The sequence below is a fragment of the Pseudomonas machongensis genome (assembly GCF_034961125.1).
GTDB lineage: Bacteria > Pseudomonadota > Gammaproteobacteria > Pseudomonadales > Pseudomonadaceae > Aquipseudomonas > Aquipseudomonas machongensis.
The window spans coordinates 1-57671 of the sequence record NZ_JAYFUI010000170.1; the positions used below are offsets into that span (position 1 = coordinate 1).

Sequence of the window (57671 nt, forward strand, 5' to 3'; positions counted from 1 at the left end):
GCCCTGGGCCAGGCGTGGCAGCCACTTGATGATGACTTCCCAGTTCATTGCGCGGCCCTCATGAAGCCGCGAGCGGCGCGTTTTTCAAGGAAGTGCATGCCGGTCATGGCGACGATGGTCAGGCACAGGTAGATGCACGCGGCGACGGCATAGAAGGTGAAGGGCTCCTTGGTCACGGTCACGCCGATCTGCGCGTGGCGCATGATTTCTTCGAGGCCGATCACCGACACCAGCGCAGTGTCCTTCATCAGGATCATGAACAGGTTGCCCAGGCCCGGCAGGGCCACGCGCCACATCTGCGGCAGGATGATCCGCGAGAGGATGCGCCCCTTCGACAGCCCCAGTGCCAGGCCCGCTTCACGGTGGCCCTTGGGGATCGCCAGGATCGCGCCGCGGAACACTTCCGTGGCGTAGGCACCGAAGCACAGGCCCAGGGCGATCACCCCCGCGGCGAAGGCGCTGAGCTCGAGGCCCGGCATGTTCAGGGCATCGCCGAGGCTGCTCATCAGCCCGACGGTGCCGAAATAGATCAGCAGGACCCACAACAGTTCGGGCACGCCGCGAACCAGGGTCGAGTAAGTGCCGCCAAGCCATTGCAGAGGCTTGATCGGCGAGGTCTTGGCCAGTGCGCCGAGCAGTCCAAGGACCAGCCCCAGCAGCAAGGCACAGAGCGCCAGTTTTACGGTCATCAGGGTGCCAGCCAACATGGCCGGACCGAATCCGTGCAGGTCGATATTCATGGGCAGGGTGCGTTCAAGGGACCGGCACCGCGCAGCGGCGGTGCCAGTCGGGGCGTATCAGTAGATGCTGAACGGGAAGTACTTGTCGTTGATCTTCTTGTACGTGCCGTCGGCGATGATTTCCTTCAGAGCAGCGTTCAGCTTCTCACGCAGCGGGTCGCCTTTACGCACGGCGATACCGATCTTGTCGCTCTCTTCCACCGGGTCGCCCTTGAACTCGTAGTTCTGGCCGTCCTTGCTCTTGAGCCACTCGTACTGCACGTACTTGTCGGCCAGGATGCCGTCGATGCGGCCGGCGATCAGGTCCAGGTAGGCGTTTTCCTGGGTGTCGTAGAGCTTCACGTCGACATCGCTGCCGTAGTGGTCTTCCAGCCAGGTGCCGGCCAGGGTGGCGCGCTGGGTGCCGATGGTCTTGCCCTTGAGCGAAGCCTTGTCGGTCTTGAAGTCAGCGTTCTTCGGCGCGATGAACTGCAGCTTGTTGGAGTAGTAGGGGTCGGTGAAGTCCACGGCCTGCTTGCGCTCGTCGGTGATCGACAGCGACGACACCAGGAAGTCGAACTTCTTGGCGTTCAGGGCGGGGATGATGCCGTCCCAGTCGGAGGTCACGACCGAGCACTCGACTTTCATCTTGGCGCACAGGGCGTCGCCGATGTCTTTGTCGAAGCCGACCACGTTACCGCTGGCATCCTTGTTGTTGAACGGCGGGTAGGCCGCCTCGATACCCATGCGCAGTTTTTCCGCGGCCAGGGCGTTGGCCGACATCACCAGCGTGGCGGCAGCGGCCAGGAGGAATTTCTTGTAGGTCTGCATGTGTTGCTCCGTTTAGCGGTGGCTGGACATGAATTGCTTGCAACGCGCCGAGGTCGGGTTTTCGAAGACCTGTTGCGGCGATCCTTGCTCTTCCACGAGGCCCTGGTGCAGGAAGACCACTTCACTGGACACCTGGCGGGCAAAGTTCATCTCGTGCGTTACCAGCAGCATGGTACGGCCTTCGTCGGCCAGTGCGCGGATAACGTTAAGCACTTCCTGGACCATTTCCGGATCGAGCGCCGAAGTCGGCTCGTCGAACAGGATGACCTTGGGCTTCATGGCCAGGGTGCGGGCGATGGCGGCGCGCTGCTGCTGGCCACCGGAAAGCTGGGCGGGATAGCTGTGACGCTTGTCGTAGATGCCGACCTTGTTGAGCAGCGCCTCGGCTGCTTCGATGGCCTCGGCCTTGCTCTGGCCGAGCACGCGGCGTGGCGCCTCGATGATGTTGTCGAGGATCGACATGTGCGGCCACAGGTTGAAATTCTGGAAGACGAAGCCGATTTCGCTGCGCAGACGGTTGATCTGGCGGTTGTCGGCGGCGATCAGGTCGCCGGTCTTGGTGGCCTTGAGCTTGAGCGCTTCGCCGGCGACGAGGATTTCACCCTGGTGCGGGTTCTCGAGCAGGTTGATGCAGCGCAGCAGGGTGGACTTGCCGGAACCGGACGAACCGAGGATCGAGATCACGTCACCGTCGCGCGCGGTCAGCGAAATGCCCTTGAGAATTTCCTGATCGCCGTAGCGTTTGTGCAGATTGCGGATTTCCAGCGCGGGCGTGGCCTGGGCCATGTGCGGTCCTCATGTGTTCGGGTGCGTTCCCAGCTGTTGGCGGCCTTCCTGGCGAGCGCAACGCTAGCATAGCGGCGTAATGGCGGCCAACCGGGTCGCAGCGGGCTCGGGTCGTTGGCGGGACAGTTTGTCGCATCGCTGCAGTGCAACGTCGCGCGGATGTCCGCAATGCGTTGCGCTTGGCACCGGAGCCTTGATGAAAAAAGGCGCGATGGTGCCAGTTTTGGGCGGGGGAGGGAAGGAGTTTCGGTTTTGTACGGTGGCGCGCCCCCCGCCCAAACCGTAGGAGCGGGCTTGCCCGCAAAGGCCACACCACCGACTCAAGGTTGCACGCCAAGGTTGCACCTTTTATGCCTCTGATCGGTGCAAAGGTGTTACCAAGGACTACCTTTGGTGCATTTGTAAGTGGGTATTTCAGTAATGCACACTTGGCCCGCAGGCCTGGATGGGCATTCGGTCAAACCCTGGCCAAATGCCCGCAAGGCCCCGCCATTCGGGACTGAGACATTATTCAGACGAATGATTTTCCGCGCTGGCGCACTTATTGCCAGCTGGAAAGCGCCGATTGCCAAGGCGTCTAAATCAACCCCTGGCGCGCTTCGTTATCAGCAATCGGGTGGTCCACTCCTTACAAAGGTAGTTTTATGAGCGGTAAGCACAATTCCAATGACCTCGCTCAGGGGCTCAAACAACGGCATGTCACCATGCTCTCCATTGCTGGCGTCATCGGCGCCGGTCTGTTCGTCGGCTCCGGCCACGCCATCGCCGCAGCCGGCCCGGCGGTCCTGCTCGCCTATGCCGCTGCCGGTACCCTCGTGGTGCTGGTGATGCGCATGCTCGGCGAAATGGCCGTCGCCTCGCCCGACACCGGTTCGTTCTCGACCTACGCCGACCGCGCCATCGGGCGCTGGGCCGGCTTCACCATCGGCTGGCTGTACTGGTGGTTCTGGGTGCTGGTGATCCCACTTGAGGCCAACGCCGCTGCAGCGATCCTGCATGCCTGGTTCCCGGCGGTCGACCTGTGGGCGTTCTCGCTGGTCATCACCCTGGCGCTGACCATCACCAACCTGTTCAGCGTGAAGAACTACGGCGAGTTCGAGTTCTGGTTCGCCCTGCTCAAGGTGCTGGCGATCATCGCCTTCATCGTCGTCGGCTGCGCGGCCATGTTCGGCATGGTGCCGGGCAGCCAGGTCAGCGGTGTCAGCCACCTGTTCGACACCCAGGGCTTCATGCCCAATGGCCTGGGGGCAGTGCTGGCAGCCATGCTGACCACCATGTTCTCGTTCATGGGCACTGAAATCGTCACCATCGCGGCCGCCGAGTCGAAGGATCCGGGCAAGCAGATCAGCCGTGCGACCAACTCGGTGATCTGGCGCATCTGCCTGTTCTACCTGGTGTCGATCTTCCTGGTCGTGGCCATGGTGCCGTGGAACGATCCGACCCTTGCGGAAAAAGGCTCCTACCAGACCGTCCTGAGCCTGATCGGCGTGCCCAATGCCAAGCTGATCGTCGACATCGTCGTGCTGATCGCCGTGACCAGCTGCCTGAACTCGGCGCTGTACACCTCTTCGCGCATGCTGTTCTCCCTGAGCAAGCGTGGCGACGCACCCGCCGTGGCCCAGCGCACCACCAAGGCGGGCACCCCGCACTGGGCGGTCATGCTGTCGACCGCTGCGGCCTTCCTCTGCGTGTTCGCCAACTTCGTCGCCCCGGCCCAGGTGTTCGAGTTCCTGCTGGCCAGCTCCGGCGCCATTGCGCTGCTGGTGTACCTGGTGATCGCCGTTTCCCAGCTGCGCATGCGTGCCCAGCGTGAAGCGCGCGGCGAGAAGATCTCGTTCAAGATGTGGCTGTTCCCGGGGCTCACCTGGGCGACCATCGCCTTCATCGTCGCTGTGCTGGTGGTGATGGCGCTGCGTGAAGATCACCGGATCGAGATCATCGCGACGGCCTTGCTGAGCATCGCCGTGGTGGCGGCGGGCCTCCTGCTGCACCGCAAGCGCGGTGCTGCCGGGCAGGTGGCGCTGGATAACTGATCCGCACCGCGTAAATGAAAAGGCCGCGTCCTGTGAGGGACGCGGCCTTTTTCATGGGCGGCGAATCGCGATCCTGCTCAGGCGAAGCCTTGCTGGCGCCAGGCCTCGTATACCGTGACGGCCACGGTATTGGACAGGTTCAGGCTGCGGCACCCGGGGCGCATCGGCAGGCGCAGGCGTTGCTCGGCGGGCAGGCTGTCCAGCACTTCGGCGGGCAGGCCACGGCTTTCAGGGCCGAAAAGGAAGGCATCGCCTGGCTGGTAGGCCACTTCATGGAAGGGGTGCGAGGCCTTGGTGGTGAAGGCGAACAGGCGCGGTTGCCCCAGGCTCACCAGGCATGCTTCGAGGCTCTCGTGGCGCTTGAGCGTGGCATACTCGTGATAATCCAGCCCCGCACGACGCAGGCGCTTGTCGTCCAGCTCGAAGCCGATCGGCTCGATCAAGTGCAGGTCGCAGCCGCTGTTGGCGCAGAGGCGGATGATATTGCCGGTGTTCGGCGGAATTTCTGGTTGAAAGAGGATGACGTGAAACATGCACGGCTCCAGGCACGAAGATGACGAGCATTCTACCCTCGAACCGGACCCGCGTTCGAAGGCTTGGCCACGGGTGTTGCTGTCGATGGCGATCGTCGGCGTGATGGTAGGGCTGATGATCGGTCGCCTGACTGCGCCCGAAGAACGTGTGCTCGAGCGCGTTGAGGCGGTTCAGGACGGCCTTGACCTGTGGTTCAACGCAGAGCCCAGGCTGCATGGCGAGAACGTCGAAGGTACGGTGGCCGTGGTGTTCCAGGCCGAGGGCAAGGCCCAGCGTGGGCAGTTGAGCCTGCAGGGCAAGCCGGTGGGCTGGCGCTTGCAGCAGAGCGAGGAAGGGCTGGTGCTGACGGTGGTGGCCGCGCGCCCCCTGAGCGGTACGTGGGCCGCTGCAGAGGACGCTGGGCACTGGCGGGTGCAGGTGAGGCTGCACGAATAAAAGAGGGGATGTCTCGGCCTGCCTGTACCAAGGTCCCCAAAACGGGCGATGTTGCGAATAAAAGAGGGAGTCCCGGCCTGCCTGTACCGAGGTCCCCGAAACGGGCGATGTTGCGAATAAAAGAGGGGATATCCCGGCCTGCCTGTACCGAGGCCCCCGAAACTGGAGATACAGTACCTATTGCAGGGGGCGTGCCAGTTTTGAAAGCCCCGGAAATACTGGGCTTTCAGGGCGGTTTTGCGGGGATTGGAGGGAATTTGTGCCTTGCCGAGGTGCAAGTGGCACAGGATCGGTGCAGGGGAGGGCTGGAGGGGTAATGTGGGAGCGGGCTTGCCCGCGAAAAAGACACCGCGGTGCATGGCACGGGCTACGCCCGTGTTCGCGGGCAAGCCCGCTCCTACAGGAGCGGGGCTTGCTTTTGATCGGTTGAGCGCAGCGCGACGCGTCAGACCTCAGTGATCCTCACCCTCATCGTCATCCCCGCCATCGACCTTCATCCCCAGCTCCTTGATCTTGCGGGTCAGGGTGTTGCGCCCCCACCCCAGCAGCACTGCTGCATCGCGTCGGCGTCCGGCGGTGTGCTTGAGCGCGGTCTCGATCATGATCCGTTCGAAGCTCGGCACGGCGCTGTCGAGCAGGTTCGACTGCCCGCGCGCCAGGGCCTGGTCGGCCCACTGGCGCAGTGCCTGCTCCCAGTTGGTGACCGGTGCGGCATCGTGCGGCAGGTTGAGCAGCTCTGGCGGCAGGTCGCCGATCAGCACTTCGCGGCTCGAGGCCATCACCGTGATCCAGCGGCAGGTGTTCTCCAGCTGACGCACGTTGCCAGGCCATGGCAGGTTGCGCATGAACTCCTCGGTTTCCGGCTTCAGCAACTTGGGCTCGACGGCCAGTTCCCGCGCAGCACGGCCCAGGAAGTGGCGGGCGAGGGCCGGGATGTCCTCGCGCCGGTCAGCCAGGCGCGGGATGTGGATGCGGATCACGTTGAGGCGGTGGAACAGGTCTTCACGGAACTTGCCGGCCTGTACCAGCGATTCCAGGTTCTGGTGCGTCGCGGCGATGATGCGCACGTCCACCTTCACCGGTACATGGCCACCGACCCGATAGAACTCGCCATCGGCCAGCACGCGCAGCAGGCGGGTCTGGGTGTCGGCAGGCATGTCGCCGATCTCGTCGAGGAACAAGGTACCGCCGTCAGCCTGCTCGAAGCGTCCGCGCCGCTGGTTGGCCGCACCGGTGAAGGCGCCTTTCTCGTGGCCGAACAGCTCGGACTCCATCAGGTCCTTGGGAATCGCCGCCATGTTCAACGCGATGAACGGCGAAGCCGCACGCGGGCTATGGCGGTGCAGAGCGTGGGCGACCAGTTCCTTGCCGGTGCCGGACTCGCCGTTGATCAGCACGGTGATGTTGGAATGGCTCAGCCGGCCGATGGCGCGAAACACCTCCTGCATCGCCGGTGCCTCACCGATGATCTCGGGCGTGCGGGCGAGTGCGGGCGGCGCTTCGAGCGCCTGCTGTTCCTGGGCGTGCTGGTTGGCGCGCTTGACCAGCGACACCGCCTCATCGACGTCGAACGGCTTGGGCAGGTACTCGAAGGCGCCCCCTTGGTAGGACGCCACCGCACTGTCCAGGTCGGAGTGGGCGGTCATGATGATCACCGGCAGGCGCGGGTGCTGTTCGCGAATCTGCGCGAGCAGGTCCAGGCCGCTGGCGCCAGGCATGCGGATGTCGGAGATGATCACGTCCGGCTGCTGCCGGGCCAGGCGACCCATGACCCCGTCGGCACTGTCGAAGCTCTGGGTGGTCATGCCCTCTTGTTGCAGGGCTTTTTCCAGGACCCAGCGGATGGAGCGATCATCGTCGACGATCCACACGGTTTCACTACGGCTCATGGGGCTGTGGCTCCTTGTTCCAGGGGCAGGAAGATCGAGAAGGTGGTATGGCCGGCGTGGCTTTCACACTCGATCAGGCCCTGATGCTGGCTGATGATGTTCTGGGTAATGGCCAGCCCGAGCCCGGTACCGTCCGGGCGCCCGCTGACCATGGGATAGAAGAGGGTGTCCTGCAGTTCCGCGGGAATACCGGGGCCGTTGTCGATGATTTCGACCCGTGCCACCAGCCTGTGGCGCACATGGCCGATGGTGAACTGGCGCACCGCGCGGGTGCGCAGGGTGATGCGGCCCAGGCGCAGTTCGTTCTGCCCGCTGATTGCCTGCATGGCGTTGCGCACGATATTGAGTACGGCCTGGATCATCTGCTCGCGGTCGATCAGCACGTCCGGCAGGCTCGGGTCGTAATCGCGCACCAGGGTGATGCCGCCCTGGCTTTCGGCCTCCACCAGGCTACAGACACGTTCGAGCACTTCGTGCACGTTGGTCATCGACAGCGACGGCAGCTTGTTCGAACCGAGCATACGGTCGACCAGGTTACGCAGGCGGTCGGCTTCTTCGATGATGACGTTGGTGTAGTCGCGCAGGCCGTCTTCGGGCAACTCGCGGGCCAGCAACTGCGCTGCGCCACGGATGCCGCCGAGCGGGTTCTTGATCTCGTGGGCGAGGCCGCGCACCAGCATCTTGGTGGTTTCCTGCTTGCTCAGTTGCGCCTCTTCCTTGGTGATGCGCAGCAGGCGGTCGCGCGGGTGGACTTCGAGCAGCAGCAGGGTGTTGCCCTGGTGCAGGATCGGCGTCACGGCGTAGTCGACGGTGATGCTCTGGCCGGTCAACGAGGTCAGTTGGGCTTCGCGCTTGGTGAACGGGTGCGCCTGTTCCACGGCCTGGCGCAGGGAATTGAGCGCCTCGGTCGATTCGGTGAACAGCTCACTGATGAACTGGCCATGGCTGCGCTGGCCGCTGACGGCCAGGAGCATTTCCGCTGCCGGGTTCATGTACTCAAGGCGCAGGTCGCTGTTGAGCAGCAAGGTGGCAGTGGTCAGGTTGTCCAGGAGCAGACGGTGCTGTGCATCGCTGATGGTCATGGTGCGTGGTTGACCTCTTTTGGCGCTGTTCTGGCACATGGCGCCCCTGGCTCGACCAGGGGCGGGCACGCTGGTAATCCGCTGATAGCCTGAAAATGCAAGAAACAAACCAAGGCTCCGAAAAGAAGCGGAATTGCCCGATAAAGCGCTGGATATGCGCAAAATCGGCTCAGAAAAGCCTGGTTTACCGATTCTCCTGACCTAATTTGGGGTGCATTGCGGGGCGTTCAGCGGTTTTGTGCACCAATATAGAGCATAGAGCGTCAGGGGCGTTGGCACAGGTTGGCGGTTGCCCTGATCAGGAACAGGCGACGTGGGGCATCGGTGGAGCGCAGGGCGATGGCTTCAGCCAGTGCGTGGCTGCATTGCTCGGGTGGCGCCTGGTCAAAGCGGGCGAGGGCGTCCAGCAGTTGGCCTTGCAGCAGGTCCAGCCGTGGACGGATCTCGCTGGCGAGATCCTGGCGTGGGGTATCGGGAGCCTTTTGCAGCAGGTGCCATTGAGTGAGCAGGTGGTACTGCCTGAGCTTGTTGGCTTCTATCTGGTCGCTGAAGAACTGGGCGGCGCGTGCCGGGGTCAGCCCGTACTCGGGGGCGAGTTGCCTGACGTTCGACAGCACCTGCTGCTCGCGAGGGCTGTCCTGCACCGGCTGCTGCCGATCCCACTTGTGCAGGGCGACCGCTTGGGCAACGTCCAGGCGTTGTTCGATGTTGTCGAGCAGCGGGTCCAAGGTGGTGTCGGGCGGGGTGGTGTTCGCGCAGCCGGACAAGGCGATGGCGCAGAGGAGGGCAAGTGGCAGTGGATGCATGGGAATCTCCTGGCAGGTGGAGATGCGAGTGTGGCCAATGCTGCTCGGTGCACCAGTAGGATGCGTCCGAATGGCTTGAGTGTAAAAACAGAAACGGCCTCCCGAAGGAGGCCGTTCTCTAGACGGTCACGGCGCAGGCGCCGCGCGCATCAAACGCTGTAGTACAGGTCGTATTCCAGCGGGTGAACGAAGGTACGGACCTTGATCTCTTCTTCGGACTTCAGCTCGATGTAGGCATCGATGAAGTCGTCGGAGAACACGCCGCCCTTGGTCAGGAACGCACGGCCCTTGTCCAGCTCTTCCAGGGCTTCTTTCAGGCTACCGCAAACCTGTGGGATCTCTTTGGCCTCTTCAGGCGGCAGGTCGTACAGGTTCTTGTCGGCGGCATCGCCTGGGTGGATCTTGTTCTGGATACCGTCCAGGCCGGCCATCAGCAGTGCAGCGAAGCACAGGTACGGGTTGGCAGCCGGGTCCGGGAAGCGCGCTTCGATGCGGCGGGCTTTCGGGCTGGAAACGTAAGGGATACGGATCGAGGCCGAGCGGTTACGAGCCGAGTAGGCCAGCATGACCGGAGCTTCGAAGCCTGGTACCAGACGCTTGTAGGAGTTGGTAGCCGGGTTGGTGAAGCCGTTCAGGGCCTTACCGTGCTTGATGATACCGCCGATGAAGTACAGGGCGGTGTCGGACAGGCCGGCATAGCCTTCGCCGGAGAAGGTGTTCTTGCCGTCCTTGGAGATCGACATGTGAACGTGCATGCCCGAGCCGTTGTCGCCGTACAGTGGCTTCGGCATGAAGGTTGCGGTCTTGCCATAGGCGTCGGCAACGTTGTGCACGCAGTACTTCAGGGTCTGGACTTCGTCAGCCTTGGTGACCAGGGTGTTGAACTTCACACCGATCTCGTTCTGGCCGGCAGTCGCCACTTCGTGGTGGTGAACTTCGATGACCAGGCCCATTTCTTCCATGGCGTTGCACATGGCAGTACGGATTTCGTGGTCGTGGTCGCACGGCGGAACCGGGAAGTAGCCGCCTTTGACGGCAGGGCGGTGGCCCTTGTTGCCGCCTTCGACGTCCTGGTCGGTCATCCAGGAGCCTTGCTCGGAGTAGATCTTGAACATCGAGCCGGAGATGTCCGACTTGAACTTCACCTGGTCGAAGATGAAGAACTCAGGCTCTGGGCCGACGAATACGGTGTCGCCGATGCCGGTGCTCTTCAGGAACTCTTCGGCACGCTTGGCGATGGCGCGTGGGTCGCGGTCGTAGCCTTGCATGGTGGACGGCTCGATCACGTCGCAGACCAGGATCAGGGTCGGCTCTTCGGTGAACGGGTCGAGCACGGCGGACGAGTCGTCCGGCAGCAGGATCATGTCGGAAGCTTCGATGCCTTTCCAGCCCTCGATGGAGGAGCCGTCGAACATCTTGCCAGCTTCGAAGAAGTCTTCATCCAGCGCATCGCGAGCCGGCATGGTGACGTGGTGCTGTTTGCCTTTGGTGTCCGTGAAACGCAGATCAATCCACTTGACGTCATGATCTTTGATGAGTTGAACCGACTTCGACATGTTGTCCTCCGGATGGTCTAGGGTGCGCTTGGCCGCTGCCCTGGAAAAAGGGTGTCGCCGGGCGCGGATAGTCGGCCAAGCTTACCTGCATCACAAGGGAGCAAATTGCATGCCAGTGCCCGAAAATGGCGAGGGTGCCGTGAAAGTGGGCGTTTGCGGGTGTTTGGCGGGTGGCGGGCGCGGGTTGTCGCACTGTTTAAAGGCATTTTTCCTCCTTGATGAACTATTTTGGTGCAATTTCTCGAGAGTGATGCGTTGTTTGAGGGCCCTATCGCGGGACAAGCCCGCTCCCACATGATTTAAAAATCTTAAGACCAGTCCAATCCCTGTGGGAGCGGGCTTGTCCCGCGATAGGGCCGCAACAGCCACTACAAACCCGGCCTCTTGCATTTATCTGCATGCCTCTGATCAAAAGTTGCTCAAACCTCGAGCCATTTCCGCTATAATTCGCGCCCCTCATTTTCGGCAGGCCCCGGGCGCGCTGTTAACCCAATGAAACTTATCGTCAAAGTCTTCCCAGAGATCACCATCAAGAGCCGGCCGGTGCGCAAGCGCTTCATCCGCCAGCTCGGCAAGAACATCCGCAACGTGCTCAAGGATCTGGATCCGGAGCTCGTGGTCGATGGTGTCTGGGATAATCTCGAGGTGGTCACCCGCATCGAAGACGAGAAAGTCCAGCGCGAGATGATCGAACGCCTGACCTGCACCCCAGGGATCACCCACTTCCTGCAGGTGCAGGAGTATCCGCTGGGCGACTTCGACGACATCGTCGACAAATGCAGGCAGCACTTCGGCCACCTCCTGGCCGGCAAGCGCTTCGCCGTACGCTGCAAGCGCGGTGGCCACCACGACTTCACCTCGATGGACGTCGACCGCTACGTCGGCAGCCAGCTGCGCCAGCAGTGCGGCGCCGCCGGCATCGACCTGAAGACCCCCGAAGTGATGGTGCGCATCGAAATCCGCGACCAGCGCCTGTACGTCATCCACAACCAGCACAACGGCATCGGCGGCTACCCGCTGGGTGCGCTGGAGCAGACGCTGGTGCTGATGTCCGGTGGCTTCGACTCCACCGTGGCGGCCTACCAGATGATGCGCCGCGGCCTGATGACCCACTTCTGCTTCTTCAACCTCGGTGGCCGTGCCCACGAGCTGGGCGTGATGGAAGTCGCGCACTACCTGTGGAAGAAATACGGCAGCAGCCAGCGCGTGCTGTTCATCAGCGTGCCGTTCGAGGAAGTGGTCGGCGAGATTCTCGGCAAGGTCGACAACAGCTATATGGGCGTGACGCTCAAGCGCATGATGCTGCGTGCCGCGGCGCGCATGGCCGATCGCCTGGAAATCGACGCCCTGGTCACCGGCGAGGCGATCTCGCAGGTTTCCAGCCAGACCCTGCCCAACCTTGCGATCATCGACTCGGCCACCGACAAGCTGGTGTTGCGTCCGCTGCTGGCCAGCCACAAGCAGGACATCATCGATACCGCCTACCAGATCGGCACCGCCGATTTCGCCAAGCACATGCCCGAGTACTGCGGCGTGATCTCGGTGAACCCGACCACCCATGCCAAGCGCCACCGCATGGAGCATGAAGAGAAGCAGTTCGACATGGCGGTGCTCGAGCGCGCCCTGGAACGCGCCAAGCTGATCTCCATCGACCACGTGATCGACGAGCTGGGCAAGGATATCGATATCGAGGAAGTGGCCGAGGCGCTGCCAGGTCAGATCGTCATCGACATCCGTCACCCTGACGCCCAGGAAGACGCGCCGCTGCAGATCGACGGCGTCGAGGTCCAGGCACTGCCGTTCTACGCGATCAACAGCAAGTTCAAGCAGCTCGATGCCAACCGGCAGTACCTGCTTTATTGCGACAAGGGTGTGATGAGCCGTCTGCACGCACACCACCTGCTCAGTGAGGGACATGCCAATGTGCGTGTTTATCGTCCGGCATAAGACGCCAGGGCTGTATGGCGGCAGCATCCGCCATCGCCCTCCCGACCTGCGGGCCCGCTGAGCCTTTTACCTTCATATTGCCCGCCTAGACTGGCGGCAAACCGAATCCTCTGCACGAGATACAGTTGTGATCGAAAATCTGCGTAACATCGCCATCATCGCCCACGTTGACCATGGTAAAACCACCCTGGTCGACAAACTCCTGCGCCAGTCCGGCACCCTGGAGCGTAACGAGCTCAACGACGAGCGCGTCATGGACTCCAACGACCAGGAAAAAGAGCGCGGCATTACCATTCTGGCGAAGAACACCGCCATCAACTGGAACGGCTACCACATCAACATCGTCGACACCCCCGGCCACGCCGACTTCGGTGGCGAGGTTGAGCGCGTAATGTCGATGGTCGACTCGGTGCTGCTGCTGGTCGACGCCCAGGACGGCCCGATGCCGCAAACCCGCTTCGTAACCAAGAAAGCCTTCGAAGCCGGCCTCAAGCCAATCGTCGTGATCAACAAGGTCGACCGTCCGGGCGCGCGTCCTGACTGGGTTCTGGACCAGATCTTCGACCTGTTCGACAACCTCGGTGCCACCGACGAACAGCTGGACTTCAAAGTCGTCTACGCTTCGGCCCTGAACGGCATCGCCGGTCTGGACCACACCGAAATGGGTGAGGACATGACCGCGCTGTACCAGTCGATCGTCGACAACGTACCTGCGCCGAACGTTGACCGTGAAGGTCCGTTCCAGATGCAGATCTCCGCTCTGGACTACAACAGCTTCCTCGGTGTTATTGGCGTTGGCCGTATCGCCCGTGGTCGCGTCAAGCCGAACACTCCGGTTGTCGCCATCGACACCGACGGCAAGAAGCGCAACGGTCGTATCCTCAAGCTGATGGGCCACCACGGCCTGCACCGCGTCGACGTCGAAGAAGCCCAGGCTGGCGACATCGTCTGCATCAGCGGTTTCGACGAGCTGTTCATCTCCGACACCCTGTGCGCCCCGGACGCGGTAGAGGCGATGAAGCCGCTGACCGTCGACGAGCCAACCGTTTCGATGACCTTCCAGGTCAACGACTCGCCGTTCTGCGGTAAAGAAGGCAAGTTCGTCACCAGCCGCAACATCAAGGATCGTCTGGACAAGGAGCTGCTGTACAACGTAGCCCTGCGCGTTCAGGAAACCGACTCCCCTGACAAATTCAAGGTATCGGGCCGTGGTGAGCTGCACCTGTCGGTTCTGATCGAAACCATGCGCCGCGAAGGCTTCGAGATGGCTGTAGGCCGTCCTGAAGTGATCATCCGTGAAGTGGATGGCGTGAAGCAGGAACCGTTCGAGAACGTCACCATCGACATCCCTGAGGAATCCCAGGGCAAGGTCATGGAAGAGATGGGCCTGCGTAAGGGCGACCTGACCAACATGGTCCCGGATGGCAAGGGCCGTGTGCGCCTGGAATACAACATCCCGGCTCGTGGTCTGATCGGTTTCCGTAACCAGTTCCTGACCCTGACCAACGGTGCAGGCATCCTGACCTCGATCTTCGATCGCTACGACACCATGAAGTCGGGCCAGATGTCCGGCCGTCTGAACGGTGTTCTGGTTTCGGTCGAGACCGGCAAGGCCCTGACCTACTCGCTGGAAACCCTGCAGGCGCGCGGCAAGCTGTTCGTCGAGCACGGCCAGGAGATCTACAACGGTCAGATCATCGGTCTGAACAGCCGCGACAACGACCTGGGCGTGAACCCGACCAAAGGCAAGAAGCTCGACAACATGCGTGCTTCGGGCAAAGACGAAGTCATCGCCCTGGTTCCGCCGGTTCGCCACACCCTCGAGCAGGCCCTGGAATTCATCCAGGACGACGAGCTGTGCGAAGTGACGCCGAAGTCGATCCGTCTGCGCAAGAAGATCCTGGACGAAGGCGAGCGTACCCGCGCTGCCAAGAAAGCCAAGAACTGAGTTAGCTCAGGCTGAATGAAAACGCCCCCGGTCGAAAGGCCGGGGGCGTTTTTGTTTGTCTGCAGACTGCGTTGTATTCGTGCCGGCCTCTTCGCCGGCAAGCCCGCGAAGAGGCCCGTACCGGCGCTACAGGCCTATCGCCCAACCACCTTGGGCTTGTACGCGCAATACCCCGGTCGCGGTCCGACCTTGGGGTGGTTGCGACAGGTGTCCGGGCGCTTGTCATAAATGGTGCACAGCCGGCTCTTGCGGTCCAGATACATGCAATCGTCGTTGCTCATCCGGGTCAGGGTGAAGATGCCCGACTTCTGGTTGAAGCGTTCGATGATGCCTTCTTTCTGCAGGCGCTTGGCAACGTTCTTCGGCGGCTCGTCCTTCTCGAACTCGTCCACCACGCCGATGCGGATCAGATCCTTGATCTTCACCTCCACGGGCAGGGTACAGCAGGTCGAATGGCAGCCATGGCACATGCTGCTGGTGTAGCGCTGCCAGGTTTCCAGGCGGTCGACTTCGGCGGCGGCGATCAGGGTCGGTTTCATTTTAATAGTGGGCGGATCACGGTCTTGGGGCGCGCGATCATACCGGAGTTGTTCAATTTGTGAACAACCTTTTGCCGGAATCGCCAAGCCGGCATGAAAACTGCGAACCGAGCCTGTCACTCCCTGTCGAAGGGTCTAGTCTCTTCAATCTCCCTCCGTATTCGTCAACTTGCCCGAGGATGCCGCATGTCCCAGGAACCCAAAGCTCGTGACGCCGAGGTGGCCGCGTTTCGCGCCGCTGTACTGGACAAACTGACCTACGCGGTCGGCAAGGACCCGGAACATGCCTTCGACCATGACTGGTTCGAAGCCATCGCCCTGGCCGCCCGCGATCACATGGTCGACCACTGGATGGACCACACCCGCCAGGCCTACCGGCGCAGCCAGAAGCGGGTCTACTACCTCTCCCTGGAGTTCCTCATCGGCCGGCTGCTGTACGACAGCCTGAGCAACCTGGGCTATCTGGAAATCGCCCGTGAAGCGCTCGAGGGGCTGGACGTGGACCTTGAGCGCATCCGCCTGCTCGAGCCCGATGCAGCGCTGGGTAATGGTGGCCTGGGACGGCTGGCGGCGTGCTTCATGGAAAGCATGTCGACCCTCGGCATCGCCGCCCATGGCTACGGTATCCGCTACGAGCACGGGCTGTTCCGCCAGGCCATCGTCGATGGCTGGCAGCAGGAGCAGACCGAGAACTGGCTGGACTTCGGCAACCCTTGGGAATTCGAGCGCGCCGAGGTGATCTACCCGATCAGTTTTGGCGGCAGTGTCGAAACGCTGCACGATGCCCATGGTGCTGCGCGGCAGGTCTGGACGCCGGGCGAAACCGTTCGTGCAGTGGCCTACGATACGCCGGTGGTCGGCTGGCGCGGCTCCAGCGTCAATACCTTGCGCCTGTGGCGTGCCCGGGCGCTCGAAGAGTTGCACCTGGAGCGCTTCAATGCCGGCGATCACCTCGGGGCGGTGGCCGAAGTGGCGCGGGCCGAAAGCATCTCGCGGGTGCTTTACCCGGCGGACAGCACCGAAGCGGGGCAGGAATTGCGCCTGCGCCAGGAGTACTTCTTCGTCTCCGCGTCGCTGCAGGATCTGCTGCGACGTCACCTGAACATGCACGATGACCTCCTCAACCTGCCGGACTCGGCGGCGATCCAGCTCAACGACACCCATCCTTCGATCGCCGTCGCCGAGTTGATGCGCCTGCTGGTCGACCAGCACGGGATTCCCTGGGAAAAGGCCTGGGAGCTGACGGTCGGCACCCTGGCCTACACCAACCACACCCTGCTGCCCGAGGCCCTGGAAACCTGGCCTGTGGCGTTGATGGAACGCATGCTGCCGCGGCACATGCAGATCATCTACCTGATCAACGCGTACCACATCGACGCGCTGCGGGCCAAAGGCTTGCATGATTTCGACGTGCTGCGCGCGGTGTCGCTGATCGAGGAGGACAACGGCCGCCGTGTGCGCATGGGCAACCTGGCGTTTCTCGGTTCGCACAGCGTCAACGGCGTGTCGGCGCTGCATAGCAAGTTGATGAAGAGCACGGTGTTCGCCGAGTTGCACAAGCTGTATCCGCAACGGATCAACAACAAGACCAACGGCATCACATTCCGCCGCTGGTTGTACCAGGCCAATCCGCAGTTGACCGGCATGCTGGTCGACGCCCTGGGCGCCGAGGTGCTGGACGATCCGGAGGGCAAGCTCAAGGCGCTGGCGCCTCATGCCGATAAAGCCACCTTCCGCAAGCAGTTCGCAGCCCAGCGCCTGCACAGCAAGCGCGCACTGGCGAGCATCATCCAGGACCGCATCGGCGTGACGGTCAATCCCGAAGCGTTGTTCGACGTGCAGGTCAAGCGTATCCACGAGTACAAGCGTCAGTTGCTCAACCTGTTGCATACCGTCGCGCTGTACCAGGCCATGCGCAATGACCCCGGCACCGCGTGGGCGCCGCGGGTGAAGATCTTCGCCGGCAAGGCGGCAGCCAGCTATCACCAGGCCAAGCTGATCATCAAGCTGACCAACGACATCGCCCGGGTGGTCAACAACGACCCCACCGTGCGCGGGCTGCTCAAGGTGGTGTTCCTGCCCAACTACAACGTCAGCCTGGCCGAGAGCATCATCCCGGCGGCCGACCTTTCCGAGCAGATTTCCACTGCCGGGTACGAAGCGTCCGGTACCAGCAACATGAAGTTCGCCCTCAACGGCGCGCTGACCATCGGCACCCTCGACGGCGCCAACGTCGAGATGTGCGAGCAGGTCGGCGCGGAAAACATGTTCATCTTTGGCCTGACCGCCCAGCAGGTCGAGGCCCGCAAGCGCGCGGGCGATTTCGGTGCGGCGGCTGCCGTGGCCGCTTCGGGGCGCCTTGGCGATGTCCTGCAGGCGATCCGCAGCGGGGTGTTCTCGCCAGATGATCCAGGGCGCTATGCCGGGCTGATCGACGGCCTGGTGGCCTACGATCGCTTCCTGCTGTGTGCCGATTTCGATGCGTACTGGGATGCCCAGATGCGGGTCGAGGAACTGTGGCATACGCCGCAGGAGTGGTGGCGCATGGCGGTGCTCAATACCGCACGGATGGGCTGGTTCTCGTCGGACCGGACCATTCGCGAATATGCCACTGAGATCTGGAAGGCATTGGATTAGCAGGGTGTCAGTTCCGGCCCGGTCGCAGGGCCAGCCCGCTCCTGTAAAGGACGGCGCTGGCCCTGCAGGAGCGGGCTTGCCCCGCGATGGCGTCGCCGCCGACCAACTGCCTGAACTCATCGCCTGAACCACCGTCTGATCCGCCAGGCGAGTCTCTTCGCTCGCTAGGCTGCCACTCTCCCTGTAAACTGCGGGGGTTTTTCTACCCCTTTCCACTTCGGAGCCATACATGTCCCGCGTTACCCTGAGTCGCTATCTGATTGAGCAGACCCGCAGCAACAACACTCCTGCCGATCTGCGCTTCCTGATCGAAGTGGTGGCGCGCGCATGCAAGGAAATCAGCCACCACGTGTCCAAGGGCGCCCTGGGCGGCGTGCTGGGCAGCATGGGCACCGAAAACGTGCAAGGCGAAGTGCAGAAGAAGCTCGACGTCATCTCCAACGACATCCTGCTCGAGGCCAACGAGTGGGGCGGCCACCTGGCCGGCATGGCGTCCGAAGAAATGGACAACGCCTACCAGATCCCGGGCAAATATCCCAAAGGCGCCTACCTGCTGGTCTTCGACCCGCTGGACGGCTCGTCGAACATCGACGTCAACGTCTCGGTCGGTACCATCTTCTCCGTACTGCGTTGCCCGAACGAGTACCTGAGCCAGAACGAAACCCTCAACGAAAACGCCTTCCTGCAACCAGGCACCCAGCAGGTCGCCGCCGGTTATGCGATCTACGGCCCGCAGACCATGCTGATCCTCACCCTGGGCAATGGCGTCAAGGGCTTCACCCTGGACCGCGAACTGGGCAGCTTCGTCCTGACCCACGAGAACATCCGCGTTCCGGAAACCACCGCCGAGTTCGCCATCAACATGTCCAACCAGCGCCACTGGGAAGCCCCAGTGCAGCGTTACGTGGGCGAGCTGCTGGCCGGTGAGACCGGGCCGCTGAAAAAGAACTACAACATGCGCTGGATCGCCTCGATGGTGGCCGACGTGCACCGCATCCTGACCCGTGGCGGCCTGTTCATGTACCCGCGCGACGCTCGAGAACCGAGCAAGCCGGGCAAGCTGCGCCTGATGTACGAAGCCAACCCGATGTCGTTCATCATCGAGCAGGCCGGCGGCGCATCGACCAACGGTTACGAGCGCATCCTCGACATCAAGCCTGAGAGCCTGCACCAGCGCGTGTCGGTGATCCTGGGCTCGAAGGAAGAGGTCGAGCGCGTCACCGCCTATCACAAGGAGTAAGTCATGCTCGCACCTTGGCAGCCGTTGCTGGAATGGTGGTTCGGTTGGGGCACCAATGCCCAGGCCGTGGCTGACGAGAAAAACACCCGCTGGTTCGGCAAGCATGACGATGCCGAGGCCCAGGCACTGTTCGGCGATCTGGTCGAGCAGGCCCTGGCGGGTGGGCTCGATGAGTGGCAGCAGAGCCCGCAGGGCTGGTTGGGGTTGTTGATCCTGCTCGACCAGTTGCCGCGCATGATCTACCGCGACACACCGCGCGCCTTCGACGGCGACCGGCGTGCCCAGGTGGTGGCCATGCAGGGTTTGCAGAAGGGCTGGGACTATCAGTTGCTGCCGATCCAGCGCGTGTTCGTGCTGCTGGTGCTGGAGCACGCCGAGGTGCTGGATTGGCAGAACCTGTGCGTGGAGCGCTACCAGGTCTTGCTGGACGAGCAACCCGAGGCCAATCGCCGCTTGTTCGAAGGCTTCCTGGACTATGCCGAGCAGCACCAGCGGGTGATCGCGCGGTTCGGGCGTTTTCCGCATCGCAATTTGATGCTGGGGCGGCCCAGTACCAGTGAAGAGATGGACTTCCTGCTGGAGCCGGGTTCCCGGTTCTGAATCAGCGGCGCCTCTTCGCGGGTTTATCCGCGAAGAAGGCGCCGCCGAACCTTATATCCTGAAACTCCCCACCAACTGCTTCAACCGATCGACCTGATGCTCCAGGTCGTTGCAGGCACGCAAGGTGCTCTGCAGGTTCTGCACTCCTTGCTGGTTCAGCGTATTGATCTCGGTGATGTCGACATTGATCGACTCCACCACTGACGTCTGCTCTTCGGTCGCCGTGGCTACCGACTGGTTCATGCCGTCGATCTCGCCGATGCGCTGGGTCACGCTGCCCAGGCGGTCGCCTGCGCGGTTGGCGATCTCGACGCTGTGATCACTGTGCTGCTGGCTCTGGTTCATGGTGCTCACCGCCACTTGCGCGCCGGCCTGCAATTCCTCGATCAGCCCCTGTACCTGCTGCGCCGACTCCTGGGTGCGGTGCGCCAGGTTGCGCACTTCATCGGCCACCACGGCAAAACCACGCCCTGCCTCGCCGGCCCGCGCTGCTTCGATGGCGGCGTTGAGCGCCAGCAGGTTGGTCTGTTGGGAGATGCCGCTGATCACGTCGAGAATCTGGCCGATGTTCGCGGTATGGGCGTTGAGCGTCTCGATATTGCCGCACGAATCGCTGATTCGCGCCGACAGCTTGTTCATCACATCGATGGTCTGGCCAACCACCTGCTGGCCTTCCGCGGCCAGGTCGCGGGCGTCGCTGGAGTGCTGCGAGGCGAGGGCGGCGTTCTGGGCGATCTCCTGGGCTGCGGCGCCCAGCTGGTTGATCGCCGCCGCCACGCTGCTGGTGCGGCTGGACTGCTGGTCGGCGTTGTCGATGGAGGCGTTGGATGCACTCACCACCTGCTTGGCCACGGCGTTGACCTGGCCAGTGGCCGAAGCCACTTCGCGGATCGACTCGTGGATACGCTCGACGAAGCGGTTGAACGACTGCCCCAGGCTGCCGAATTCGTCCTGGCCGTGGATGGTCAGGCGCCGGGTCAGGTCGCCTTCGCCCTCGGCGATATCGCGCATGGCTCGGCCCATCACGTGCAGCGGCTCCATCAGCACACGAATCAGCAGGCCCAGCAGGGCGATGATCACCACCACGGCAATCAGCGTGGCCACCACCGCCGAGGTGCGCAGTTCGCCGAGCATGGCGAAGGCAGCATCCTGGTCCAGGACCAGTGCGACGTACCAGTCCGCCGGCACGCCATCGACGTGGGTGAAGCTGATGAACTGGCTGCGACCGTCTGCCTCGACTTCGGCCAGCCCCTTGCCGATGCGCGGGGTGTTGTTGGGGTAGACGTCTGCCAGGGTCTTGAGTGCCAGCTCGGCCTTGGGATGGATGAGGATCTTGCCTTCGCCGTTGACGATGAAGGCGTGGCCCTTGCCGCCGAAGTCCAGGGCGTTGACCAGGTTGCTGATGGTCTGCAGGTCGGTGTCGACGCCGCTGACGCCAATCAATTGGCCGGCCTGCTGCACGGGCGTGGCAAGGGTGATCACCAGCTTGCCGGCCGATGCCGAGATGTAGGGTTCGGTGATGATGGTCTGGTTGGCGGCGCTGGCGGCCTTGTACCAGCCGCGGGCGCGCGGGTCGTAGTCGGGGGCGCGATTGCCGGCCGGCACCGATTGCATACGGCCGTCCTTGCCGCCGAAGTAGGTGAGCTGGAAGTTGCTGGCGTAGACCGGCAGCGCCAGGCTGCGGTCAAGGCTGGCCTTTTCCGGGCCGTCCACGGCGACCTGCTGGCCCAGCGACTGCAGCAACTGGATGCGGCTATCGAGCCAGGTGCGGATATTACCCGCAGTGAGGTTGCCCAGTTCCTGCAGGTTGGTTTCGGTATCGCTGCGCAGCGACTGGCGCTGGCGATAGTCGTTGAACAGCACGAAGCAGGCGAAGGCGACGGCCACCACGAGTGCGGCGGCCACCAGGATCTTGTGGCTGAACTTGAGATTTTTTGTCATGTGCAAGGTCTGCGCAGGCATTTCGGGAGGAGGGTGCGGCAAAGGGCCACATCGCTGAATGCTATGTCGCCCGTGATGAATTAGCCATGAGAGATTTGTGACGGGACCCGACCAACGGCATGGTACGAAAGCAGGGGTAGCAGGGAACCGGGGAGGCATTTTCGCTTCTAAGGTCTCTGCAGGCCGTCTCGCCTGTTGCATCCATCTCCAGGAGAGCCCTTCATGTCGTTGCGTTCCCTCGCCCTGTTGTCCTTGTTGGTCGTCCTGACCGCCTGCAGCAAGATCAACCAGGAAAACTATTCCAAGCTCAAGGCCGGCATGAGCAAGGCCGAGGTCGAGCAACTGCTCGGGTCGCCGAAGGAGTGCTCGGGCGCGCTCGGCATGAGCAGCTGTACCTGGGGGGACGAGAAGAGCTTCATCAGTGTTCAGTACGCCGCTGACAAGGTGTTGATGTACTCCGGGCAGGGCCTCAAATGAGGGCCGCGCATCTGCTGCTGGCGCTGGGTCTGGCGTTGGTATTGGGCGGGTGTGCCAGCTCGTCGGTGGATTCGTTGGCGCCCAAGACGGCCGGCAACGTCGACCTCAAGCGCTACCAGGGCAAGTGGTTCGAACTGGCCCGCCTGCCGATGCGCTTCCAGGAAGGCTGCGCGCAGTCCGAAGCCCATTACAACCTCAAGCCCGATGGCAGCCTGGGTGTGCTCAATCGTTGCCGTACCGAAGGTGATGAATGGTTGCGCGCCGAAGGTCGTGCGGGCATCGAGGCGCCGGGGCACACCGACAAGTTATGGGTGGAGTTCGACAACTGGTTCACGCGCCTGGTACCGGGGCTGACCAAGGCGGACTACTGGATCCTGTACGTGGACGATCATTACCGTACTGCGATTGTCGGCAGCCCGAATCGCAAGTACCTGTGGATCCTGTCGCGAACTCCGAGCCTGCCGGCGTGGGAGCGCGAGAACCTGCTGTCGAAGGCTCGCCAGCAGGGGTATGACACCAGTCGCCTGATCTGGCGGGTGTCGGACAAGGCGATCGTTGCCCGGCATTGAGTCTGCCGGGCTCCAGGTCAGGCCTGGCGCGATCCGCAGCTGATCGCGCCGGCTTTCAGCCCAGCAGCGTGCGCAGTACCGCCGCGAATGCCTGCCCGCTTTGCTCTTCCAGCGCATGTCGCCCCTGGCGTACCACCCACCGGCCGTTGACCATCACATCACGTACCTGACGGTCGCTGCCGGCGAACAGCCAGCGGTTGAGGATGCCGTCGCCGCTCGAGGTTGCCAGGTACGGATCCTGGCCATCGAGCACCAGCCAGTCGGCACGCTTGCCCACCGCCAACTCGCCAATGCCTTGCCCCAGGGCCTGCGCGCCGCCTGCTAGCGCCGCGTCGTAGAGGGTGCGGCCGACCATCGGCTGGTCGCTGCGGTATAGCCGGTTGCGCCGCTGGTCGCGCAGGCGCTGGCCGTACTCCAGCCAGCGCAGTTCTTCGACCACGCTCAGCGAGACATGGCTGTCCGAGCCGATGCCCATGCGCCCGCCCTGGGCCAGGAAGTCGACGGCCGGGAAGATGCCATCGCCCAGGTTGGCCTCGGTGGTCAGGCACAGCCCTGCCACCGCGCCGCTGCGGGCCATGGCGCTGACTTCGTCGGCCTCGACGTGGGTTGCATGCACCAGGCACCAGCGCGCATCCACCTCGACGTGCTCGTACAGCCATTGCACCGGGCGACGGCCGCTCCAGCCCAGGCAGTCGTTGACTTCCTTCTGCTGCTCGGCGATGTGGATGTGCACCGGGCACGCCTTGTCGCTGGCGCCCAGCACTTCGGCGATCTGGTGTGGCGTTACCGCGCGCAGCGAGTGGAAACACAGGCCCAGGTGCTGCGCGGGTTGCGCGGCCAGCAGCGGCTTGAGCTGCTCCAGCAGGCGCAGGTACTGCTCGGTGGAGTTGATGAAGCGGCGCTGGCCCTCGTTCGGCGCCTGGCCGCCGAAGCCGGAATGGGAGTACAGCACCGGCAGCAGCGTCAGGCCGATGCCGCTGGCGCTCGCTGCCGCGCTGATCTGGCGCGACAGCTCGGTGGGGTCGGCGTAGGGCGTGCCGGCATTGTCGTGGTGAACGTAGTGGAATTCGGCCACCGAGGTGTAGCCGGCCTTGAGCATCTCGATGTACAGCTGGCGGGCGATGACCTGCAATTGCTCGGGAGTGATCAGGCCGACCAGGCGGTACATCAGGTCGCGCCAGGTCCAGAAACTGTCGTTGGGATTGCCGACCACCTCCGCCAGGCCTGCCATGGCGCGCTGGAAGGCGTGGGAATGCAGGTTGGGCATGCCCGGCAGCAGCGGGCCGGCCAAGCGTTCGGCGCCTTCGGCGCTGGCGTTCACGTCTATCTTTTCGAGGCGCCCGTCGGTGGACACCTCGAGGCGGACATTGCTGGCCCAGCCTGAAGGGAGCAGGGCGCGTTCGGCGAAGTAGGCGGACATCATTCGGTCATCCTGTATCGTTATTTGTATATACATATACAGACGTTTGCCTGCCGGGTAAACTGCGGCAAGCTACCGTCAATCAAATTGCACAAGGATGCATAGCCGTGCCGACACCTTCCGTCTCCGCGCTGGTGGCCCAGATGGGCGAAGGGCCGGCGCCGCTGTATGCGCGGGTCAAGCAGATGATCGTCCAGCAGATCGAAAACGGCAGCTGGCCGCCTCATCATCGCGTCCCGTCGGAAAGCGAGCTGGTCAGCCAGCTGGGCTTCAGCCGCATGACCATCAACCGCGCCCTGCGCGAGCTGACCGCCGAGGGCCTGCTGGTCCGCATGCAGGGCGTCGGGACCTTCGTCGCCGAACCCAAGACGCGCTCGGCGCTGTTCGAAGTCAACAACATTGCCGACGAGATCGCCAGCCGCGGGCATCAGCACCGCTGCCAGGTGATCATCCTCGCCGAGGAGGCCGCAGGTTCCGAGCGCGCCATGGCCCTGGACATGCGCGAGGGGCAGCGGGTGTTCCATTCGCTGATCGTGCACTACGAGAACGATGTGCCGGTGCAGATCGAGGATCGCTACGTGAACGCGGCGATTGCCCCGGATTACCTGCGCCAGGATTTCACCCGGCAGACGCCTTATGCGTACTTGTCCCAGGTCGCGCCGCTGACCGAAGGTGAGCACGTGGTCGAAGCGATCCTGGCTGACCCAGACGAATGCAAGCTGTTGCAGATCGAGCGTGGCGAGCCCTGCCTGCTCATCCGTCGGCGTACCTGGTCAGGCCGCCAGCCGGTCACCGCCGCGCGCTTGATTCATCCCGGTTCCCGTCATCGCCTGGAAGGACGTTTCAGCAAATGAGCCAGCTGCAGTTGTTGCGTGCCCGCGATTATCCGCGCATGCCCTGGAAGAACGGTGGTGGGTCTACCGAAGAAATCACCCGCGATGCGGGCGTTGGCCTGGACGGGTTCGGCTGGCGCCTGTCGATCGCCGATATCGAGGCTTCCGGCGGCTTTTCCAGTTTCACCGGTTACCAGCGGATCATCACCGTGCTGCAGGGCGATGGCATGCGCTTGTCGGTGGACGGCCACGAAAGCCGGCCGCTGCTGCCGTTCGATGCCTTTGCGTTCAGTGGCGAGAGCCAGGTTGCCTGCACACTGCAGGGTGGCCCGATCCGCGACTTCAACCTGATCTATGCGCCGAACCGGTATCGCGCGCGGTTGCAGTGGTTCATGGGGGGTACTCGCCTGTTCAGTTCGGCCGAGACCGTGCTGGTGTTCAGTGCCGAGGCGGACCTGCGCGTCGGGATCCAGGGGCAGGCGTCGGTGCTTGGATTGTATGACTGCCTGCAACTCAGTGGTAACGCGGGTTTGCTGGAGGTCGAGGTGTCGGGGCGCTGCTGCGTTATCGAGTTGAGCCCTCAACTGTTGTAAGTCTTCAGGGCCCTATCGCGGGACGAGCCCGCTCCTACAGGTTCAGCGCCGGTCTGGCTGACGCATCGAACCTGTAGGAGCGGGCTCGTCCCGCGATAGGGCCCTCAAAAACCCTGCAAAACAGTTACCCGGTAACGCCCGCAAACAGCGCACCCTGTTACCGAATGCCCCAAAGTGGCGCAAAGCCATTTCGGTCTGAACTCCCCGACAAATCCTCCCCGCGATTTTTCTTCACGTCTCAAGGCCTTGAACCACGAGGCCTCCAGTCCATCGCCCGAGCCTCTCGAACCACCCGTTTCGATGACTTGGCAATTCAATTGCATATGCTTGTATGTACAAGTAAAGATAAGTGCGCGATAGTGGATAGGCCGTCCCATCCGCACGGTACCGAACAGCCCGGCCCGCCGATCTCGTCGGGTTTGAATAGATCGCTCAAGGAGCACCTTTCGTGACTGACAAAAAGCCCACCACTTTCCGTGACGTCGAGATCCGCGCCCCACGTGGCACCCAGCTGAACGCCAAGAGCTGGCTGACCGAGGCCCCGCTGCGCATGCTGATGAACAACCTTGATCCGGAAGTGGCCGAAAACCCCAAGGAGCTGGTGGTGTACGGCGGCATCGGCCGTGCTGCGCGCAACTGGGAGTGCTACGACAAGATCGTCTCCACCCTCAAGGAGTTGAACGACGACGAAACCCTGCTGGTGCAGTCGGGCAAGCCGGTCGGCGTGTTCAAGACCCACAGCAACGCCCCGCGCGTGCTGATCGCCAACTCCAACCTGGTGCCGCACTGGGCCAACTGGGAGCACTTCAACGAACTGGATGCCAAGGGCCTGGCCATGTACGGCCAGATGACCGCCGGCAGCTGGATCTACATCGGTAGCCAGGGCATCGTCCAGGGCACCTACGAAACCTTTGTCGAAGCCGGTCGCCAGCACTACGGCGGTAGCCTCAAGGGCCGCTGGGTTCTGACCGCAGGCCTCGGCGGCATGGGCGGCGCCCAGCCTCTGGCCGCGACCCTGGCTGGCGCCTGCTCGCTGAACATCGAATGCCAGCAGGTCAGCATCGATTTCCGCCTGCGCACCCGTTACGTCGACGAGCAGGCCACCGACCTCGATGACGCCCTGGCGCGCATCGCCAAGTACACCGCCGAAGGCAAGGCGGTTTCCATCGCCCTGCATGGCAACGCCGCTGAAATCCTCCCGGAACTGGTCAAGCGTGGCGTGCGTCCGGACATGGTCACCGACCAGACCAGCGCCCACGACCCGCTCAATGGCTACCTGCCGATCGGCTGGACCTGGGAGCAGTACCGCGACCGCGCCAAGACCGACCCGGCTGGCGTGGTCAAGGCCGCCAAGCAATCGATGGCGGTGCACGTGCAAGCCATGCTCGACTTCCAGAAAGCCGGCGTGCCGACCTTCGACTACGGCAACAACATCCGCCAGATGGCCCAGGAAGAAGGCGTGAAGAATGCCTTCGACTTCCCAGGCTTCGTGCCGGCCTACATCCGTCCGCTGTTCTGCCGCGGTATCGGCCCGTTCCGCTGGGCAGCCCTGTCGGGCGACCCGCAGGACATCTACAAGACCGACGCCAAGGTCAAGGAACTGATCCCGGACGATGAGCACCTGCACCGCTGGCTGGACATGGCCCGCGAGCGCATCAGCTTCCAGGGCCTGCCGGCACGTATCTGCTGGGTTGGCCTGGGCCTGCGCGCCAAGCTGGGCCTGGCGTTCAACGAAATGGTGCGCAGCGGCGAGCTGTCCGCCCCGGTGGTGATCGGCCGTGACCACCTGGACTCCGGCTCCGTATCGAGCCCGAACCGTGAAACCGAATCCATGCAGGATGGCTCCGATGCCGTGTCCGACTGGCCGCTGCTCAACGCCCTGCTCAACACTGCGGGTGGCGCCACCTGGGTTTCCCTGCACCACGGCGGTGGCGTGGGCATGGGCTTCTCCCAGCACTCGGGTGTGGTGATCGTCTGTGACGGCACCGACGAAGCGGCTGCGCGTATTGCCCGCGTCCTGACCAACGACCCGGCCACCGGTGTGATGCGCCATGCCGACGCCGGTTACCAGATTGCGATCGATTGCGCCAAAGAGCAGGGTCTGAACCTGCCGATGATTACTGGCTGAGTGGCCTCGGGGGCGCTTTGCGCCTCTTCGCGGGCAAGCCCGCTCCTACTGTAGGAGCGGGCTTGCCCGCGAAGCGCCGCAATGCGGCGCCAGGTTCTGCTTTCTTTGCAAGGACTGCCGATTTCCACTTCTTAAGTTTGGGAGCGTCACGCAATGAAAACCAACAAGACCTTGCTTGCTTCGCTGTTCGCCCTTGGCCTGCTCGGCAGCGCCGGTGTCACTCAGGCCGCTACCTGGTGCGAATCCGGCAAACCGGTGAAATTCGCCGGGCTGAACTGGGAAAGCGGCATGCTGCTGACCGATGTGATGCAGTTCGTGCTCGAGAAGGGCTACGACTGCAAGACCGACAGCCTGCCGGGCAACTCCATCACCATGGAGAACGCCCTGGGCACCAACGATATCCAGGTTTTTGCCGAGGAGTGGGTGGGTCGCAGCGAAGTGTGGAAAAAGGCTGAGGCAGCCGGCAAGGTGGTCGGCGTCGGCGCACCGGTGGTCGGTGCGGTCGAAGGCTGGTACGTGCCGCGCTACGTGATCGAGGGCGATGCCAAGCGCAAGCTCGAAGCCAAGGCGCCAGGCCTGAAGAACGTTGCCGACCTGGCCCAGTACGCCAGCCTCTTCAAGGACCCTGAAGAACCGAGCAAAGGCCGTTTCTACAACTGTCCGGCCGGCTGGACCTGTGAGCTGGACAACACCCAGATGCTCAAGGAATACGGCCTGGAAGACACATTCACCAACTTCCGCCCGGGCACCGGCCCTGCGTTGGATGCGGCGGCGCTGTCGAGCTACAAGCGCGGCGAGCCGATCCTCTTCTACTACTGGACGCCAACCCCGCTGATGGGCCAGATCGACCTGGTCAAGCTCGAGGAAAAACCGGGCGTCGACAAGACCGTGTCGATCAAGGTCGGCCTGTCGAAAGCCTTCCACGAACAAGCGCCGGAGCTGGTCGGCGTGCTGGAGAAGGTCAATATCCCGATCGACATTCTCAACCAGAACCTGGGGCGCATGAGCAAGGAACGCATCGAATCGCCGAAGCTGGCCAAGATCTTCCTGAAGGAACATCCTGAAGTCTGGCAGGCGTGGGTCAGTGAAGACGCTGCCAAGAAGATCAATGCGGCGCTCTGAGCGTCCTCACCTGATGAGTGGTACCTATGTTCCCTGACAATCTCACATTCTCCATCGCCGACTGGGTCAATGGTTGGGTCGATGCGCTGGTGACCAACTACGGCGATGTGTTCCGGCACATTTCCGACACCCTGCTGTGGGCCATCGTCAACCTCGAAGGCCTGCTGCGTGCAACGCCCTGGTGGCTGATGCTGGGTATCGTCGCGGTCATCGCCTGGCACGCCACCCGCCGCATCCTGCCGACCCTGGTGATCGCCGGCCTGCTGTTCCTGGTCGGCGCCGTCGGCCTGTGGGACAAGTTGATGCAGACGCTGGCGCTGATGCTGGTGGCCACGCTGATCTCGGTGTTGGTGGGCATTCCGCTGGGCATCCTGTCGGCGCGCAGCAACCGCCTGCGGGCGGTGTTGATGCCGCTGCTGGACATCATGCAGACCATGCCCAGCTTCGTGTACCTGATCCCGGTGCTGATGCTGTTCGGCCTGGGCAAGGTGCCGGCGATCTTCGCCACGGTCATCTATGCCGCGCCGCCGCTGATTCGCCTGACCGACCTGGGGATCCGTCAGGTCGATGGCGAGGTGATGGAGGCGATCAATGCTTTCGGCGCCAACCGCTGGCAGCAGCTGTTCGGCGTGCAACTGCCGCTGGCACTGCCAAGCATCATGGCCGGGATCAACCAGACCACCATGATGGCCCTGTCGATGGTCGTGATCGCCTCGATGATCGGCGCCCGTGGCCTGGGCGAGGATGTGCTGGTCGGTATCCAGACCCTCAACGTTGGCCGCGGCCTCGAAGCGGGCCTGGCCATCGTGATTCTCGCGGTGGTGATCGACCGCATTACCCAGGCCTATGGTCGGCCACGTCATGAGGTGAGCAAATGAGCACGCAGCCGATCAGCAAGATCGAAGTGAAGAACGTCTTCAAGATCTTCGGCGAGCGCGCCGGGGAAGCCCTGCAACTGATCCGCGAGGCGCGCAGCAAGGAGCAGGTGCTGTCGCAGACCGGCTGCGTGGTCGGGGTCAACGACCTGTCGCTGTCGATCGGCAGCGGCGAGATCTTCGTCATCATGGGCCTGTCCGGCTCGGGCAAGTCCACGTTGGTGCGCCACTTCAACCGCCTGATCGACCCCACCAGCGGGCAGATCCTCGTCGATGGCGAGGACATCCTGCAGTACGACATGGAAGCCCTGCGCGAATTCCGCCGACGCAAGATCAGCATGGTGTTCCAGAGCTTCGGGCTGCTGCCGCACCGCAATGTGCTGGACAACGTCGCCTACGGCCTGAAGGTGCGTGGCGAGAGCAAGCAGCTGTGCCAGGAACGTGCGCTGCAGTGGATCGAGACCGTGGGCCTGAAGGGCTACGAGAAGAAGTATCCGCACCAACTCTCCGGTGGCATGCGTCAGCGTGTGGGCCTGGCCCGGGCGCTGGCCGCCGATACCGACATCATCCTCATGGACGAGGCTTTCAGCGCCCTCGACCCACTGATCCGCGCAGAGATGCAGGACCAGTTGCTGGAATTGCAGAAAACCCTGCACAAGACCATCGTCTTCATCACCCACGACCTGGACGAGGCGGTACGCATCGGCAACCGCATCGCCATTCTCAAGGATGGCCGCTTGATCCAGGTTGGTACGCCGCAGGAAATCCTGCACTCGCCGGCCGACGAATACGTCGACCGTTTCGTTCAGCGCCGCGCCGTCGCGGTATGAGGAGCATCATGTCGAAACCTGAAGTCGTGGTGATCGGCAACGGGCCGGTGCGCTGGCAGGACATTGCCGCCGTGGCCCGCCACGGCGCGCGCCTGGAGCTGGCGCCGCAGGTGTGGGCGCGTATCGACAATGCCCAGGCCATCGTCCGGCGTATCGTCGACAGCGGCGAACGCGCCTATGGCGTGAACACCGGCCTGGGCGCCCTGTGCAACGTCTCGCTGCAGGGCGAGCAGCTCAGCGCGCTGTCGCGTAACACCTTGCTCAGCCACGCCTGCGGCGTCGGTCCGGCGCTGCCGGACGAACAGACGCGGGCGATCATCTGCGCCGCCATCGTCAACTACAGCCACGGCAAGTCGGGCCTGCAGCGCTCGGTGGTCGAGGCGCTGCTGGCGTTGCTCGAACAGGGCATTACCCCGCAGGTCCCGTCCCAGGGCTCGGTGGGCTATCTCACGCACATGGCCCACATCGGCGTGGGCCTGCTGGGTGTGGGCAAGGTCAGTTATCGCGGGCGCCTCGTCGAGGCCGCCGAGGCCTTGGCCGATGCCGGGCTTGCGCCGGTGCAGCTGGGGGCCAAGGACGGGCTTTGCCTGGTCAATGGCACGCCATGCATGACCGGCCTCGCCAGCCTTGCGCTGGATGACGCCAGCCGCCTGCTGCAATGGGCCGATGTGATCGGCGCCATGAGCTTCGAGGCCCAGCGCGGCCAGATCGCTGCGTTCGACCCCGAGATCATCGCCCTCAAGCCACACCCAGGCATGCAGCTGGTGGGCGAGAACCTGCGCGCGCTGCTCGATGGCAGTGAAGTGATCGCCTCGAGCAAAGGCATCCGTACCCAGGACGCCCTGAGCATTCGCTCGATTCCGCAGGTGCACGGCGCGGCCCGCGACCAGCTGGCCCATGTGGTGCGTCAGGTCGAGGCCGAGCTCAACGGCGCCAACGACAACCCGCTGCTGCTCGGTACACCGGACAATTTCCGTGTGGTCTCGCAGGCCAACCCCCACGGCCAGTCGGTGGCCCTGGCTGCCGACCTGCTGGCGATCGCCATGGCCGAGATCGGCTCGATTGCCGAGCGCCGCCTGGACCGCCTGGTCAATCCGCATGTCAGTGGCCTGCCGGCGTTTCTGGTCAGCAACCCCGGCGTCAACTCGGGGATGATGATCGCCCAGTACGTCGCCGCCTCGCTGTGCGGGCAGAACCGCCAGCTGGCGCAGCCGGCAGTGCTCGACAATTTCGTCACCTCGGGGCTGCAGGAAGATCACCTGAGCATGGGCACCAATGCCGCACTCAAGCTGCACCAGGTATTGGAGAACTGCACGCAGATCCTCGCCATCGAGTACCTGCTGGCCGCCCAGGCATTCGAATTCCTCAAGGAACAGCGTTTCGGCGCGGGCACCGACGCGGCCTGGCGCTTGCTGCGCGAGAGCGTGCCAGCCTACCTGCAGGACCGCTGGCTGGCGCCGGACATCGCCAGCACCGCGGCCTTGCTCAAGGATCCCCGGTTGCCGCAGCCGGTGCTGGCTGCGCTGCACTAAACAAAATAACAAGGAGCATGAACATGGAAGCTTTGACCCTGACCCCCGGCCAGTTGACCCTGGCCCAGTTGCGCCGCATCCACCAGGCACCGGTGCGCCTGAGCCTGGATGCCGACGCGGGTGCCGCCATCGACGCTAGCGTTGCCTGCGTCGAGCGCATTCTTGCCGAAGACCGCACGGCCTACGGCATCAACACCGGTTTCGGCCTGCTGGCCTCGACCCGCATCGCCAGCCACGACCTGGAAAACCTCCAGCGCTCGCTGGTGCTGTCCCACGCTGCCGGGATCGGCGCGCCGCTGGACGACGCGCTGGTGCGCCTGATCATGGTGCTGAAGATCAACAGCCTCAGCCGTGGTTTCTCCGGCATCCGCCGCAAGGTCATCGATGCGCTGATCAGCCTGGTCAACGCCGAAGTCTATCCGCACATTCCGCTGAAGGGCTCGGTTGGCGCCTCTGGCGACCTCGCGCCGCTGGCGCACATGTCGCTGGTGTTGCTGGGCGAGGGCAAGGCGCGTTACCAGGGGCAATGGCTGAATGCCAACGAAGCCCTCGCGGTGGCTGGCCTCGAGCCGCTGACCCTGGCTGCCAAGGAAGGCCTGGCCCTGCTCAACGGCACCCAGGCGTCCACCGCCTATGCGCTGCGTGGCCTGTTCCAGGCCGAAGACCTCTTCGCCGGGGCCATTGCCTGTGGTGCGCTGACCGTGGAAGCGGCACTGGGCTCGCGCTCGCCGTTCGATGCGCGTGTCCATGAGGTGCGCGGCCAACGTGGCCAGATCGACGCTGCCGCCTGCTACCGCGACCTGCTGGGCGACTCCAGCGAGGTTTCGCAATCGCACAAGAACTGCGGCAAGGTCCAGGACCCGTACTCGCTGCGTTGCCAGCCGCAAGTCATGGGTGCCTGCCTGACCCAGTTGCGCCAGGCTGCCGAAGTGCTGGCGGTGGAATCCAACGCCGTCTCTGACAACCCGCTGGTGTTCGCCGCCCAGGATGAAGTGATCTCGGGTGGCAACTTCCACGCCGAGCCGGTGGCCATGGCAGCCGACAACATCGCCCTGGCCATTGCCGAGATCGGCTCGCTGAGCGAACGCCGCATCTCGCTGATGATGGACAAGCACATGTCGCAGTTGCCGCCGTTCCTGGTGGAAAACGGTGGCGTCAACTCCGGCTTCATGATCGCCCAGGTCACCGCCGCTGCGCTGGCCAGCGAGAACAAGGCGCTGTCGCACCCGCACAGCGTCGACAGCCTGCCGACCTCGGCCAACCAGGAAGACCACGTGTCGATGGCCCCCGCCGCGGGCAAGCGCCTGTGGGAGATGGCCGAGAACACCCGTGGCGTGCTGGCCATCGAATGGCTGGGCGCTTGCCAGGGCCTGGACCTGCGTGAGGGCCTGAAGACCTCGGCGAAGCTGGAGCAGGCGCGCCAGACCCTGCGCCGCGAGGTACCGCACTATGACCGTGACCGCTTCTTCGCGCCGGATATCGAGGTGGCTGTTGAGCTGCTGGCCGACGGGCGCCTGACCGGCTTGTTGCCGGCTGGAGTGCTGCCGAGCCTGTGATCGGTGTCCATGCCTTCGCGGGGCCAGCCCGCTCCCGCAGTCGAACCTGCAGGAGCGGGCTGGCCCCGCGATGAGGCTCTTGAGAACAACAATAAGGACGAACCATGCAACCAGCACAAGGACTCAAACGCGGGCTGACAGCCCGACACATTCGATTCATGGCCTTGGGATCGGCCATCGGCACCGGCCTGTTCTACGGCTCGGCGTCGGCGATCCAGATGGCCGGGCCAGCGGTGCTGCTGGCCTACCTGATCGGCGGCGCGGCGGTGTTCATGGTCATGCGCGCGCTCGGCGAAATGGCAGTGCACAACCCCGTGGCCGGTTCTTTCGGGCAGTACGCCAGCACCTATCTCGGACCGATGGCCGGGTTCGTGCTCGGCTGGACCTATGCCTTCGAGATGATCATCGTGTGCATCGCCGACGTCACCGCGTTCGGGATCTACATGGGCTTCTGGTTCCCCGAGGTGCCGCGCTGGATCTGGGTACTGGGCATCGTGTTCCTGATCGGCGGGCTGAACCTGTGCAACGTCAAGGTGTTCGGCGAGATGGAGTTCTGGCTGTCGCTGCTCAAGGTTGGCGCCATCGTTGCGATGATCGTGGCCGGCTTCGGCATCATGGCCTTCGGTCTGGGCCAGGCCGGTGCCGAAACCGGTGTCGGGGTCGCCAACCTGTTCGAGCATGGCGGCTTCCTGCCCAATGGTATCGGCGGCCTGATCGCTTCGTTCGCGGTGGTGATGTTCGCCTTCGGCGGCATCGAGATCATTGGTATCACCGCCGGTGAGGCGCAGGATCCCAAGCGCGTCATCCCCAAGGCGATCAACGCCGTGCCGCTGCGCATCCTGCTGTTCTACGTGCTGACGCTGTTCGTGCTGATGTGCCTGTACCCCTGGCCACAGATCGGCACCCAGGGCAGCCCCTTCGTGCAGATCTTCAGCAATCTCGGTATCGGCTCGGCCGCTGCGGTGCTGAACGTGGTGGTGATTTCCGCGGCGGTCTCGGCGATCAACAGCGACATCTTCGGTGCGGGTCGCATGATGTACGGCCTGGCCGAGCAAGGCCAGGCGCCGCGCGGGTTCGCGCAGTTGTCCCGGCACGGCGTGCCGTGGCTGACGGTACTGGTGATGGGCGCTGCGCTGCTGCTGGGGGTGCTGCTCAACTACCTGATTCCGGAAGACGTCTTCCTGCTGATCGCCTCGATCGCCACCTTCGCCACTGTGTGGGTGTGGCTGATGATTCTGGTCACCCAGGTGGCCATGCGCCGGCGCATGAGCCGCGAGCAAGCGGCCGCGCTGGAGTTCCCGGTGCCGTTCTGGCCGTGGGGCCCGGCGCTGGCGATTGTGTTCATGTTGTTCATTTTCGGTGTGCTCGGTTACTTTCCGAACACCCAGGCGGCGCTGCTGGTGGGCGTGGTGTGGGTGGTGTTCCTGGTGCTGTCCTACCTGTTGTGGTGCAAGCCGCGCTCGGGGCAGGGCCAGGTCGCCCGGGAGCAGGCCGAACTGCACCGCTGACTTGTGGAGAGCTTTATGAGAACCCTCTGGCAGCACTGCCACGTGGCCACCATGGCCAACGGCAGCTACTCGATCATCGAGGATGCGGCGATCGTCACCAATGCCGGGCTGATCGAATGGATCGGCCCCAAGGCCGAACTGCCGGGCGTCGATGCCGAGCGTGTGGTCGACCTGGGCGGCGCCTGGGTCACTCCTGGCTTGATCGACTGCCATACCCACACAGTGTTCGGCGGCAACCGCAGTGGTGAGTTCGAACAGCGCCTGCAGGGTGTCAGCTATGCCGAGATCGCCGCCCAGGGCGGTGGCATCGCCAGCACCGTGCGTGCCACGCGTGCGGCCAGTGAGGACGCGCTGCTGGCCAGCGCCCGTCAGCGTGTTCAGGCGTTGCTGCGCGATGGTGTCACCACCCTGGAGATCAAGTCCGGCTACGGCCTGGACCTGGCCAATGAGCGCAAGATGCTGCGCGTTGCCCGACGCATCGCCGAAGAGCTGCCGGTGACCGTGCGCGCCACCTGCCTTGCCGCTCACGCATTGCCGCCGGAGTACGCCGGGCGGGCCGATGACTACATCACCCATATCTGCGACGAGATGCTCCCGGCCCTGGCCGCCGAAGGGTTGGTGGATGCGGTGGATGCGTTCTGCGAACACCTGGCGTTCTCGCCGGCGCAGGTCGAGCGGGTGTTCATCAAGGCGCGTGAACTGGGGTTGCCGGTCAAGCTGCACGCCGAGCAATTGTCGTCGCTGCATGGCTCGAGCCTCGCGGCACGCTACCAGGCGCTGTCGGCCGATCACCTGGAATTCATGACCGAGGAAGATGCCATCGCCATGGCCCAGGCTGGCACCGTCGCCGTGCTGCTGCCGGGGGCGTTCTATTTCCTGCGTGAAACCCAGTTGCCGCCGATGGACGCCCTGCGTCGGCATGGCGTGAAGATCGCCCTGTCCAGTGACCTCAACCCCGGCACCTCGCCGGTGCTTTCGCTGCGCCTGATGCTGAACATGGGCTGCACCCTGTTCCGCATGACCCCGGAAGAGGCCTTGGCCGGTGTCACCTTGCATGCCGCCACGGCCTTGGGCCTGGGCGACAGCCATGGTTCGCTGGAGGCTGGCAAGGTCGCTGACTTCGTCGCCTGGCAGATCGACCGTCCTGCCGACCTGGCCTACTGGCTGGGTGGCGACCTGCCCAAGCGCGTGGTGCGCCTGGGCCACGAAATTTCCCACTGAGCGAGGCGTCATGGACAAGGTATTGAGTTTTCATCAAGGTCGCCTGCCGCTGCTGATCAGCATGCCCCACGCCGGTCTCACGTTGACCCCGGCGGTCGAAGCCGGGCTGGTGGAGGAGGCCAGGAGCCTGCCGGACACCGACTGGCATATTCCGCAGCTGTACGACTTTGCCCGTGAGCTGGGGGCCAGCGTGGTGGCGGCCGAGTACTCGCGCTTCGTCATCGACCTGAACCGGCCGGACGACGACAAGCCGTTGTACGTCGGCGCCACCACCGGGCTGTACCCGGCGACGCTGTTCGACGGAGAGCCGTTGTTCAAGGAAGGGCAGGTGCCGTCGGCCGACGAGCGTGCCACCTACCTGGAGAAGATCTGGCGCCCGTACCACGGCACTCTCCGCCAGGAGCTGGATCGCCTGCGGGCCGAGTTCGGTTACGCGCTGCTGTGGGACGCCCACTCGATCCGTTCGCTGATTCCGCACCTGTTCGAGGGCAAGCTGCCGGACTTCAATCTCGGTACCTTCAACGGCGCGAGCTGCGACCCGGCGCTGGCCGAGCGGCTCGAGGCGGTGTGCGCCGACGCACCTGCCTACAGCCATGTACTCAACGGGCGTTTCAAGGGCGGGCATATCACCCGTCACTACGGCGATCCGGCCAACCACGTCCACGCGGTGCAGTTGGAACTGGCGCAGAGCACCTACATGGAAGAGGTTGAGCCGTTCGCCTACCGCGAGGATCTGGCGCGGCCCACGCAGGAGGTGCTGCGGCGCCTGCTCGCCAGCGTGCTCGAGTGGGGCAAGGGGCGTTACGGCAAGTGAGGGCAACCCCGGGCCGGGACAAAGCCGGCCCGGGGTAGTGCGGTGTCGCCAGCGGGTCATTCGCGCTCGGGGTTGGCCTGGAGGGTCAGCTCCTGTATCAGGCGGGCTTCCTTTGCCTGCTTTTCATGCTTCAAGCTGTCGAACTCCGGCGCGAGTTGCTCCAGGGTGCTGTCGGGGAACTGCTCGGGCAACGCCAGTACCTGCGCCTGGTACTGCTGTTCGATCGCTTCGAAGCGCGCCTGGTGGGTGTGGCGCAGGTAGCGAATCCATTCTTCGTTGCTGGTGGCGTAGTTCAGGAACGACTCGCCCTGTTCTTCGCGGTGCACCTGGTCCACGGCCAGCGCCAGCTCGTTACGGCTGACATCGGCGAAAGCCTCGTACAGCATGTTGTCGTCCGGTACGCCAAGCTTGAGTTCCGCGTTCAACCCGCGTCGATAGGCCAGGCGCACCTCTGCCTCGTCGCGCCCCCTGGCTTTGTCCCGGGCGATCTCGTCCAGCCGGTGCAGGCGGAAGAGACGACGCAGCTCCCGGTAGAGCGTGTGCTCCGACTCTGCCGCCTCGGTCAGCAAGCGCCGGCCGTCGATCAGCAGTTCGATGTTCTGGAACACCAGCAGGGCGCCGTCATGGCAGGTCTGGTTGCCGGTGTCGGGTTGCACCAGGGCCTCTTCGGCCACGGCGTTGAACAGCAGACGCTCCTCGGTATTGACCGCGGCCTTGACCAGCATCAGACGCACGCGCTCGCAGAACGATTGGCGGGTCTGGCCGTTGCGATAGGGGGCGGCCTGGCGCAACCGACCGACCAGCGCCAGCAGGTTGGCAGCGTCACCGCTTTCTTCGAGGGTTTCCCAGGCGCTTCTCAGGGCCTCGTTCTGCGCCTGGGCGCCGAGCGACCAGTCGTCGACGTTGGGCAGGTCGTTATCGGCAGAGAGCATTGGGTTGTGCAGGTGTCCGCCAGCCATTTCATCATCTGAAGAGGTGAGAAAGAGCAGGTCTTCGGGCACGTCCATGGCGAAGGTATAGCTGTGCTGGCTGTCCGATGAGGTGCGCGCGCGCGTCATGGTGTCCATGCTCAACGGGTTGCCGAACAATGCGATCGATGAGATCGGGAAACCGTTATCGATGTTGCTGAGGATGTGTTCGGGAAGTTCGGTGAGCTGGTTTTCACTGAGATCCAGCATGTCCATCGGCAGCAGGCTGTCGATCCATGCCGGCCATTGCTGCAGGCCCATGTTGTTCAAGTCGAGGCGGCGCAGGTTGCGTAGCGCTTCGGGTACTTGGGTGATGGTGCCCATGCGGTTGCCGCCCAGGTCCAGCAGCGTCAGATCGCTCAAGTGAGCGAGGGTTGCAAGCATGCTGTCGTCCACCTCCAGGTTCATGTCGCGCATCGAAAGATAGGTCAGGCGTGGCAGGCGGAGCAGTGCCGTGGGCAGGGTCTGGGTGGCGCCGATATATTCCACCAGGCTCAGGCTCTCGACGTTCGGGAGTCGGGCGAGAAACGCATCCAACTGCTCTGTGCTTCCACTCGCTCGGGATAGGGACAGGTTGCGCACCCGCTCGTTGAAGAAGGTCGGCAACTGTGGCGGGAAATGCCCCAGGTCCATGTCTTCCAAGCGCAAGGTCGTCTGGGTCAGGCCTTGTTCCTGGCTCTGCCAGAAGGTGCTCAACGCGGAGCCGATACGGCGGCGGGCAAGTGTCGCGGCCTGGCTTGGCGGGGCGCTCGAACTGGAGGCGTTGGCCCACTGGTCGATGGCCTCGTGCAACGCCTGGCGTTGCTGGAGGTGCTGGTCGAGACGGGTACGCAGGCCGGGCGAGATATCGACCGTGACGTTGGGGCTCGACGCTTCCTGGGCCAGCAGCAGGCGCAGCAATTGGTCATCGCTGATGCGGTTGCCTTCCAGTGCGATGACGGTGCGTGGGCGTGCGTCGGCGTGGCTGCCGAGCAGCATGCCAGGCAGTAGCCGCAGGTTGTTGTCGCGTAGCGAAAGTTCGCCGATGTTCGCCAGTGCCCCTAGGCCCAGACCCTGCGGCCAGTGGTCGAGGGTCATACGGTCGAGCCCAAGGTAGTCCAGCGTGAGCTCGCGAAAATCCGGGCGGTAGCGTTCGGAAAGGCGGTTGCCGCTGAAGTCCAGGCGACGCAGGCGAGGCAGGCCGGCGAGGCTGTTGATGTCGCTCTCGGACAGTTGCAGGTTCTGGTTCAGCAGGCTGAGCGATTCGAGTTCGGGGAAGTGCGTTGCCATCAACCCAAGGCTGAACAGCATTTGCGATGGGGCGGCGGTTTGCGAGTAGGGGCGGCTGATTTCGAGTGAGCGCACGCCTGGCAACTGTCGGAACAGGTTGTTCAGGTGCCGCTCGTATGCGGTCCAGCCCACGCTACTGCCAAATGACGGCTCGGTCAGTTGCAAGTGCGTGATGGTCGCGCTGAGGAAGTCGGGCAGGTCCGAAGGGAAGCTGCTGAGGTCGACGCGCTCCAGGTGCAGGGGAGCTTGGGTGTCTCCGAGGGCGGGCAATGCGTTGCGGTGCCAGTGATTCATGAAGCGTGCCTGAAGCTCGGAGAACGTTTGTGGCGGGACAAGGATGTCGGGGTGGACCGCCGTGCGCCAATCGTCCAGCCAGCGCTGCAGGGCGGTGCGCTGTTCTTGCAGCTCGCGCAGGCGGTTATGGATGTCCGAACGGTTCATGCCGCTGGTTTCAAGGCGGGTCAGGATCTGTTCGGCCGAGCGGGAGAGGTGTTCGGGCAGTTCGAGGGTGCGGATGATGCGCAGCAGTGTATGGCGGGTGAACGTACCCCCAACCGCACCTCGGCCGCCCAGCGGGTAGCCGATGCGCCCGTCGGCCAGGCGCATCGGTGAGCGATAGCCTGGGTTCAGCGGTTGCATGCCCAGCAGGCGCCTGAACGTAGCGCGTGGCAGGGGGTTGGCCTGGATCAGGCGTTTCAAGGCAAGGGTCTGTTCGGCACCGTCGCCCGCCAGTGTTTCGCGCAGGGCGGTCGGTATCACCTCGAGCAATGCGCTGTACAACGAAGTATGCGAGGACAAGGAGGTGGCCGATTCCGCAAGGTAGCCTGAGGCGGTGCTGACGAGGGTCTGGCCCTGCGAGTCGGTCGTGCCGATCTCGAAGGTTCCGCCAGGCAACTGCTCCAGTGTCAGGCGGGTGCCGGTTGGCCAGTCGGGCAACTGCTCCAGCGTGTACAGCGCCAGCCGCTCGCTATCGGCATTGCGCACCGAGTCCAGGAATAGTCCCTCGTAGGCACGCGCCAGGCGCACCTGTTGCTGATAGAGGCGTATTTCCTGGGCCAGGCGGTAGGGCACCTTGGCTTGTGCCAGGCTTTGCAGCTCCTCGGGCGTGGCGTGGCGCAGCAGTTCCTCGACGATGGCATTCGGCAGTTGCGGGTAGCGCTGCTGGATGAGCTCTGCGGACGGCGTCACGCTGCTCGACAAGGCGCTGTAACGCTTGGAGAATTCTGCCTGGGCGATGTGTGGCTCGGCGTAGGCGGGCGTCTGGCTGATCTGCTGGTCCAGCGTGAAGCGCGCCAGGGTGTCTTCCAGTAGTGCGGGAAGCCGCTGGTTATCGGTGATGATCCGGCGCAGCACGTCTTCCTGGGTGTCGCTGATCTCCAGAATGCGGGTGATGGTTGCATCGTCGAACGCGGCGGCCAGCGGGCTTGCGCGACGCATGAGGGTAAGCGCCTGCCAGGTCAGCGGCTGGTCCAGTTCGTGCAGCCAGGCACCGGCACCATTGTGGCGCAGGCTCGGTTGGTAGCTCTGCGGGTTGTGCGGGTGTTCGAGCCGGTATTCACCAGTAGGCGTCGCCTGGCTCAGCGAATAGTGGGTGCCGTCCAGCGCGAGCCAGGTCTTGCCTTGGTGATGGTACAGGCCGAATTCATCTGGCTGCAGGTCGGCTGGCAGCAGGATGTCGTGCGCGAACGGTCGCAGGTCGGGCGCCCACAGGCGGGTCTGGCCATCGGGCAGTTCGATGGGGGTGAGTTCCTCGATGAACGACGGCGTTTCCACCGGAATACGCTCGAGCGCCGGTACCTCGCCTGTGCCGCCGGCGGCTCCCAGTGCGGCGGTGAGCGCCACGTTCTCGACCACATCCATCAGGTACTCGAAGGCCTGTTGCTGGTCGCCGCTGGCCCAGCTGTCCAGACCCTCGAACACCTCGTAGCTCAGTTGGATAGCGGCCACGCCCATCATTACCTGGCCCAGCACGGGTATGAAGAAGGCGCTGGTGTTGAGCGCGTCGAATGCCAGCTGGGTGAAATAGGCTCGACGCTTTTCGGCGGTCTTTTCGTCCTCGACGGCGGTGGGCACAGCATGGAATGCCGCGTCGTCCTTGAGCCGCTGCTGCTTGTGCTCGACCTGATGGCTGAGCAGCGGCTGGCGCAAGGGCTCCAGGGTCACCGGAACCCAGGCGTCTGGGTCGCGGACCCGCTCGACCTGGCCGCCTTGGCCGTCGGGGCCAGGTTGTACGGTGCTCCAGTCGACCGGTTGCAGGCAGTCGCGCAGCTTTTCGAAGAAGGTGGCGCTGTCACGCGCCGGCACTGCGCGCTTGAGCTGATCGACCGGCATCATCCACAGCTGTTCGCGCAAGTGGGCCTGTGCCTCGTGCACCGAATGGTGCTGCTGCAAGGGGGTGTCGCTGCCGGGCAGGTAGGTGACGAGCAGGCCTTTGTGCGGCAATAGCAGCGGATCGTAGGTCAGTAGCTGCTCGGGAGAGGGGACGGCGCCGATGACCATGGCCCCGGTCAACGGCGCCCCGAACAGGGCCAGCCCGGCGCAACGCACCGGGCTGCCCTGGTACTCGGCTGGCTTGTCCTCGATGAGGGCGAGCAGTATCGAGTGCAATTCGGCGTCGATCGCATGGCTGAGGTAGGCTTTGTGCACCTCCACGCGCAAGGCCGCCTGTTCGGTCGCGCGCAGCGCTGGTGCCGCGGAGTTCAACACGTCGCCGATCAGCGTCTGGTACTGGCCGCCGATGTCCAGCTCACGGCTCAGGGCCGCGAACTCGTGGGGAACAATGGAGAGTTGCTTTCCGTCCGGCGTAAGGAACGTAAACGTGTTGCTGTCGACAACGGCTGCGCTGAGCCATTGTCCATCTAACCCATTGGGCTCGGCTTCGGCCTCCTCGAAATTCTGCAGCGCACAGTGCAGCAGCGATTGCGTGGCCAGTTTCAACGCACGCTGCCCATTGACGACGGGGTCGCCTTCCAGCTGCAGTTTGTAGGCTTCTGCCTTGCTGGCATTGATCAGGTAGTGGGTGGATACGTCGAGGGACAACGCGAACCGCTTTTCTATCGCCTGGCGCAAGTGCTGGGTGGCGAACGCTGTCAGCGTCGGGAGCGCACCCAGTTGCGCATTGAGCTCGGTGCTGTGGGCCTGGTAGTCGGTATAGGCCTGGGCGAGGTCGCGGGTAGTCGCGTTGGCCTGCGCGAACCAGGTCGGCGGGGTTTTGAGGGTTTCGCGCATGATGGTGTGCGCAGGGGCAGGGGTCGTGTGCATCCACGGCGGCATCTTGTGTTCGATCAAGGCGTGGGGAGCGAGGGGGGCTGACGGCTTCATGGCGGTGTCTCGTGGGGAAATCGCCGATGCTAGTGAGCCGCGCAGGCCAGGCTGACATAACAGTTTATAGAGGCCGTGGGGCAATGATCTGGCAGGCCCATCACACGGGTACATGCTCAAAGCGCAATTCAGGTTTATGATGGCCCTCGGCCGAACAATCCTCACACGGAGTGCGCAATGCAGACCCTCTACCCGCAGATCAAACCCTACGCCCGGCACGATCTGGCCGTGGAAGCGCCGCACGTGTTGTATGTCGATGAAAGTGGTTCGCCTGAAGGTTTGCCGGTGGTGTTCATCCACGGAGGTCCGGGCTCGGGCTGCGACGCCCAGAGTCGTTGCTACTTCGACCCCAACCTCTACCGCATCATCACCTTCGACCAGCGCGGCTGTGGGCGCTCCACGCCACACGCGAGCCTGGAGAACAACACCACCTGGCACCTGATCGAAGACCTGGAGCGCATCCGCGAGCACCTGGGCATCGACAAATGGGTACTGTTCGGTGGCTCCTGGGGCTCGACGCTGGCGCTGGCCTACGCCCAGACCCACCCCGAGCGCGTGCATGGCCTGATCCTGCGTGGGATCTTCCTGTGCCGTCCCCAGGAAATAGAATGGTTCTATCAGGCGGGCGCCAGCCGTCTGTTCCCCGACTACTGGCAGGACTACATCGCGCCGATCCCGGCCGATGAGCGCGGCGACCTGGTCAAGGCTTTCCACAAGCGCCTGACCGGCCACGACCAGATCGCCCAGATGCAAGCCGCCAAGGCCTGGTCGACCTGGGAAGGCCGTACTGCCACGCTGCGTCCCAACCCGCTGGTGGTCGATCGCTTCTCCGAGCCTCAGCGTGCGCTGTCGATTGCCCGTATCGAATGCCACTACTTCATGAACAATGCCTTCCTCGAGCCGGACCAGCTGATCCGCGACCTGCCGAAGATCGCCCATCTGCCGGCGGTGATCGTGCATGGACGCTATGACGTGATCTGCCCGCTGGACAACGCCTGGGAGCTACACCAGGCCTGGCCGAACAGCGAACTCAAGGTGATCCGCGATGCTGGCCACGCCGCGTCCGAGCCCGGCATCACCGATGCCCTGGTACGCGCCGCAGACCAGATGGCGCGTCGCCTGCTCGACCTGCCCCTGGAAGAAGCATGAAGGGCCTGTTGCAGCGTGTACGCGCAGCACGGGTCGAAGTCGAGGGTGAGATCGTCGGCGCCGTAGACCAGGGTTTGCTGGTGCTGGTGGCGGTCGAGCCTGAAGATACCCGCGAACATGCCGATAAGCTTTTGCACAAGCTGCTGAACTACCGGGTGTTCAGTGACCCGCAGGGCAAGATGAACCTGTCGCTCAAGGATATCGGCGGCGGGCTACTGCTGGTGTCACAGTTCACTCTGGCCGCCGACACCCGTAGCGGCATGCGGCCAGGTTTTTCGACGGCGGCGCCGCCTGCACTGGGGGCCGAGCTTTACGACTATCTTTTGCAGCAGGCTAAGCTTCAGCACTCGAACGTCGAGAGTGGCCGTTTTGGTGCAGATATGCAGGTTCACCTGGTCAATGATGGCCCCGTAACATTTATGTTACAAATATGAGCCGCAAAAACCCCTTGTTTGTAGGAAAACAAGGGGTTTTGTACGATAAATAGTTTGTCCAGCCTGATGCGTTGTAACGCAGCCTGCTGGATAATCGCGCGCTGCGTGAGCCTGCGTTCGCAGGTTCGTTTCACTCTGACTCGAGCATTGTCTGGATCCGTTTGGGGAATCATTGCGCCCTTGCGGGGTCCGAACAGTGCTCGCCAACCCGGCATTGGTCGCTGGCCGTTGGTTTCATGATCTGTTTACGGCGAGGGTTGCTCGTGATTGTAAGTCCCTGTAATGCACCAAGAATCCCCGGCAATCGGCTGCGCACGGCCTTGTTGGCAGGCGCAGCGCTGGTTGGCCTGATGAGCGCTGGCCAGCTGTGGGCATTCAATCTTGACGATGTTGCAGCCAAGGCAAAGGATCTGGCCGGCCAGAAGTACGAAGCACCGAAGAGCAACCTGCCTCCGGTGTTCCGCGACATGAAGTACGCGGACTATCAGAAAATCCGCTTCATCCAGGAAAAGGCCGAATGGGCGAATGACAAGACCCCGTTCAAGCTCTCCTTCTATCATCAGGGCATGCACTTCGACACGCCGGTGACCATCAACGAGATCACCGCCAAGAAGGTCGAAGAGATCAAGTACGACCCGAGCCGCTTCGAGTTCGGCGACGTACCGCATGACGCCGATGCCACCAAGAACCTCGGCTACGCCGGTTTCCGCGTGCTCTACCCGATCAACAAGCCTGACAAGCAGGATGAGATCATGACCCTGCTGGGCGCCAGCTACTTCCGCGTGGTCGGCAAGGGGCACGCCTATGGCCTGTCTGCCCGTGGCCTGGCCATCGACACCGCGCTGCCGTCCGGCGAAGAGTTCCCGCGTTTTCGCGAGTTCTGGATCGAGAAGCCCAAGCCCGCCGACAAGCACCTGGTGATCTACGCGCTGCTCGATTCGCCACGTTCCACCGGCGCCTACAAGCTGACCGTGCGTCCAGGCGACGACACCATCGTCGACGTCAAGTCCAAGGTGTTCCTGCGCGATCACGTCAGCCGCCTGGGCATCGCCCCGCTGACCAGCATGTTCCTGTTCGGCCCGAACCAGCCGTCGAAGGTACAGAACTACCGTCCGGCGCTGCATGACTCCGAAGGCCTGTCGATCCACGCCGGCAACGGCGAATGGCTGTGGCGTCCGCTGAACAATCCGAAACACCTGGCAGTCAGCAACTTCAGCGTCGAGAACCCGCGTGGTTTCGGCCTGATGCAGCGCCAGCGCGCCTTCAGCGACTTCGAAGACCTCGACGACAACTACCAGAAGCGTCCAAGCACCTGGATCGAGCCCAAGGGCGACTGGGGCAAGGGCACCGTCGACCTGGTCGAGATTCCGACTGCCGACGAGACCAACGACAACATCGTTGCTTTCTGGAGCCCGGAAACCTTGCCTGAGCCAGGCAAGCCCTTCGAGTACAACTACCGCCTGCACTGGACCATCAGCGAGCCCAAGTTCCAGGCCCAGGACCTTGGCTGGGTCAAGCAGACCCTGCGTTCCACCGGTGACGTCAAGCAAGCCAACCTGATCCGTCAGGCCGATGGCAGCGTGGCCTTCCTGGTCGACTTCAACGGCCCGGTGCTGGCGGCATTGCCGGAAGACACCGCGGTGCGCAGCCAGGTCAGCGTGGGCGACAATGCCGAGCTGGTCGAGAACAATCTACGCTACAACCCTGAGATCAAGGGCTGGCGTCTGACCCTGCGGTTGAAGGTCAAGGATCCGAAGAAGTCCACCGAGATGCGTGCCGCGCTGGTACGCGATGTTCCGGTCGAGGCGCCGAAGGAAACCAAACCTGCCGAAACCAAGCAGGACAAGGCGGCCGCCAAGCATGCCAAGGCTCAGCATGCCAAGGCCGAGAAGGCCGAGACGCCTGCCGAGCAACCAGCCGCCGACGCGGCGTCCACCAACGGGGCCCCGGCCACCACCGAGAAGGTGCTGACCGAAACCTGGAGCTATCAGTTGCCTGCCGATGAGTAACTCAAGCGCAAGGCCGGAATCGCTTGGCGAGTACCTGGCCCACCTCCCTCTGAGCGATGAGCAGCGAGCGGAACTCGCCAGCTGCTCTTCCTTCAGCGAGCTGCACCAACGCCTGGCGGCCGATCCGGCCGCCAGCGCCACCGACGCCGTCCAGGCCTCGGTGGGTTCCCGTCTGACGGTTGGCAGTGCCGCCGAGCTCGAAGAGGCCGAGATGCTCGGCGTCGACGGCGGTGGCCGCCTGTGCCTGAAGATCGCCCCGCCGATCAAGCGTACCAAGGTCCTGCCCGAGCCCTGGCGCACCAATATTCTGGTGCGCATGTGGCGGCGCATGACTGGCCGCACCAACGCTCCGCAACCGCCCAAGCGCGAGTTGCCGCCGGCACGCTGGCGCCGGGTCGGTTCGTTGCGCCGCTACATCCTGCTGGCGCTGATGATCGGTCAGACCATCGTCGCCGGCTGGTACATGAAGGGCATCCTGCCGTACCAGGGCTGGTCGTTCGTCGACCTGGACGAAGTGGTCAACCAGCCGATCTGGGACACCGTCGTGCAGGTCTGGCCCTATGCCTTGCAGACTTCCATCCTGATTCTCTTCGGCATCCTGTTCTGCTGGGTGTCGGCGGGCTTCTGGACCGCGCTGATGGGCTTCCTCGAGCTGCTCACCGGCCGCGACAAGTACAAGATTTCCGGCAGCAGTGCCGGCAACGAGCCGATCCCGGCCGATGCCCGCACCGCGATCGTCATGCCGATCTGCAACGAAGATGTGCCACGGGTCTTCGCTGGCCTGCGCGCGACCTTCGAGTCGGTGGCCGCCACCGGCAACCTGGACCGCTTCGACTTCTTCGTGCTCAGCGACACCAACGACACCGACATCGCCGTTGCCGAGCAACAGGCGTGGCTCGAGGTGTGCCGTGAGGCGAAAGGCTTCGGTCGTATCTTCTATCGCCGCCGCCGCCGCCGCGTGAAACGCAAGAGCGGCAACCTCGACGACTTCTGCCGTCGCTGGGGGGGCGAATACAAGTACATGGTCGTGCTCGACGCCGACAGCGTGATGAGCGGTGAGTGCTTGAGCAGCCTGGTGCGCTTGATGGAGGCCAACCCGGACGCCGGTATCATCCAGACCGGGCCGAAGGCTTCGGGCATGGACACGCTCTATGCGCGCATGCAGCAGTTCGCCACCCGTGTGTACGGCCCGCTGTTCACCGCCGGCCTGCACTTCTGGCAGCTGGGCGAATCGCATTACTGGGGGCACAACGCGATCATCCGCATGAAGCCCTTCATCGAGCACTGCGCCTTGGCGCCATTGCCGGGCAAGGGCGCCTTCGCCGGCGCGATCCTGTCCCACGACTTCGTCGAAGCCGCGCTGATGCGCCGTGCCGGCTGGGGCGTGTGGATCGCCTACGACCTGCCGGGCAGCTATGAAGAGCTGCCCCCGAACCTGCTCGATGAGCTCAAGCGCGACCGGCGCTGGTGCCACGGCAACCTGATGAACTTCCGCCTGTTCCTGGTCAAGGGCATGCACCCGGTGCACCGCGCGGTGTTCCTCACCGGGGTGATGTCGTACCTGTCGGCGCCGCTGTGGTTCCTGTTCCTGGTGCTGTCGACCGCGTTGCTGGCAACCAACACGCTGATGGAGCCGCAGTACTTCATCGAGCCGTTCCAGCTGTATCCGCTGTGGCCGCAGTGGCACCCGGAAAAAGCCATCGCGCTGTTCTCCACCACCATCGTGCTGCTGTTCCTGCCCAAGCTGCTCAGCATCATCCTGATCTGGGCCAAGGGCGCGACCGAGTTCGGCGGGCGGATCAAGGTGACCCTGTCGATGCTGATGGAGATGCTGTTCTCCATGTTGCTGGCGCCGGTGCGGATGATCTTCCACACCCGCTTCGTGTTGGCCGCGTTCCTCGGCTGGGCAGCGACCTGGAATTCGCCGCAGCGTGACGACGATTCCACCCCGTGGAGCGAAGCGGTGCGGCGTCATGGCCCGCAGACCTTGCTGGGTATCGCCTGGGCTGCGCTGGTGGCTTGGCTGAATCCAAGCTTCCTGTGGTGGCTGGCGCCGATCGTCGGCTCGCTGGTGCTGTCGATCCCGGTTTCGGTGATCTCCAGCCGTGTGCGCCTGGGCCTGGCGGCCAAGGACGAGCGCTTGTTCCTGATTCCCGAGGAATACGCCACGCCGCACGAGCTGCTGGCAACCGACCAGTACACCCACGAGAACCGCTGGCACGCCCTGAACGATGGCTTCGTTCGCGCCGTGGTCGATCCGCGTCAGAACGCCCTGGCCTGCGCCATGGGTACAGCCCGTCATCGTCAGTCCGATGCGATCGAGACGCTGCGCGCCGAGCGTATCGCCAAGGCGCTGGAAGCGGGCCCCAAGGGGATCGACGGCAATACTCGCCTGGCCCTGCTGAGCGACCCGGTGGCGCTGTCGCGCCTGCACGAGCGGGTGTGGGCCGAGCAGAACGAGGCGTGGATCAAGGTGTGGCGCAACTCCATCGCCAACGATCCGCACTCGCCGCTGCTGCCGCTGCATCCCGAGGGTGAGGGCCAGCCGGCACTTGTCGGCGCCTGATCCATCGCATTCGCGGGCAAGCCCGCTCCTACAAAGCCTGTAGGAGCGGGCTTGCCCGCGAAGCTTTTTCTGCTGCCATGATTTTTGGCCAACAAAGTCCCCACCGGCTCTAGGTCCCAGGGCCTGCATGCGTTAGCATCCGTCCCGACACAACGCACCGGTCGGAACGATCGTGCACACAATAAAATTCTGCGTACTTCTTGCTAGGGGACCTGGTGATGATGAAGAAATACCTGTCGCGCATGCTGCTCGGCGTCACCGCGCTGATCGCGGTCACAACCGCCCAGGCGGGCGCCATCGATGATGCGGTCAAGCGCGGCACCCTGCGCGTGGGTATGGACCCGACCTACATGCCGTTCCAGATGACCAACAAGCGCGGCGAGATCGTCGGCTTCGAGGTCGACATCCTCAAGGCGATGGCCAAGTCCATGGGCGTCAAGCTAGAAACCGTCTCCACCGCCTATGACGGCATCATCCCGGCCCTGCTGACCGACAAGTTCGACATGATCGGCAGCGGCATGACCCTGACCCAGGAACGCAACCTGCGCCTGAACTTCAGCGAACCCTTCATCGTCGTTGGCCAGACCCTGCTGATCCGCAAGGAGCTGGCAGGCGAGATCAAGTCGTACAAGGACCTGAACAACGAGAAGTACCGCCTGACCTCCAAACTCGGCACCACCGGCGAGATGGTCGCCAAGAAGCTGATCAGCAAGGCCAAGTACCACGGCTACGACAACGAGCAGGAAGCGGTGATGGACGTGGTCAACGGCAAGGCCGATGCCTTCGTCTACGACGCGCCGTACAACGTGGTCGCGGTGAACAAGGCAGGCGCCGGCAAGCTGGTCTACCTGGAAGAACCCTTCACCTACGAGCCGCTGGCATTCGGCCTGAAGAAGGGCGACTACGACAGCATCAACTTCATCAACAACTTCCTGCACCAGATCAAGCACGACGGGACCTACGATCGTATTCACGACAAGTGGTTCAAGAAGACCGACTGGCTGAAGGACATGGAATAAGAGCCCGGACCACAAGCCCTGGCGATGACCCTGACGCGCAGGCAACCCCTGCGCGTTCGCATTTACGGAAGCACCCACGTGATCAAACACAAGAAAGCCCAGTGGCCCTGGCACGCGCTTACCGCGCTGGTGCTGGTGGGCCTGGCGTTCAGTCTGTACATGGCCACCTCGATGATTTCCTACGAGTGGCGCTGGAACCGTGTGCCGCAGTACTTCGCCTTCCAGGCCGAAGACGTGCAGCGTGCGGCGGCCTACGGCACCGTCGAGGAGATCGTCGTGTCCGGTAACGACGCCCGCGTCACGCTCAAGAGCGAGGACGGCGAGGTGCAAGTGCTGGAGGTGGTCAAGGACAGTCTGCAACTGAGCCGTGGTGACGATGTCGCCGAGGGCGACCAGATCGGCGTCACCCGCCACTGGGCGGCCGGCCCGCTGGCCTGGGGCCTGTGGACCACCTTGTGGATCTCGGTGCTTTCCGGTGCGTTCGGTTTGGTGATCGGCCTGTTCGCCGGGTTGTGCCGGTTGTCGAGCAACCCGACCCTGCGCGACCTGTCCACGGTTTATGTCGAACTGGTGCGCGGTACGCCGCTGCTGGTGCAGATCTTCATCTTCTATTTCTTCATCGGCACCGTGCTCAACCTGTCCCGCGAGTTCGCCGGGGTGGCGGCGCTGGCGCTGTTCACCGGCGCCTATGTGGCCGAGATCGTCCGTGCCGGTGTGCAGTCGATCGCCAAGGGGCAGAACGAAGCGGCGCGCTCGCTGGGCCTGAATGCCAGCCAGTCGATGCGCCATGTGATCCTGCCCCAGGCGTTCAAGCGTGTGCTGCCGCCACTGGCGGGGCAGTTCATCAGTCTGGTCAAGGACACCTCGCTGGTGTCGGTGATCGCCATTACCGAGCTGACCAAGAGCGGTCGCGAGGCGATCACCACGTCGTTCTCGACCTTCGAGATCTGGTTCTGCGTGGCAGGCCTGTACCTGCTGATCAACCTGCCGCTGTCGCACATTGCCAGCCGGCTCGAGCGGAGGCTTGCGCAAAGTGATTGAAGTCCGTGACCTGTTGAAAGTCTTCGACACCCGTGGCCAGGTGGTGCGTGCGGTGGACAGCGTCTCCACCCAGGTTGCCAAGGGCGAGGTGGTGGTGGTGCTGGGCCCCTCGGGTTCCGGCAAGTCGACCTTCCTGCGTTGCCTGAACGGCCTGGAGCATTTCGACGATGGCCATGTGGCCATCGATGGGCTGCGCCTGGAAGACCCCAAGACCGATATCAACGCCTACCGCCGTGAAGTCGGCATGGTGTTCCAGCACTTCAACCTGTTCCCGCACATGACCGTGCTGGAGAACCTGTGCCTGGCGCAGAAGGTGGTGCGCAAACGTAGCAAGGCCGACCGCGAAGCCAAGGCCCGTGCACTGCTGGAGAAGGTCGGCATTGGCCAGAAGGTCAATGAATACCCCTCTCGCCTCTCGGGGGGGCAGCAGCAGCGGGTGGCCATTGCCCGCGCCCTGGCGATGGACCCGAAGGTGATGCTGTTCGACGAACCGACCTCGGCGCTCGACCCCGAGATGGTCGGCGAGGTGCTGGATGTCATGAAGACCCTGGCCCAGGAAGGCATGACCATGGTCTGCGTGACCCATGAGATGGGCTTTGCCCGTGAGGTGGCTGACCGGGTGCTGTTCTTCGACCATGGCAAGTTGCTGGAAGATTCGGCACCCGCTGCGTTCTTCGCGGCGCCGAGGGACCCGCGGGCCCAGGCGTTCTTGCGCCAGGTGCTTTGATCGGATCGCTCTTTGCGTGGGCAAGCCCGACCTCTTGTAGGCGCAAGCTTGCCCGCCAAGGCACACCACCGTTCCTACAGGCTGAATCGCCCCACCATCCCCCGCAACTGCTGCCCCAGCTGCTGTAGTTCACCACTGGAAGTGGCCGTCTGTTCGCTCGCCGAACTGGTGTGATCGGAAGCCTCGCGCACACTGATCACGCTGCGGTTGATCTGTTCGGCTACCACGCTCTGCTCTTCGCTGGCGGTGGCGATTTGCTGGTTCATCCCCTGGATGTTCGATACGGTCCGGGTGATCTGCCCCAATGCATCGCCCGCGCGGCGACTCAGCTCGACACTTTGCTCGGTCAGGGTCCTGCTGCTGTCGAGCAGTGACGTGACTTCATCGGTGCCCTGGTGCAGGCTTTCGATCAGGTGCTCGATCTCCTCGGTCGACTGTTGGGTGCGCTGGGCCAGGCCCCGTACTTCGTCGGCCACCACTGCGAACCCGCGCCCGGCTTCGCCGGCACGTGCCGCTTCGATGGCCGCATTGAGGGCCAGCAGGTTGGTCTGTTCTGACACCGACTTGATCACGTCGAGGATACTGCCGATCCGTTGGCTCTCCCCCGCCAGGTGTTGCATCGAGGTGAGGCAGCGGTCCATCTGCGTTGCCAGCTGTTCGATACGCGCGATGGCTTCGGCCACCACCTGATCGCCCATTTGTGCCTGCTGGTCAGCGTCGGTTGCGGCCAACGAGGCATGTTCGGCGTTCTGCGCCACTTCCTGCACGGTCGCGCTCATCTGGTTCATCGCCGTGGCCACCTGGTCGGTTTCCTCGCGCTGCTGAGTGATGCGCTCGAGCGTGTCTGCGCTGGCCCCGGCCAGTTGCGAGGCCGCTTGTGACAAGTGCTCGACGCTCTGGTCGATGCCGCCGATCAGCTGGCGCAGGCTCAGCGTCATCTCGCACATGCTGCGCTGCAACTGGCCCATTTCGTCGCGACGCGCCACCGTTTCCACTTGGCTGAGGTCGCCGCGAGCGATGCGGGCGGCCTGGGCCAGTGTCTGGCGCAGTGGCTCGGTGATCTGCCGGGTGATCAGCCAGCCGGCCAGCACGCCGACAGCCAAGGCCAGCAGTGCCACGCTGGTCAGCAGTGAGCGAGCGGCTACGGCTTCATGGTCGCGTTGTGCAACTTTCTGCTCGGCCAGCGTCACGCTGGCGTCACTCAGGTCGTTACCGATGACTTCCATGTCGCTCTGCAGTTGTTCGACGCGGATCGCTGCGCGACGGTATTGCTCCAGGCTGGCCCGGTACTCGGCCAGGGCGGGCTTGGGGCGCGCCATGAGCTCGCTCGGCAATGCGAGCGGTGCAAGTGCCGTCAGCATTTGCTCCAGGCTGGCTTGCGCAGCATCGAGCGCCGCATTGCCGACCTGTGCGAAGTCCTCGACGGGCGAGAACGTGTAGGCGGGTACCAGGCTTTGCTGGTTGGCGCTGTCGACCTGGCGCGTGAGCGTGTCCATCAGTCCGAGCAGGTTGCCCTGCGGCTGGTCGGCGGGAAGCTTGAGCAGCGCTTGGGTCTGCAGGTCGTCGATGACTTCATCCAGTATCCGGTCCTTGTCGCGCATGATCTTGCGCAGCTCGGCACGGCTATCGACTGCGCGCAGCAGCTCGGCGTAGTTCTCGCGCAGGCGCTGCAACTGACGCAGCTTCTCGCTGAGCAGCTCGCGCGACTGGTCGACGCTGCTGCGTTGCTGGAGCACGGTGAGCCGGCGTTCGAGCTGGTCGAGGATGGCGTCGATGCGTGTCTTGCTGGTGTCGTCGGCCAGCACGCGGTAGGTGATGCGTTCGGCGCGCAGGTCTTTGCTCAGGTCACTGATCTGCACGATCTCGCTGAGCTGTTGCGAGCGGATGATGGCGCCGTCCAGGGCGCGCCAGCCGCTGACGGTGGTTGCGAGTGTGAGCAACAGGACCACGGCGAAGCCGAGGGTGAGTTTGAGTCGCACGCTGAGGTTGGCGAGGCGGCGATTGAGATATCCGAACATGGCGAGTCTCCATCCATATGAGAGAAGGACCATGCTGGTAGGTTGCCAGCATGGTCCTTCTGCTCATCGGCAGAGCGCGCGTGGGACTCGACCTGTAAATCCTGTGGGAAAGTTCCACTGACAGGTAGTGATTATTCCTTGTCTGGCGGCGCTCAGAGACGGAAGCGGGCGACCAGGCCCTGCAGGTGGGTGCCGAGCCGCGCCAGCTCGACGCTGGAGCTGGCAGTCTCTTCACTGGCCGCCGAGGTCTGGTCGGAAATATCCCGTACATTCATCACGCTGCGGTTGATCTCCTCGGCCACTGCACTCTGCTGCTCTGCCGCCGTAGCGATCTGCTGGTTCATCGATTGGATCGACGACACGGTGCGGGTAATGGTATCCAGCGAGCTGCCGGCGCGACGGGTCAGTTCGACGCTGCTGTCGGTGAGTTCGCGGCTGCTGTCCATCACACTGGATACCCGCTGGGTGCCGCTCTGCAGGTTGGCGATCAGCTCCTCGATCTCCTCGGTCGACTGCTGGGTGCGCTGCGCCAGGCTGCGTACTTCATCGGCGACCACGGCGAATCCGCGACCAGCCTCGCCTGCGCGTGCAGCTTCGATGGCGGCGTTGAGGGCCAGCAGATTGGTCTGCTGGGCGACCGACTTGATCACGTCGAGCACGCTGCCGATCTTGTCGCTCTCGGTCTTGAGCTGGTTCATCGCTTCGCTGGAGTTACCCACTTCGTTGGCCAGGCGCTCGATCTGGGCGATGGCCTCGCCGACCACCCGATCACCCTCGCGAGCCTGCTGATCGGCCATCAGTGCGGCTTCCGACGCCTGCTCGGCGTTGCGCGCTACTTCCTGCACGGTGGCTGCCATTTCGTTCATGGCGGTCGCGACCTGATCGGTCTCGACTTTCTGGTTGTTGACCCCGGCGCTGGTCTGCTCGGTGACGGCCGACAGCTCTTCGGCAGCGCTGGCGATCTGGGTGACGCCGTCACCGATACCGCTGATCAGTTCGCGCAGGCCCTGGGTCATGCGTTGCATGCTGGCTTGCAGTTGGCCGAGTTCGTCGCGACGTTGCACCAGCAGGTCCTGGCTCAAGTCGCCGCTGGCCACGCGTTCGGCGGCGCTGAGGGTCTGGCGCAGGGGCACGACGATCTGCCGGGTGATGGCCCAGGCGGCAATGATGCCTAGCAGCAGGGCCAGGGCACTGGCTCCGCCCAGTAGGGTCTTGGCCTGCAGGGCACCACTGTTGCGCACGGCGGTCTGCGATGCGGTCATCTGCGTACCGGCATCCATCAACACCTGGCCCTGTACAACCATGCGTTGCAAGGTCTGCTCCGCGCTGGTCTGCGCTGCGCCGAACTGGTTCACCGCATCGCGATAGGCGCCCATGGCATTGGCGGCATCATCGAGACTGGCGGCGTATTCGGCGGGCACCCTGGCCGGCAGGGCCTTGAGCACAGCGAGCGCCTGGTCGATGGCATCCAGCGCGGTCTGCTGGAATTCGGCCTTGCCGCTATAGGTGTAGCCGCGCACCTGGAAGCGCGCCTGCTGGAGCAAGGCGCTGGCCTGCACGATCTGTTGATAGAGGCTGATGTCGCCACCTTGCGCAAGGCGTTGCTGCACCTGACCGATCAGCGCAGCGGCCTTGTCCGCGCTGTCACCCAGCACACTGCGTGCGGCTTCACGGCGCTGGCCGGCCTGCTTGAGCTCGACGAAGGCCTGGCGGTATTGGCGCACGGCTTGACGCTGCTGCTCCAGGCGCTGGCGATCCTGCGGATGCTCGATCTGCCCGAGCATCATCTCGACCTGCTGCTCGAGCTTGCCGAGCGCTTTTTCCAGCTCGCCCGCCGATGCGTCGTCGCGATTGCGTTCGTACTGCTGGCGGGCGATGCGCAGGTCCTGGCTGTAGCCGAGGATCAAGGAGATGTTGCCCAGCTTGTCACCGCGGTCGATGATCGAGTCCATGCCGCGCCAGCCTGTGGCGGTGATGGCCATGGTCAACAACAGTACCAGGCCGAAGCCGGCCCCCAGTTTGCGACTGACGCTCACGTTTCCCAGCGACTGGACAACCTTTCCGTACATGACGATCTCCCCGGCGACTTGAAAAGCCAGAATTTTCTTGTGTTGCAAGGCCATCGGCCTGTTGGGGAGAAACTTGATGCCAGGATGCTGACCGAATGGTCAGAATATTCGGGAAAGCAGAGCCGTGACCGCCGTTTCCACGCGCAGGATGCGTTCGCCCAGTTGTACGGGGGCCAGGCCGGCCTTGCCCAGCAGTTCCACTTCGTAGGGAATCCAACCGCCTTCCGGACCAATCGCCAGGGTCACGGGCCCTTGCACCGCGCGTGGGCAGGCCGGGTAGGGGCCGGGATGGCCAACCAGGCCGAGCGTGCCGTCGGCGATGGCGGGCAGCCGGTCTTCGACGAAGGGTTTGAAGCGTTTTTCGATGATGACTTCCGGCAGCACGGTATCGCGTGCCTGCTCAAGGCCCAGGATCAGGTTCTCGCGGATGCTGTCCGGCTGCAGGAGCGGCGTCTGCCAGAAGCTTTTCTCGACCTTGTAGCTGTTGACCAGGATCAGCCGCGGCACGCCGAGGGTAGCGATGGTCTGGAACAGACGGCGCAGCATCTTGGGGCGGGGGACGGCCAGCACCAGGGTGAGCGGCAGCTTCGCTGGTGGCTCCTGATCGAAGCTGACCCGCAGCTCGGCTTCGTGGCCCTCCAGGCGGATCACCTCGGCCTGGCCCATCAGGCCGCCGATGCGGCCTACGCGCAGGGTGTCGCCCACCGCCACGCGGTGGATGTCCTGCATGTGCGTGAAGCGGCGGTCGGCCAGTACGACACGGTCGGTCGCGACGAAGTCGGCCTCCTCGAGCAGCAGCAGGTTCACGCCTGGGTCGCTGGTGGCTGGTCGTTGTGGTCGTCCGCGGCTTCATCCTGCGGATGGCTGCGCTTGCGGATCAGGCCGCCGAACAACACGCCGATCTCGAACAGCAGCCACATGGGCACGGCCAGCAGCGTTTGCGAGAAGATGTCCGGCGGGGTGAGGATCATGCCGACCACGAAGCAGCCGATGATCACGTAGGGACGGATCTTCTTCAGGTACTTCACATCGACAACGCCGATCCACACCAGCAGCACCACCGCCACCGGAATCTCGAAGGCGACGCCGAAGGCGAAGAACAGGGTCATGACGAAGTCGAGGTAGCTGGCGATGTCGGTCATCATCGACACGCCTTCAGGGGTGGCGCTGGCGAAGAAGCCGAAGATCAGCGGGAACACCAGGAAGTAGGCGAAGGCCATGCCGGCGTAGAACAGAATGATGCTGGAGATCAGCAGCGGGATGGCGATGCGCTTTTCATGGCGATACAGCCCCGGTGCGATGAAGCCCCAGATCTGCTGGAGGATGAACGGGATGGCCAGGAACAGCGAGACGATCATGGTCAGCTTGAACGGCGTGAGGAACGGGGATGCCACGTCGGTGGCGATCATCGTCGCGTTGGCCGGCAGGTGCGCACGCAAGGGTGCAGAGACCAGGGTGTAGATCTGCTGGGCGAAGGAGAACAGCCCGGCGAAGATCAGGAAGATAACGGCTACGCAACGCAGCAGGCGGGTGCGCAGTTCGGTCAGGTGCGAGACCAGCGGCATGGGCTGGTCGTGTTCCGGAGTTTCGCTCATGGGGCTCGGGGCGGCTGGTGCGGCTCAGGGGTGGTCGTGGGCGCCGCTGGGGCGGCATTGGCGTCGGCGACAGGTGCGGGAGTCTCGCTCGCGGCTGGCGTGTTCACGGGCTGCGCGGGCGGTGTCTGCGGGTTGAGGATGCGCTTGGCTTCCTGTTCCATCTGCAGGATGTGCTCGTTGTGCAACTGGCGGCGGATGTCATCGGCACCGATCTCGCGCTCGACTTCCATCTTGATGCTGTTGAAGCTGCGCTTGAGCCGGCCGATCCACAACCCCGCAGTACGCGCGGCGCCAGGCAGGCGCTCGGGGCCGAGCACCAGCAGGGCAACCAGGCCGACGAGCAACAGCTCGCTGAAGCTGATGCCGAACATGGGTCAGTCTTTCCGTTGTGGCTCTTGGACCGGCTGAGCCTGGCCCTCGATGGTGTGCGGCTGGCTCAGCGGTGCGGTGTTGTGCGGCTGCTGGGTGGGTTGCACGGACGGCTG

At 63.7% G+C, this 57671-nt stretch carries 45 protein-coding genes and 2 pseudogenes (1 of these 47 running past the window's edge); 27 read left to right on the forward strand and 20 right to left on the reverse strand.

Going from position 1 to position 57671, the window contains the following annotated elements:
- Positions 1-44: 44 nt before the first annotated feature.
- From VA602_RS15445 to VA602_RS15455, 3 genes are read right to left on the reverse strand one after another with little or no spacing between them, the layout of a single operon-like run.
- Positions 45-740: an ABC transporter permease gene (locus tag VA602_RS15445; protein ID WP_063541434.1), complete on the reverse strand. Its 696-nt coding sequence runs from the start codon at positions 738-740 to the stop codon at positions 45-47.
- Between the two features lie 57 nt (positions 741-797).
- Positions 798-1550, reverse strand: a complete 753-nt coding sequence (locus tag VA602_RS15450; protein WP_054895292.1) for an ABC transporter substrate-binding protein — start codon at positions 1548-1550, stop codon at positions 798-800.
- A gap of 12 nt (positions 1551-1562) precedes the next feature.
- The gene (locus tag VA602_RS15455; protein ID WP_065863893.1) at positions 1563-2336 is read right to left on the reverse strand and encodes an ABC transporter ATP-binding protein; all 774 of its coding nucleotides are present in this window, start codon (positions 2334-2336) and stop codon (positions 1563-1565) included.
- 644 nt (positions 2337-2980) lie between these two features.
- Here VA602_RS15455 and gabP point away from each other — a divergent pair.
- A complete protein-coding gene (gabP, locus tag VA602_RS15460; RefSeq protein WP_054895290.1) occupies positions 2981-4369 on the forward strand; it encodes a GABA permease in 1389 nt (462 codons plus the stop codon).
- 77 nt (positions 4370-4446) lie between these two features.
- Here the strand turns inward: gabP and trmL are convergent, their stop codons facing one another.
- Positions 4447-4902, reverse strand: a complete 456-nt coding sequence (gene trmL / locus VA602_RS15465; RefSeq protein ID WP_063541430.1) for a tRNA (uridine(34)/cytosine(34)/5-carboxymethylaminomethyluridine(34)-2'-O)-methyltransferase TrmL — start codon at positions 4900-4902, stop codon at positions 4447-4449.
- Here trmL and VA602_RS15470 point away from each other — a divergent pair.
- Positions 4901-5338, forward strand: coding sequence for a hypothetical protein (locus tag VA602_RS15470; protein ID WP_323453652.1), 438 nt, complete (start codon positions 4901-4903; stop codon positions 5336-5338). The genes trmL and VA602_RS15470 overlap by 2 nt on opposite strands.
- Positions 5339-5790: 452 nt before the next feature.
- Here VA602_RS15470 and ntrC read toward each other — a convergent pair whose 3' ends face one another.
- The 4 genes from ntrC to glnA form a co-directional block, all read right to left on the reverse strand.
- Positions 5791-7227, reverse strand: coding sequence for a nitrogen regulation protein NR(I) (gene ntrC / locus VA602_RS15475; RefSeq protein WP_323453653.1), 1437 nt, complete (start codon positions 7225-7227; stop codon positions 5791-5793).
- Positions 7224-8309, reverse strand: coding sequence for a nitrogen regulation protein NR(II) (gene glnL / locus VA602_RS15480; protein ID WP_063541424.1), 1086 nt, complete (start codon positions 8307-8309; stop codon positions 7224-7226). Before glnL ends, ntrC begins: the two co-directional genes overlap by 4 nt.
- A gap of 263 nt (positions 8310-8572) precedes the next feature.
- Positions 8573-9115, reverse strand: coding sequence for a chorismate mutase (locus VA602_RS15485; protein ID WP_323453654.1), 543 nt, complete (start codon positions 9113-9115; stop codon positions 8573-8575).
- A 149-nt stretch (positions 9116-9264) separates the two neighbouring features.
- A complete protein-coding gene (gene glnA / locus VA602_RS15490) occupies positions 9265-10671 on the reverse strand; it encodes a glutamate--ammonia ligase (protein ID WP_063541420.1) in 1407 nt (468 codons plus the stop codon).
- 492 nt (positions 10672-11163) lie between these two features.
- Between glnA and thiI the strand changes: the two genes are divergently transcribed.
- Entirely contained in the window at positions 11164-12618 is a 1455-nt protein-coding gene (gene thiI / locus VA602_RS15495) for a tRNA uracil 4-sulfurtransferase ThiI (RefSeq protein WP_063541418.1), read from the forward strand.
- 127 nt (positions 12619-12745) lie between these two features.
- Positions 12746-14566, forward strand: coding sequence for a translational GTPase TypA (typA, locus tag VA602_RS15500; RefSeq protein ID WP_054895282.1), 1821 nt, complete (start codon positions 12746-12748; stop codon positions 14564-14566).
- A 134-nt stretch (positions 14567-14700) separates the two neighbouring features.
- On the opposite strand, the gene VA602_RS15505 is transcribed toward typA, so the two are convergent.
- The gene (locus VA602_RS15505) at positions 14701-15105 is read right to left on the reverse strand and encodes a YkgJ family cysteine cluster protein (RefSeq protein WP_054895281.1); all 405 of its coding nucleotides are present in this window, start codon (positions 15103-15105) and stop codon (positions 14701-14703) included.
- Positions 15106-15291: 186 nt separating this feature from the next.
- Between VA602_RS15505 and VA602_RS15510 the strand changes: the two genes are divergently transcribed.
- From VA602_RS15510 to VA602_RS15520, 3 genes are all read left to right on the forward strand, one after another.
- Positions 15292-17742: a glycogen/starch/alpha-glucan phosphorylase gene (locus VA602_RS15510; RefSeq protein ID WP_323453655.1), complete on the forward strand. Its 2451-nt coding sequence runs from the start codon at positions 15292-15294 to the stop codon at positions 17740-17742.
- 229 nt (positions 17743-17971) lie between these two features.
- Positions 17972-18982 carry a class 1 fructose-bisphosphatase gene (locus VA602_RS15515; RefSeq protein ID WP_054895279.1) on the forward strand — a complete coding sequence of 337 codons (1011 nt, stop codon included), beginning with the start codon at positions 17972-17974 and terminating at the stop codon, positions 18980-18982.
- Positions 18983-18985: 3 nt separating this feature from the next.
- A complete protein-coding gene (locus VA602_RS15520) occupies positions 18986-19582 on the forward strand; it encodes a DUF924 family protein (RefSeq protein WP_054895278.1) in 597 nt (198 codons plus the stop codon).
- Positions 19583-19633: 51 nt separating this feature from the next.
- Here the strand turns inward: VA602_RS15520 and VA602_RS26820 are convergent, their stop codons facing one another.
- Both VA602_RS26820 and VA602_RS26825 read right to left on the reverse strand, forming a co-directional pair.
- Positions 19634-20464, reverse strand: coding sequence for a methyl-accepting chemotaxis protein (locus VA602_RS26820; RefSeq protein ID WP_370671086.1), 831 nt, complete (start codon positions 20462-20464; stop codon positions 19634-19636).
- A gap of 24 nt (positions 20465-20488) precedes the next feature.
- Positions 20489-21724, reverse strand: a pseudogene (locus tag VA602_RS26825) (HAMP domain-containing protein); the annotation flags it as partial.
- A gap of 21 nt (positions 21725-21745) precedes the next feature.
- On the opposite strand from VA602_RS26825, the gene bamE reads away from it, so the two are divergent.
- Positions 21746-22000 carry an outer membrane protein assembly factor BamE domain-containing protein gene (bamE, locus tag VA602_RS15530; protein WP_054895277.1) on the forward strand — a complete coding sequence of 85 codons (255 nt, stop codon included), beginning with the start codon at positions 21746-21748 and terminating at the stop codon, positions 21998-22000.
- Positions 21997-22569, forward strand: a complete 573-nt coding sequence (locus tag VA602_RS15535; RefSeq protein WP_065863888.1) for a lipocalin family protein — start codon at positions 21997-21999, stop codon at positions 22567-22569. The genes bamE and VA602_RS15535 overlap by 4 nt, the downstream gene beginning before the upstream one ends.
- 55 nt (positions 22570-22624) lie before the next feature.
- Here the strand turns inward: VA602_RS15535 and VA602_RS15540 are convergent, their stop codons facing one another.
- On the reverse strand, positions 22625-23989 hold the full coding sequence (locus VA602_RS15540; RefSeq protein ID WP_323453671.1) for a formimidoylglutamate deiminase: 1365 nt from the start codon (positions 23987-23989) through the stop codon (positions 22625-22627).
- Positions 23990-24132: 143 nt separating this feature from the next.
- Here VA602_RS15540 and hutC point away from each other — a divergent pair, with 143 nt between their 5' ends.
- The 11 genes from hutC to hutG all read left to right on the forward strand — a co-directional run bounded on the left by hutC (position 24133) and on the right by hutG (position 37001).
- Positions 24133-24843, forward strand: a complete 711-nt coding sequence (gene hutC, locus VA602_RS15545; protein WP_172964844.1) for a histidine utilization repressor — start codon at positions 24133-24135, stop codon at positions 24841-24843.
- Entirely contained in the window at positions 24840-25415 is a 576-nt protein-coding gene (locus tag VA602_RS15550) for a HutD/Ves family protein (protein WP_063541408.1), read from the forward strand. The genes hutC and VA602_RS15550 overlap by 4 nt, the downstream gene beginning before the upstream one ends.
- A 448-nt stretch (positions 25416-25863) precedes the next feature.
- Positions 25864-27543, forward strand: a complete 1680-nt coding sequence (hutU, locus tag VA602_RS15555; RefSeq protein ID WP_063541406.1) for a urocanate hydratase — start codon at positions 25864-25866, stop codon at positions 27541-27543.
- A gap of 153 nt (positions 27544-27696) precedes the next feature.
- Positions 27697-28665 carry an ABC transporter substrate-binding protein gene (locus tag VA602_RS15560; RefSeq protein ID WP_323453656.1) on the forward strand — a complete coding sequence of 323 codons (969 nt, stop codon included), beginning with the start codon at positions 27697-27699 and terminating at the stop codon, positions 28663-28665.
- A 26-nt stretch (positions 28666-28691) separates the two neighbouring features.
- Positions 28692-29543, forward strand: coding sequence for an ABC transporter permease (locus VA602_RS15565; RefSeq protein WP_063541402.1), 852 nt, complete (start codon positions 28692-28694; stop codon positions 29541-29543).
- Positions 29540-30370, forward strand: coding sequence for a quaternary amine ABC transporter ATP-binding protein (locus VA602_RS15570; RefSeq protein WP_054894807.1), 831 nt, complete (start codon positions 29540-29542; stop codon positions 30368-30370). The genes VA602_RS15565 and VA602_RS15570 overlap by 4 nt, the downstream gene beginning before the upstream one ends.
- An 8-nt stretch (positions 30371-30378) precedes the next feature.
- On the forward strand, positions 30379-31902 hold the full coding sequence (locus tag VA602_RS15575; RefSeq protein ID WP_323453657.1) for an HAL/PAL/TAL family ammonia-lyase: 1524 nt from the start codon (positions 30379-30381) through the stop codon (positions 31900-31902).
- 23 nt (positions 31903-31925) lie between these two features.
- The gene (hutH, locus tag VA602_RS15580) at positions 31926-33458 is read left to right on the forward strand and encodes a histidine ammonia-lyase (protein ID WP_323453658.1); all 1533 of its coding nucleotides are present in this window, start codon (positions 31926-31928) and stop codon (positions 33456-33458) included.
- A gap of 104 nt (positions 33459-33562) precedes the next feature.
- Positions 33563-34966: an amino acid permease gene (locus tag VA602_RS15585; RefSeq protein WP_323453659.1), complete on the forward strand. Its 1404-nt coding sequence runs from the start codon at positions 33563-33565 to the stop codon at positions 34964-34966.
- 15 nt (positions 34967-34981) lie between these two features.
- The gene (hutI, locus tag VA602_RS15590; RefSeq protein ID WP_200602752.1) at positions 34982-36187 is read left to right on the forward strand and encodes an imidazolonepropionase; all 1206 of its coding nucleotides are present in this window, start codon (positions 34982-34984) and stop codon (positions 36185-36187) included.
- A gap of 10 nt (positions 36188-36197) precedes the next feature.
- Positions 36198-37001: an N-formylglutamate deformylase gene (gene hutG, locus VA602_RS15595; protein ID WP_323453660.1), complete on the forward strand. Its 804-nt coding sequence runs from the start codon at positions 36198-36200 to the stop codon at positions 36999-37001.
- 56 nt (positions 37002-37057) lie between these two features.
- Here the strand turns inward: hutG and VA602_RS15600 are convergent, their stop codons facing one another.
- On the reverse strand, positions 37058-42559 hold the full coding sequence (locus tag VA602_RS15600) for a dermonecrotic toxin domain-containing protein (protein ID WP_323453661.1): 5502 nt from the start codon (positions 42557-42559) through the stop codon (positions 37058-37060).
- A 177-nt stretch (positions 42560-42736) separates the two neighbouring features.
- Between VA602_RS15600 and pip the strand changes: the two genes are divergently transcribed.
- From pip to VA602_RS15635, 7 genes are all read left to right on the forward strand, one after another.
- Positions 42737-43708, forward strand: coding sequence for a prolyl aminopeptidase (pip, locus tag VA602_RS15605; protein WP_054894800.1), 972 nt, complete (start codon positions 42737-42739; stop codon positions 43706-43708).
- On the forward strand, positions 43705-44142 hold the full coding sequence (dtd, locus tag VA602_RS15610) for a D-aminoacyl-tRNA deacylase (RefSeq protein WP_323453662.1): 438 nt from the start codon (positions 43705-43707) through the stop codon (positions 44140-44142). Before pip ends, dtd begins: the two co-directional genes overlap by 4 nt.
- A gap of 263 nt (positions 44143-44405) precedes the next feature.
- On the forward strand, positions 44406-46151 hold the full coding sequence (locus VA602_RS15615) for a glucan biosynthesis protein G (RefSeq protein WP_081255321.1): 1746 nt from the start codon (positions 44406-44408) through the stop codon (positions 46149-46151).
- Positions 46144-48717: a glucans biosynthesis glucosyltransferase MdoH gene (gene mdoH / locus VA602_RS15620; RefSeq protein WP_323453663.1), complete on the forward strand. Its 2574-nt coding sequence runs from the start codon at positions 46144-46146 to the stop codon at positions 48715-48717. Before VA602_RS15615 ends, mdoH begins: the two co-directional genes overlap by 8 nt.
- A 221-nt stretch (positions 48718-48938) precedes the next feature.
- Positions 48939-49736 carry a transporter substrate-binding domain-containing protein gene (locus VA602_RS15625; RefSeq protein ID WP_054894813.1) on the forward strand — a complete coding sequence of 266 codons (798 nt, stop codon included), beginning with the start codon at positions 48939-48941 and terminating at the stop codon, positions 49734-49736.
- 24 nt (positions 49737-49760) lie between these two features.
- Positions 49761-50777 carry an amino acid ABC transporter permease gene (locus VA602_RS15630; RefSeq protein ID WP_189657842.1) on the forward strand — a complete coding sequence of 339 codons (1017 nt, stop codon included), beginning with the start codon at positions 49761-49763 and terminating at the stop codon, positions 50775-50777.
- Positions 50770-51504, forward strand: coding sequence for an amino acid ABC transporter ATP-binding protein (locus tag VA602_RS15635; RefSeq protein WP_323453672.1), 735 nt, complete (start codon positions 50770-50772; stop codon positions 51502-51504). The genes VA602_RS15630 and VA602_RS15635 overlap by 8 nt, the downstream gene beginning before the upstream one ends.
- A gap of 74 nt (positions 51505-51578) precedes the next feature.
- On the opposite strand, the gene VA602_RS15640 is transcribed toward VA602_RS15635, so the two are convergent.
- From VA602_RS15640 to VA602_RS15665, 7 genes and pseudogenes are all read right to left on the reverse strand, one after another.
- The gene (locus VA602_RS15640) at positions 51579-53522 is read right to left on the reverse strand and encodes a HAMP domain-containing methyl-accepting chemotaxis protein (protein WP_323453664.1); all 1944 of its coding nucleotides are present in this window, start codon (positions 53520-53522) and stop codon (positions 51579-51581) included.
- A 152-nt stretch (positions 53523-53674) separates the two neighbouring features.
- A complete protein-coding gene (locus tag VA602_RS26830; protein WP_407682514.1) occupies positions 53675-54547 on the reverse strand; it encodes a methyl-accepting chemotaxis protein in 873 nt (290 codons plus the stop codon).
- Positions 54530-55645 (reverse strand): annotated as a pseudogene (locus VA602_RS26835) (methyl-accepting chemotaxis protein); the annotation flags it as partial. The gene VA602_RS26830 and the pseudogene VA602_RS26835, both read right to left, overlap by 18 nt.
- Positions 55646-55690: 45 nt before the next feature.
- Positions 55691-56398, reverse strand: coding sequence for a 16S rRNA (uracil(1498)-N(3))-methyltransferase (locus VA602_RS15650; protein ID WP_323453665.1), 708 nt, complete (start codon positions 56396-56398; stop codon positions 55691-55693).
- Positions 56395-57186, reverse strand: a complete 792-nt coding sequence (tatC, locus tag VA602_RS15655; protein WP_063546576.1) for a twin-arginine translocase subunit TatC — start codon at positions 57184-57186, stop codon at positions 56395-56397. The genes VA602_RS15650 and tatC overlap by 4 nt, the downstream gene beginning before the upstream one ends.
- Positions 57183-57557: a Sec-independent protein translocase protein TatB gene (gene tatB / locus VA602_RS15660; RefSeq protein WP_197893370.1), complete on the reverse strand. Its 375-nt coding sequence runs from the start codon at positions 57555-57557 to the stop codon at positions 57183-57185. The genes tatC and tatB overlap by 4 nt, the downstream gene beginning before the upstream one ends.
- A gap of 3 nt (positions 57558-57560) precedes the next feature.
- Positions 57561-57671, reverse strand: partial view of a twin-arginine translocase TatA/TatE family subunit gene (locus VA602_RS15665; RefSeq protein WP_054894793.1) — the end only. The gene runs 174 nt beyond the window's last position; the window shows 111 of its 285 coding nt (coding positions 175-285); its start codon lies off the right edge, out of view — the gene reads right to left on this strand; its stop codon occupies positions 57561-57563.

What these genes read in the sequence shown, in the direction of transcription:
- gabP (WP_054895290.1), top strand. Translation starts at nt 2,981, where the DNA reads ATGAGCGGTAAGCACAATTCCAATGACCTCGCTCAGGGGCTCAAACAA.
- hutG (WP_323453660.1), top strand. Translation starts at nt 36,198, where the DNA reads ATGGACAAGGTATTGAGTTTTCATCAAGGTCGCCTGCCGCTGCTGATC.
- mdoH (WP_323453663.1), top strand. Translation starts at nt 46,144, where the DNA reads ATGAGTAACTCAAGCGCAAGGCCGGAATCGCTTGGCGAGTACCTGGCC.
- hutH (WP_323453658.1), top strand. Translation starts at nt 31,926, where the DNA reads ATGGAAGCTTTGACCCTGACCCCCGGCCAGTTGACCCTGGCCCAGTTG.
- pip (WP_054894800.1), top strand. Translation starts at nt 42,737, where the DNA reads ATGCAGACCCTCTACCCGCAGATCAAACCCTACGCCCGGCACGATCTG.
- VA602_RS15445 (WP_063541434.1), bottom strand. Translation starts at nt 740, where the DNA reads ATGAATATCGACCTGCACGGATTCGGTCCGGCCATGTTGGCTGGCACC.
- trmL (WP_063541430.1), bottom strand. Translation starts at nt 4,902, where the DNA reads ATGTTTCACGTCATCCTCTTTCAACCAGAAATTCCGCCGAACACCGGC.
- hutI (WP_200602752.1), top strand. Translation starts at nt 34,982, where the DNA reads ATGAGAACCCTCTGGCAGCACTGCCACGTGGCCACCATGGCCAACGGC.
- VA602_RS15575 (WP_323453657.1), top strand. Translation starts at nt 30,379, where the DNA reads ATGTCGAAACCTGAAGTCGTGGTGATCGGCAACGGGCCGGTGCGCTGG.
- glnL (WP_063541424.1), bottom strand. Translation starts at nt 8,309, where the DNA reads ATGACCATCAGCGATGCACAGCACCGTCTGCTCCTGGACAACCTGACC.
- VA602_RS15520 (WP_054895278.1), top strand. Translation starts at nt 18,986, where the DNA reads ATGCTCGCACCTTGGCAGCCGTTGCTGGAATGGTGGTTCGGTTGGGGC.
- VA602_RS26830 (WP_407682514.1), bottom strand. Translation starts at nt 54,547, where the DNA reads ATGCAACGCATGACCCAGGGCCTGCGCGAACTGATCAGCGGTATCGGT.
- thiI (WP_063541418.1), top strand. Translation starts at nt 11,164, where the DNA reads ATGAAACTTATCGTCAAAGTCTTCCCAGAGATCACCATCAAGAGCCGG.
- VA602_RS15560 (WP_323453656.1), top strand. Translation starts at nt 27,697, where the DNA reads ATGAAAACCAACAAGACCTTGCTTGCTTCGCTGTTCGCCCTTGGCCTG.
- VA602_RS15515 (WP_054895279.1), top strand. Translation starts at nt 17,972, where the DNA reads ATGTCCCGCGTTACCCTGAGTCGCTATCTGATTGAGCAGACCCGCAGC.
- bamE (WP_054895277.1), top strand. Translation starts at nt 21,746, where the DNA reads ATGTCGTTGCGTTCCCTCGCCCTGTTGTCCTTGTTGGTCGTCCTGACC.
- VA602_RS15470 (WP_323453652.1), top strand. Translation starts at nt 4,901, where the DNA reads ATGCACGGCTCCAGGCACGAAGATGACGAGCATTCTACCCTCGAACCG.
- VA602_RS15540 (WP_323453671.1), bottom strand. Translation starts at nt 23,989, where the DNA reads ATGTCCGCCTACTTCGCCGAACGCGCCCTGCTCCCTTCAGGCTGGGCC.
- VA602_RS15625 (WP_054894813.1), top strand. Translation starts at nt 48,939, where the DNA reads ATGAAGAAATACCTGTCGCGCATGCTGCTCGGCGTCACCGCGCTGATC.
- VA602_RS15510 (WP_323453655.1), top strand. Translation starts at nt 15,292, where the DNA reads ATGTCCCAGGAACCCAAAGCTCGTGACGCCGAGGTGGCCGCGTTTCGC.
- tatB (WP_197893370.1), bottom strand. Translation starts at nt 57,557, where the DNA reads ATGTTCGGCATCAGCTTCAGCGAGCTGTTGCTCGTCGGCCTGGTTGCC.
- VA602_RS15585 (WP_323453659.1), top strand. Translation starts at nt 33,563, where the DNA reads ATGCAACCAGCACAAGGACTCAAACGCGGGCTGACAGCCCGACACATT.
- VA602_RS15570 (WP_054894807.1), top strand. Translation starts at nt 29,540, where the DNA reads ATGAGCACGCAGCCGATCAGCAAGATCGAAGTGAAGAACGTCTTCAAG.
- VA602_RS15485 (WP_323453654.1), bottom strand. Translation starts at nt 9,115, where the DNA reads ATGCATCCACTGCCACTTGCCCTCCTCTGCGCCATCGCCTTGTCCGGC.
- VA602_RS15550 (WP_063541408.1), top strand. Translation starts at nt 24,840, where the DNA reads ATGAGCCAGCTGCAGTTGTTGCGTGCCCGCGATTATCCGCGCATGCCC.
- VA602_RS15505 (WP_054895281.1), bottom strand. Translation starts at nt 15,105, where the DNA reads ATGAAACCGACCCTGATCGCCGCCGCCGAAGTCGACCGCCTGGAAACC.
- ntrC (WP_323453653.1), bottom strand. Translation starts at nt 7,227, where the DNA reads ATGAGCCGTAGTGAAACCGTGTGGATCGTCGACGATGATCGCTCCATC.
- tatC (WP_063546576.1), bottom strand. Translation starts at nt 57,186, where the DNA reads ATGAGCGAAACTCCGGAACACGACCAGCCCATGCCGCTGGTCTCGCAC.
- VA602_RS15640 (WP_323453664.1), bottom strand. Translation starts at nt 53,522, where the DNA reads ATGTTCGGATATCTCAATCGCCGCCTCGCCAACCTCAGCGTGCGACTC.
- VA602_RS15630 (WP_189657842.1), top strand. Translation starts at nt 49,761, where the DNA reads ATGACCCTGACGCGCAGGCAACCCCTGCGCGTTCGCATTTACGGAAGC.
- hutC (WP_172964844.1), top strand. Translation starts at nt 24,133, where the DNA reads ATGGGCGAAGGGCCGGCGCCGCTGTATGCGCGGGTCAAGCAGATGATC.
- VA602_RS15450 (WP_054895292.1), bottom strand. Translation starts at nt 1,550, where the DNA reads ATGCAGACCTACAAGAAATTCCTCCTGGCCGCTGCCGCCACGCTGGTG.
- dtd (WP_323453662.1), top strand. Translation starts at nt 43,705, where the DNA reads ATGAAGGGCCTGTTGCAGCGTGTACGCGCAGCACGGGTCGAAGTCGAG.
- glnA (WP_063541420.1), bottom strand. Translation starts at nt 10,671, where the DNA reads ATGTCGAAGTCGGTTCAACTCATCAAAGATCATGACGTCAAGTGGATT.
- VA602_RS15455 (WP_065863893.1), bottom strand. Translation starts at nt 2,336, where the DNA reads ATGGCCCAGGCCACGCCCGCGCTGGAAATCCGCAATCTGCACAAACGC.
- VA602_RS15600 (WP_323453661.1), bottom strand. Translation starts at nt 42,559, where the DNA reads ATGAAGCCGTCAGCCCCCCTCGCTCCCCACGCCTTGATCGAACACAAG.
- VA602_RS15565 (WP_063541402.1), top strand. Translation starts at nt 28,692, where the DNA reads ATGTTCCCTGACAATCTCACATTCTCCATCGCCGACTGGGTCAATGGT.
- VA602_RS15535 (WP_065863888.1), top strand. Translation starts at nt 21,997, where the DNA reads ATGAGGGCCGCGCATCTGCTGCTGGCGCTGGGTCTGGCGTTGGTATTG.